Genomic DNA, 56,134 nt, shown 5'->3' with positions numbered 1-56,134 from the left:
CGATATTACGATAACGCTCAATGGGGGTTGTACGAGCCATTGTCATCCTCTTACTAAGGCGCTTGTCCCTAGATAATTAAAGGTGCGCAGAGTCAAAAGACCCTGCGCAAGCGGATTACCAGCGGAAGTGAGCGAAGGCTTTGTTCGCTTCAGCCATACGGTGAACGTCTTCACGTTTCTTGACAGACGAACCCTTATTGTCAGCGGCATCCAGCAGCTCGCCAGCCAGACGCTGAGCCATTGATTTTTCACCACGTTTACGAGCGGCATCAACCAACCAGCGCATTGCCAGGGCATTGCGACGTACCGGACGAACTTCTACCGGCACCTGATAGGTTGCACCACCGACGCGACGAGATTTAACCTCGACCGCCGGACGAATGTTATCCAGAGCTTCTTCGAATACGGCCAGGTGCTCTTTGCCAGATTTGGTGGCAATGATGTCCAGGGCGCCATAAACAATGGCTTCTGCAACAGATTTCTTACCGTCAACCATTACTACGTTGACAAATTTAGCCAGCAGCTCTGATCCGAACTTGGGATCTGGCAGGATTTTACGCTGACCAACAACACGACGTCTTGGCATTTCAAATTCTCCGTAACTTCAGGGATTACCCAAAACTAGAAAGCTATCTAACTAGAAACGAATTAACGTTTGGCCTTACTTAACGGAGAACCATTAAGCTTTAGGACGCTTCACGCCATACTTGGAGCGAGCCTGCTTACGGTCTTTAACACCGGCACAGTCCAACGCACCACGAACGGTGTGATAACGAACACCTGGCAAGTCTTTTACACGACCGCCACGGATCAGAACAACAGAGTGCTCTTGCAGGTTGTGACCTTCACCGCCGATGTAGGAGGTGACTTCGAAGCCGTTGGTCAGACGTACACGGCACACTTTACGCAGTGCAGAGTTAGGCTTCTTCGGGGTGGTGGTATATACACGAGTGCATACGCCACGCTTCTGAGGGCACGCTTCCAGCGCCGGCACGTTGCTTTTCACAACGAGCTTGATGCGTGGCTTGCGAACCAACTGGTTAATAGTTGCCATCAAAAGGCTCCTGATAATGACTTCATAAACGTGTGGAAAATCCTCCCCGCAGATACGGGGACGCGAAATTTTATGCCCTGTTGTCTGGGGAGTCAAGATTTATACAATTTGCGTCACAAAAGGGCAATTCGGATCCGTTTGATTTCACGACATCACCTTGAATTTTCTTGGAAATGTGCTTCTCAGCCACCCCAGGTGCGCGGGGAACCTTTTTGCGCAATCAGTGCCACCAGACCCGCCATATCGAGCACATTACCCACCCGATGCTGCAAACCGCGAGCTTGCAGATCTTCCTGCATTACATAAAGCGGGATACCCGCCAGCCGCGCGCTCCACTGGGGAGCCGATGCCGCAATCACGGCATCCTGCATCAGTACCAGCTCATCCTCGGGCTGAAGGTATGAGAGCGCCTCTGCCAGAGCCTGACTCTGAAAGGGAGAGTTCAATATCAGATGCAACATGGAGACCTCAAAAGCTGATGTGAGTCGAACATTGTGCCCAGCGCCGAGCCAGTTCCTGGCGCGGCAGACTCTCAACGGGGATCAGCAGATCATCCACTGTCACGCCACGCTCTGCCAGCGAGTCAGCACAAACATAGACCTCTTCGATGTCGTAGAGTTCCAGCATCTTGAAGGTGGGTGCGTAGTGGCGCTGCAAAATGGCGACAGGCTGCTGCTCCTTGAGCAGTTGCAGCACACCGTCCCCAATCAGGAAGAGGGCCAGCTCATCGGTCATGGCCGAGGTGGCCAGCAGGGCATCCAGTCCTTCCCGGCCGGCGGCATGGCCATGGGGGCCACGGCTGCAGATAAAGGCGATTTTCTTGCTCATGACTCCCCCTAGAACTGAACCAGCCGATCGGCGGTGAGCGCAGCCTCGGCCAACTGGCCCAGACCGCTCAGACAAAATGGCGCTTGCAGATTGAAGTGCACCAGCCCCGCCCCCTTGGCCTCCTGTTCATCGAGCACACCGCGTCGCATGGCAGCGGCGACGCAGACGTCGATACGGATCCCCTGCTCTTCTGCCAGCTCTCGCCACAGACGCACCAGGTCAGTCTCATCGGATGCAGGCAGATGCAAACCGTTGCCGTTGCAGACCCCATCCTGATAGAAGAACAGGTGGGACAAGGTATGCCCCTGTGCCAACAGGTTGCGGGCAAAACGATAGGCTGTGCTGGCCGATTGGGTGCCATAGGCAGGCCCCGTGACCAGGATGGCAAAACTCAGACTCATAGCAGGACTCCTGTGCTGACCCGGTCCATTTTACGCCAAAAACAAAAAAGCCCCTGCCAGGAGGGGCTTGATTCGATCTGTTGATCAGAGATGGGCAATCGCCTCGACCTCGACCAGCACATCTTTCGGCAGACGGGCCACCTCCACGCAGGAGCGGGCTGGCGCCGCGTCGCCAAAGTAGCGGGCATAGACCTGATTGAAGGCAACGAAGTTGTTCATGTCGCTCAGGAAGCAGGTGGTTTTGACCACTTTGCTGGCATCGGCACCCGCAGCGTGCAACACGGCAACCAGATTCTTCATCACCCGTTCTGCCTGCTCTTCGATGCCGCCAGCAACGATCTCCATGGTGGCAGGATCGAGCGGGATCTGCCCGGAGGTGAAGATCATCTCGCCAACCTTGGTAGCCTGAACATACGGACCAATCGCGGCAGGCGCCTTGTCGGTTGCAATCACTTCTTTAGCCATTCATCTATCCCCTTCTGGAATGAGTTACTCGTTCTCGTCTTCACCCTGCTTGCGCTGTCGGATGTAAAGATAAACGGTATGTTTTGAAATATTGAGTTTGTCCGCCACCAGATTGATCGAATCCTTGATGTCGAAAATGCCCTTCTCGAACAGCTGGGTCACGATGAAGCGGTTCTTGGCATTGTTGGCCACGGTGGGATCGCGGTTGATCTCGTCGATGGTGTTATCCACCGTCTGTGCAACCAGCTCTTCCACGCTGTTGGCGAAGGTCTCTGGTGACTGACGCGCCGCCTGCTGGGGCGTCGGGAAAAATTCGGCCACGAACTCGTGGAAAGGCGCATTGATGTGCAGGTTGATGCAAATAAGCCCCACTACTTGCCGCTCGCTGTTGCGAATGGCGATGGTGCTCGACTTCATCAGCGCGCCGGTACGGCTGCGAGCGAAATAGCTCTGGGTGTAATCCTGGCCAGTGCTCTCGATGTCCTTGAGCATGCGCAGGGCGAGATCGGTGATGGGCGCCCCGAGGGTGCGTCCGGTATTGAAGCCGTTGGCGATCTTGATCACCGACTCGTGCAGATTTTCCAGGGAGTGGAGTACTACTTCACAATGCTTGCCGAACAGCTCGGCCAAGCCATCGATGAGCCCATCGTATGAGCGCAACAATTCCCTGTCTTCATCTGTAAAAGTGCGGCTGATCAGCTGTTCTTCGGGAAGCATGGCTTCCTCGATACCGACAGTCATGTTCTACCCCTGTAATAACCATTCAACTTTCCCGAGTTTTAAATTGCAGGGGAGTAAAGTCAACTTTTTTTGATTTTTTACTCTACAACTTTGCTCTGGATCATCCTGAAACCCGCGCTGCGTCTACCTTTGCCGAGGAATTGGCCAACAAAAAGGGCTCCTTGAAGGAGCCCTTTTCAATCACGGATGACGAGTTACTCTTCGTCGAAGCTACCGGCTGCGTTCAGCAGATCCGCCAGGTTCTGCTCCGCTTCATCAGCGGTCACCTGCGGGGTACCAACAGCACGAGCTGCGGCAGCACGCTGGTTGATCCGGCTATGGTGGTAGGCAAAGCCGGTACCAGCCGGGATCAGACGACCCACGATGACGTTCTCTTTCAGACCACGCAGTTCATCACGCTTGCCACCTACGGCGGCTTCGGTCAGAACGCGAGTGGTTTCCTGGAAGGAAGCCGCGGAGATGAAGGACTCGGTGCTCAGAGATGCCTTGGTAATACCCATCAGTACATGACGGTAGGTCGCAGGGGTCTTGCCCTCGGCAACCAGCTTACGGTTGGCAATCTTCACACGAGCAACTTCAACCTGTTCGCCTTCGATCAGATCGGTATCGCCAGCGCTCAGGATCTCGCACTTGCGCAGCATCTGACGAACGATGACTTCGATGTGCTTGTCGTTGATCTTAACGCCTTGCAGACGGTAAACGTCCTGCACTTCGTTGGCGATGTAGTTGGCGACCGGGCTGATACCGCGCAGACGCAGGATGTCGTGAGCAGACTCGGGACCGTCCGCCAGCACTTCACCCTTCTCAACTTTTTCACCTTCGAACACGTTCAGGTTACGCCACTTCGGAATCATCTCTTCGTAGACGTTGCCACCATCGGTCGGGGTGATGACCAGACGGCGTTTGCCCTTGGTCTCTTTCCCGAAGGAGATGGTACCGGAGATCTCGGCCAGAATTGCCGGTTCCTTCGGTTGACGTGCTTCGAACAGATCCGCAACGCGCGGCAGACCACCGGTGATGTCCTTGGTACCGCCGGACTCTTGCGGGATACGCGCTACCGCGTCACCCACGCCCACGTTGGCACCATCTTCCAAGTTCACGATCGCCTTGCCCGGCAGGAAGTACTGGGCGGCTACATCGGTACCCGGGATCATCACGTCTTTGCCGTTCAGGTCGACCAGTTTAACGGTCGGACGCATCTCTTTACCGGCGCTCGGACGCTCGTTGACGTCCAGAACAACGATAGAAGAGAGACCGGTCAGCTCGTCGGTCTGACGAGTGATGGTCACACCATCGATCATGTGTTCGAACTGCAGGCGACCTGCCACTTCGGTGATGATCGGGTGGGTGTGCGGATCCCAGTTAGCAACGGTCTCGCCAGCACTCACGGCCTGGCCGTCCTTCACTTCCAGCACGGAACCGTAAGGCAGCTTGTGGCTTTCCTTGGTACGGCCCATGTCGTCCATGATGGTCAGTTCGGTAGAACGTGAGGTGATAACCAGTTTGTCATCGCTGTTGTGAACGAACTTGGCGTTCTGCAGCTTGATGGTACCGGTGTTCTTGACCTGGATGCTGCTTTCAGCAGCAGCACGAGATGCAGCACCACCGATGTGGAAAGTACGCATCGTCAGCTGGGTACCCGGTTCACCGATGGACTGGGCGGCGATAACACCGACAGCCTCACCCTTGTTAACCAGGTGACCACGGGCCAGATCACGGCCGTAGCAGTGAGCACAGTTACCGAAGTCAGTTTCACAGGTGATGGCAGAACGTACCTTCACACGGTCAACGGAGTTGCGCTCCAACAGGTCACACAGCTGCTCGTCGAGCAGGGTGTTGCGAGCAACCAGGATCTCGTCCTCGGTACCCGGCTTGATGACATCTTCTGCCACCACACGACCCAGCACACGCTCACGCAGCGGCTCGACCACGTCGCCACCCTCGATCAGCGGAGTCATCCACAGACCGTCAGTAGTGCCGCAATCGTCCTCGGTGATCACCATGTCTTGCGCCACGTCTACCAGACGACGAGTCAGGTAACCGGAGTTCGCAGTCTTCAGTGCAGTATCCGCCAGACCCTTACGAGCACCGTGGGTAGAGATAAAGTACTGCAGTACGTTCAGACCTTCGCGGAAGTTCGCGATGATCGGGGTCTCAATGATGGAGCCATCCGGCTTGGCCATCAGGCCACGCATACCGGCCAGCTGACGGATCTGGGCGGCGGAACCACGCGCACCAGAGTCGGCCATCATAAAGATGCTGTTGAACGAGGCCTGCTCTTCTTCTTCACCCAGCGAGTTGACGTTACGCTCTTTGGACAAGTTCTCCATCATGGCCTTGGAGACGCGCTCGTTGGCGCTGGCCCAGATATCGATAACCTTGTTGTAACGCTCGCCCGCAGTTACCAGACCTGACAGGAACTGGTCCTGGATCTCGGCAACTTCGGCTTCGGCTGCTGCGATGATGTCTTTCTTGGCATCCGGGATGACCATGTCATCGATACCAACGGAAGCACCGGACAGGGCCGCGTAGTGGAAACCGGTATACATCAGCTGGTCAGCGAAGATAACGGTGTCCTTCAGGCCCTGCTTGCGATAGCAGGTGTTCAGCAGACGGGAGATGAGCTTTTTGCCCAGCGCCTTGTTGGATACGCACTTGATCCAGTTCTGCGGATTGGCATCCAGATCAGCCTGTTCTGCAGCAGTCAGCACCTTCGGCTCGTCGATCAGGGCGTATTCCATGCCTTTCGGCAGGATCAGGCTCAGGATCGCACGACCAACGGTGGTGTTCTTCATCTCGGTGTGTTCACGCAGAGAACCGTCTTCCTGACGCAGGTATTCGGTAATGCGTACTTTCACACGAGCATGCAGATCGGCCAGACCGGCGCGATATACTTTCTCGGCTTCTTTCGGGCCGGCCAGCACCATACCTTCGCCTTTGGCGTTGATACGGGCGCGGGTCATGTAGTACAGACCCAAGACCACGTCCTGAGAAGGAACGATGATCGGCTCACCGGAGGCAGGCGACAGGATGTTGTTGGTAGACATCATCAGCGCACGCGCTTCCAGCTGGGCTTCCAGGGTCAGCGGTACGTGGACCGCCATCTGGTCACCATCGAAGTCCGCGTTATACGCAGCACAAACCAGCGGGTGCAGCTGGATTGCCTTACCTTCGACCAGAGTCGGTTCGAATGCCTGGATACCCAGACGGTGCAGAGTCGGTGCACGGTTCAACAGAACCGGGTGTTCGCGGATCACTTCGTCCAGGATATCCCAAACGACAGCTTCCTCACGCTCCACCATCTTCTTGGCGGCCTTGATAGTGGTCGCCAGACCGCGGGTTTCCAGCTTGCCATAGATGAACGGCTTGAACAGTTCCAGCGCCATCTTCTTCGGCAGACCGCACTGATGCAGACGCAGAGTCGGGCCTACGGTGATAACGGAACGACCGGAGTAGTCGACACGCTTACCGAGCAAGTTCTGACGGAAACGACCCTGCTTACCCTTGATCATGTCGGCCAGGGATTTCAGCGGGCGCTTGTTGGAACCTGTGATAGCACGACCGCGACGACCGTTATCCAGCAGCGCATCGACGGACTCTTGCAGCATACGCTTTTCGTTGCGCACGATGATGTCCGGAGCAGCCAGATCCAGCAGACGCTTCAAGCGGTTGTTACGGTTGATCACGCGACGGTACAGATCGTTCAGATCGGAAGTCGCGAAACGGCCGCCGTCCAGCGGTACCAGCGGACGCAGGTCCGGCGGCAGCACAGGCAGCACTGTCATGATCATCCACTCCGGCTTGTTGCCGGACTGCAGGAAAGCTTCCATCAGCTTCAGACGCTTGGTGGTCTTCTTGCGCTTGGTCTCGGAGTTGGTTTGATCCAGCTCCTCACGCATGGTTTTGACTTCACCTTCCAGATCGATAGCGCGCAGCAATGCCAGGATTGCTTCGGCACCCATCTTGGCGTCAAATTCGTCGCCCCACTCTTCCAGCGCATCCAGGTACTGCTCTTCAGAGAGCATCTGGCTGCGTTCGAGGTTGGTCATGCCCGGCTCGATTACGACGAAAGATTCGAAGTAGAGCACGCGCTCGATGTCGCGCAGGGTCATGTCCAGCAGCAGACCGATACGGGACGGCAGGGACTTCAGGAACCAGATGTGGGCAGTCGGGCTGGCCAGCTCGATGTGGCCCATACGCTCACGACGGACCTTGGTCTGGGTCACTTCAACGCCGCACTTCTCACAGATCACACCACGGTGTTTCAGGCGCTTGTACTTGCCGCACAGACACTCGTAGTCCTTCACCGGTCCGAAGATACGGGCGCAGAACAGACCATCACGCTCCGGCTTGAAAGTCCGGTAGTTGATGGTCTCAGGCTTTTTGACCTCACCGAATGACCAGGAGCGGATCATGTCAGGAGAGGCCAGACCGATCTTGATACTGTCAAACTCTTCGGTCTTGGTCTGAGCCTTCAAAAACTTGAGTAAGTCTTTCACGTGTTTCCCCTGTCAGGAGTCTAACCTCGGCGCCCCGGCTGCCAAAACAGCGGGGCGCCCACGTCAATTCTCGAACAATAAGAGCGAGCTCTTACTCTTCGTCCAGCTCGATGTTGATACCCAGAGAGCGGATTTCCTTCAGCAATACGTTGAAGGATTCGGGCATGCCCGGCTCCATACGGTGGTCGCCATCCACGATGTTCTTATACATCTTGGTACGGCCATTCACATCGTCAGACTTGACGGTCAGCATTTCCTGCAGGGTATATGCCGCACCGTAAGCCTCCAGGGCCCACACTTCCATCTCACCGAAACGCTGACCACCGAACTGAGCCTTACCACCCAGCGGCTGCTGGGTAACCAGGCTGTAAGAACCGGTAGAACGCGCATGCATCTTGTCATCGACCAAGTGGTTCAGCTTGAGCATGTACATGTAACCAACGGTTACTTTACGCTCGAAGCGGTTACCGGTACGGCCATCGAACAGATCAATCTGACCGGATTCCGGCAGATCGGCCAGCTTCAGCAGGGCTTTGATTTCGCGCTCTTTGGCACCATCAAACACTGGAGTAGCAACCGGCAGACCCTTACGCAGGTTACCCACCAGGGTACGTACGTCGTCATCAGACAGTTCGGCGATGTTCACTTGCTGGGTGTCCTTCTCGCCCAGGTCATAGACCTGTTGCAGGAAGTTGCGCATCTCGTGCAGCTCGCGCTGCTCTTTGACCATGCGATCGATTTTCTCGCCGATACCCTTGGCCGCAAGGCCCAGGTGCACTTCGAGGATCTGACCGATGTTCATACGGGATGGTACGCCCAACGGGTTCAGTACGATGTCGACCGGACGGCCGAACTCGTCATGAGGCATATCCTCGACCGGACAGATCTTGGAGATAACACCCTTGTTACCGTGACGGCCCGCCATCTTGTCACCCGGCTGGATGCGACGCTTGACTGCCAGATAAACCTTGACGATTTTCAGTACGCCCGGTGCCAGATCATCACCCTGGATAATCTTGCGACGCTTGTTCTCGAATTTCTTGTCGAACTCGGCTTTCAGCTCAACGTGCTGTTCAGCGATCTGTTCCAGTTCGGTCTGCTTGCCTTCGTCTTCGATGGCCAGTTCAAACCACTTGGAGCGATCGAGCTTGTTCAGACGATCTTCGCTGTAACCGGCGGCCAGCAGCAGGTTGCGGGAGCGGCCGAAAATGCCGTCTTCCAGGATCTTGAACTCTTCGGTCAAGTCCTTCTTCGCTTCCTTCAGCTGCATCTCTTCGATTTCTTTGGCGCGCTTGTCTTTTTCCACGCCATCGCGGGTAAAGACTTGCACGTCAACCACGGTACCGTACACACCGTTCGGTACACGCAGGGAGGAGTCCTTCACATCGGACGCCTTCTCACCGAAGATGGCGCGCAGCAGCTTCTCTTCCGGCGTCAGCTGGGTTTCACCTTTCGGGGTTACCTTACCGACCAGAATGTCGCCGCCCTTCACTTCAGCACCCACGTAGACGATACCGGACTCGTCCAGCTTGGACAGAGCGGCTTCACCCACGTTCGGGATGTCAGCAGTGATCTCTTCCGGACCCAGCTTGGTGTCACGGGAGATACAGGCCAGTTCCTGGATATGGATGGTGGTCAGGCGATCTTCCTGAACAACACGCTCGTTCACCAGGATCGAGTCTTCGAAGTTGTAACCGTTCCACGGCATGAACGCGACGCGCATGTTCTGACCCAGCGCCAGTTCACCCAGATCGGTGGACGGGCCGTCAGCCAGTACGTCGCCAGCCATGACCGGCTCACCCAACATCACGCAAGGACGCTGGTTGATACAAGTGTTCTGGTTGGAACGGGTGTATTTGGTCAGGTTGTAGATGTCGATACCGGCTTCGCCTGGCATCAGCTCATCTTCATTGACCTTCAGGACGATACGGGAGGCATCGACATAGTCGATTACGCCGCCACGCTTGGCCACTACGGTTACACCGGAGTCAACGGCCACAGCGCGTTCCATACCGGTACCTACCAGCGGCTTGTCAGCACGCAGAGTCGGTACAGCCTGACGTTGCATGTTTGAACCCATCAATGCGCGGTTCGCGTCATCGTGTTCCAGGAACGGGATCAGAGCGGCTGCCACAGATACGATCTGCTGCGGGCTCACGTCCATATACTGGATCTGGTCGGCGTTCATAAAGGTGGATTCACCTTTGTGACGGCACGGGATCAATTCATCTTTCAGACGGCCATCTTCGGTGGTCGCGGCGTTAGCCTGTGCGATCACGTACTTGCCTTCTTCAATAGCAGACAGGTAGTCCACTTCGTCGGTGATCACACCGTCAATGACCTTACGGTACGGGGTCTCGAGGAAACCGTACTCGTTGGTACGAGAGTACACGGACAGAGAGTTGATCAGACCGATGTTCGGACCTTCAGGAGTCTCGATAGGGCACAGACGGCCGTAGTGAGTCGGGTGTACGTCTCGGACTTCAAAGCCGGCACGCTCACGAGTCAAACCGCCCGGGCCCAGCGCGGAGATACGACGCTTGTGGGTCACTTCGGAGAGCGGGTTGTTCTGGTCCATAAACTGGGACAGCTGGCTGGAACCAAAGAACTCTTTGACTGCGGCGGAGATCGGCTTGGCGTTGATCAGATCCTGCGGCATCAGGGTGTCCAGGTCGCCCAGGGAGAGACGCTCCTTGACCGCACGCTCGACACGCACCAGACCGACGCGGAACTGGTTTTCAGCCATTTCACCGACAGAACGGATACGACGGTTACCCAGGTGGTCGATATCGTCCACTTCGTCGTTACCGTTACGGATGTCGATCAGGCGCTTCATCACATCGACGATGTCGTCTTTGGTCAGTACACCCGCGCCAGTCTCGTCTTCACGACCCAGACGGCGGTTGAACTTCATCCGACCTACGGTAGACAGGTCGTAACGCTCGGCGGAGAAGAACAGGTTTTCGAACAGCTGTTCTGCAGCTTCGCGAGTAGGCGGCTCGCCCGGACGCATCATGCGATAGATCTCGACCAGCGCTTCCAAACGGTTGGAGCTGGAGTCGACACGCAGGGTCTCGGACATGTAAGCACCGTGATCCAGTTCGTTGGTGAACAGAACCTCGAAATGCTTGAAGCCGGCTTGGGACAGGTTGGCGATCGCTTCCAGGCTCAGCGCCTGGTTGGCGGTCACGACCATCTCGCCAGTTTGTGGATGTGCGTAGTCCTTGGCAGCAACTTTGCCAACAACATACTCAACCGGTACCTCAATCTGGGTAACGGCGTCTTTTTCCAACTGACGGATGTGACGCGCAGTCACACGACGACCGGTCTCAACCACCACGGCGCCATTGGCCACGATGTCAAAGGTCGCTGTTTCACCACGCAGACGCTCCGGCACCAGATCCATCATCAACTTGCCATCTTTCACTTCAAAACCGATGGTCTCGAAGAAGGTGGCCAGGATTTGTTCGGAAGTGAAGTCCAGGGCGCGCAGAATAATGGATGCTGGCAGTTTGCGACGACGGTCGATACGGACAAACAGGTTGTCTTTCGCATCGAACTCGAAGTCCAGCCAGGAGCCACGGTAGGGGATAACGCGAGCGTTATACAGTACCTTACCGGATGAATGAGTTTTGCCTTTATCGTGGTCGAAGAAGACGCCCGGGCTGCGGTGCAGCTGGGAGACGATAACCCGCTCGGTACCATTGATAACAAAGGTGCCGTTCTCGGTCATGAGCGGAATTTCGCCCATGTATACTTCTTGTTCCTTGATGTCTTTGACGGTGCCGGCAGCTGCTTCACGGTCGTACAGAACCATACGAAGCTTGACACGCAGCGGCGCGGAGTAGGTCACTCCACGGATCTGGCATTCTTTTACGTCAAATACCGGCTCACCCAGGCGATAGCTGACATACTGAAGCTCAGCACTACCGGAGTAACTGGTGATCGGGAAAACGCTACGGAAAGCGGCCTCTAGGCCATATTCACCTTCCGGGTCAGCCTCGATGAACTGCTTGAAGGAGTCCAGCTGAATGGACAACAGATAAGGCGTGTCCAGTACCTGGTCTCGCTTACCGAAGTCCTTACGAATGCGTTTTTTTTCGGTATAAGAGTAAACCATAGGGTTCCTCAGCTCGCTGATAAGTGACCCACTCTGTCCCGCGGGACAGCTCTGTCTCAACACCGTTTTGTGTTGGCCCGGACGAAAGAAGACAGTCCGGATTGCTGGTGCACCGAGAGTCGTAAACGGTGTGAAATGCTCTCAGTCTACAGCGCAAAAAGGCTGGTGAACAAAAATTCACCAGCCCTAGCCTGTTTTATCAGGCTAATCTACATAAATGCAGATTATTTGATCTCAACAGAAGCACCGGCAGCTTCCAGCTCTTTCTTCAGAGCTTCAGCTTCGTCCTTGGACACGCCTTCCTTCAGGTTAGCCGGAGCAGCTTCTACCAGATCTTTGGCTTCTTTCAGGCCCAGACCGGTAGCGCCACGAACGGCTTTGATAACGGCAACTTTGTTGGCGCCAGCAGCAGTCAGAACTACGTCGAACTCGGTCTTCTCTTCTACTGCTTCAGCAGCAGCCGGGCCAGCCATTACGGCAGCAGCGGCAGAAACACCGAACTTCTCTTCCATAGCTTCGATCAGCTCAACAACTTCCATTACGGACATGGAAGCAACGGCTTCGATGATTTGGTCTTTAGTGATAGACATGACAAAAATTCCTGATGTTGAATAAACTCAAACAGCCTAAATAGGCGAGAATCAAGCAGCAGCTTGTTTCTGGTCGCGAACAGCAGCGATAGTACGAACCAGCTTGCCAGCAGAGGCTTCTTTCATAGTCGCCATCAACTTCGCAATTGCTTCTTCGTAAGTCGGCAGCGTGGCCAGACGATCAATTTGTGCTGCGGCGATAAACTCACCGTTAAAAGCGCCAGCCTTGATTTCGAACTTTTGGTTCGCTTTGGCAAACTCTTTGAACAGACGAGCAGCAGCGCCCGGGTGTTCGTTAGAGAAAGCAATCAAGGTAGGACCGGTAAATGCGTCGTTCAGGCACTCGTATTCGGTACCTTCTACCGCGCGACGCAGCAGGGTGTTACGCACAACGCGCATGTACACACCGGCTTCACGAGCGGTTTTACGCAGGACGGTCATCTTGTCTACAGTTACACCGCGAGAATCGGCAACAACTGCAGAAAGAGCGCCTTTGGCAGCTTCGTTGACTTCAGCAACAATTGCCTTTTTGTCTTCGAGTCCCAATGCCATTGGCTTAACTCCTGGATTGAATCCGGGTCTATTGACCCAGTACTGACACATCCCCCCTACCTTTACAACAGAGGGGAACGATGCGGTAGCAGGATTCCAGAAGAGAAAGAATCTTTCTCGCTGGGTTTCCGGCACCGTCTACGCAGGAAACATTAAGGCTTTGCAGCCTCCTGCGGTCTTGGACGGAGGTCGAAACCCCCAACCAATCAAGGCGCAAAATTATAGATTAAATTTTGCGCCTTGTAAAACCCATCAATTAGGCCTGAGCTTCCAGAGAAGCTTGGTCTACGGCAACACCGGCACCCATGGTGGTGGAGATGCTGACTTTCTTGATGAATTGACCTTTGGCGGAAGAGGGCTTGCCTTTTTTCAGGGCAACCAGCAGAGCTTCCAAGTTTTCTTTCAGCTGAACTTCGTTGAAAGAAACCTTACCCAGAGTGGTATGGATGATACCATTCTTGTCGTTACGGTAACGAACCTGACCAGCCTTGGCGTTCTTGACAGCTTCGGCAACGTTAGGAGTTACAGTACCAACTTTCGGGTTCGGCATCAGGCCGCGCGGGCCCAGGATTTGACCCAGTTGACCAACAACGCGCATGGCATCCGGGGATGCGATAACTACGTCGAAGTTCATCTCGCCTTTCTTAACCAGATCGGCCAAGTCATCCATACCTACCAGGTCAGCACCGGCAGCTTTAGCTGCTTCGGCGTTGGCACCTTGGGTAAATACGGCAACGCGTACATCACGACCGGTACCGTGCGGCAGTACAGTAGCACCACGTACGTTCTGGTCAGATTTACGAGCGTCGATACCCAGGTTGACAGCAACGTCAACGCTTTCAACGAACTTGGCGGTAGCCAGTTCTTTCAGCAGGGCAATGGCTTCGTTGATGGAGTACTCTTTGGTACCGTCAACTTTTTCGCGAATAACGCGCATACGCTTGGAAAGTTTAGCCATTGTCTTAATCCTCCACTACCAGACCCATGGAACGAGCGGAGCCTGCGATGCAACGTACTTTTGCATCCAGATCGGCACCAGTCATATCCGGCTCTTTGGTCTTGGCGATTTCTTGCAGCTGGGCAACGGTCACCTTACCAACCTTGTCTTTGTTCGGCTTGGAAGAACCAGACTTGATGCCAGCAGCTTTCTTCAGCAGGAAGGAAGCAGGCGGAGTCTTGGTTTCGAAGGTGAAGGAACGGTCGCTGTAAACGGTGATCACGACCGGAGTCGGTGAACCTTTTTCCAGCTTCTCTGTACGAGCGTTGAACGCCTTACAGAATTCCATGATGTTAACACCGTGTTGACCCAGTGCAGGACCAACGGGAGGAGACGGGTTGGCTGCACCAGCAGCAACCTGCAGCTTGATATAAGCTGTGACTTTCTTAGCCATTAGGAAAATACCTCAAAAATGGGTTCTAGCGCCTCGGAGACTTGCTCCTGCAAACGGCTCCCCAACTAATAAAGGGGCAGCGAATTATAGAGATATTCGCTGCCCCTGACAACCGTTAAACGTACAGAATTCAATCAGCCTTTTTCGACCTGACCAAAATCCAGTTCAACAGGAGTAGAACGACCGAAGATCAGTACAGAGACCTTCACGCGGCTCTTCTCATAATCTACCTCTTCAACGGTACCGTTGAAGTCGGCAAACGGACCATCAGCAACTCGCACCATTTCACCCGGTTCAAACAGGGTTTTCGGACGCGGCTTGTCGTGGGCATCCTGCAGACGGTTCAGGATGGCATCGGCCTCTTTGTCGGAGATCGGTGCCGGACGGTCGGAAGTACCGCCGATGAAGCCCATTACACGCGGTACGTTACGCACCAGGTGCCATGTGGTTTCATCCATGATCATCTGGACCAGGACATAACCCGGGAAAAACTTGCGCTCACTCTTGCGCTTCTGGCCAGCACGCATCTCGACCACTTCTTCGGTCGGGACCAGTACTTCACCGAACATGTCTTCCATGCCATGCATCTTGATATGTTCGCGCAGGGACTTGGCTACACGGCCTTCATAGCCGGAAAAAGCCTGCACGACATACCATCTCATACGTTGTTCAGTCATGGCTTATCCTTACACACCGGTAATCAGGTTGACCAACCAGACCAAGGCACCGTCCAGAACGAACAGCAGCAGCCCCATCACGGCGGTCACCGCCAGCACAATCAGGGTTGTCTGAATGGCTTCCTGACGGGTCGGCCATACGACCTTGCGGACTTCCAGGCGAGACTCACGGGCGAATGCCAGTGTTGCCTTTCCCTTGGTGGTTTGCAGGGCTACTGCACCAGCAGCAGCAATGACAACGACCACACCCAGGGCGCGGACGGCAGCGACAACATCGTTGAGCAGGTAATTACCCACTACAGCGGCCGCCAGGATAATGAAAACCAGGCCCCAAAGCAGGGTATCCTTGCTTCCGCCCTGGCTCTCAGAACTAACACTCATACAACCCACCTGTATCTGACGTAACCAAAGACACAAAAGCCCCGTACGAGACGAGGTATATGGCAGGGGCGGCAGGACTCGAACCCGCAACCATCGGTTTTGGAGACCGCTGTTCTACCAATTCGAACTACGCCCCTACACAAGAAAGCCCCTATTATAGGGGCTTTGCTTTATTTATGTAAGCCAAAGATTAAGCGATTACGCTGGCTACAACACCGGCACCTACGGTACGGCCACCTTCACGGATAGCGAAACGCAGGCCGTCGTCCATCGCGATCGGAGCAATCAGGGTAACAACCATTTTGATGTTGTCGCCCGGCATTACCATCTCTACGCCTTCCGGCAGTTCGATGGTACCGGTCACGTCGGTAGTACGGAAGTAGAACTGCGGACGGTAGCCTTTGAAGAATGGGGTATGACGACCACCTTCTTCTTTGGACAGTACGTACACTTCAGATTCGAACTTGGTGTGCGGCTTGATAGAACCCGGCTTGGCCAGTACCTGACCACGCTCTACGTCTTCACGCTTAACACCACGCAGCAGCGCGCCGATGTTCTCACCTGCACGACCTTCGTCCAGCAGCTTGCGGAACATTTCAACACCGGTACAGGTGGTAGAAACGGTATCTTTGATACCAACGATTTCTACAGTCTCACCTACTTTAACGATACCGCGCTCTACACGACCGGTAACTACGGTACCACGGCCAGCGATAGAGAATACGTCTTCGATAGGCATCAGGAACGGCTGGTCAATCGCGCGCTCCGGCTCCGGGATGTAAGTATCCAGGTGGCCAGCCAGCTCGATGATCTTCTCTTCCCACTGAGCGTCGCCTTCCAGCGCTTTCAGTGCGGAACCACGAACTACCGGCAGGTCATCACCCGGGAAGTCGTACTCGGTCAGCAGTTCACGAACTTCCATCTCAACCAGTTCGAGCAGCTCTTCGTCATCAACCATGTCACACTTGTTCATGAACACGATCATGTACGGGATACCAACCTGACGACCCAGCAGGATGTGCTCACGAGTCTGCGGCATCGGGCCGTCAGTCGCTGCTACTACCAGGATCGCGCCGTCCATCTGGGCAGCACCGGTGATCATGTTTTTAACGTAGTCGGCGTGACCCGGGCAATCTACGTGGGCGTAGTGACGGGTAGCGGTGTCGTATTCTACGTGGGAGGTGTTGATGGTGATACCACGCTCACGCTCTTCCGGTGCCTTGTCGATCTGGTCGAAGGCGAAAGCTTTACCACCGAAGTGCTTGGCCAGCACGTTGGTGATAGCTGCAGTCAGGGTGGTTTTACCGTGGTCAACGTGGCCGATGGTACCCACGTTAACGTGCGGTTTATTACGCTCAAATTTTTCTTTAGACATGATCGTCCCTCTAAACTAACGCTGAGTACGCGGTGGCAAGCTAACCACAGAACAGTTTATATGATGGATTTGAATCTGGTGGGAAAGAGAGAGGTACTGATGGCTGGTTCGCTTGCCGAACTCACCCTAGGGTGCGGCTCTGCTAACGCCTGAGCCATATCAGCATCTTGGAGCGGGCAGCGGGAATCGAACCCGCATCATCAGCTTGGAAGGCTGAGGTAATAGCCATTATACGATGCCCGCATTTCTCTAACCCAAAGAACTCAAACCGCAGAGAAATATGGTGGAGGGAGAAGGATTCGAACCTTCGAAGGCAGAGCCGTCAGATTTACAGTCTGATCCCTTTGGCCGCTCGGGAACCCCTCCAGACGCCAGATTGTCACAACGGTAATTCTGCTTGCACCCGTTGTGTTTATCGCTTTTGCACGGCAAATAGACGATAGACAGTCAAGCGTCGCGCATTTTATTGTAAGGTTTTGGGGGATGCAACCATTGAACCCGGCAAAATATGCTTTATTGCTGGGAAGTTTGCAAAAAAGCGGGGGCAAACAAGCCAATCCTGCTGCGTCCCTTGTCGCTCCCCCACCCTTGGTGTATGGTCGCCGTGCCCAAGAAACAGTGATGACACCATGACGACAGAGCATAACCCCTATCTGCAATTCACCCGCGAACAATGGGCGTTATTGCGCGATTCGGTCCCCCTGACCCTGACCGAACACGATCTGCAGACCCTGCGCGGGATCAACGAGAAGGTGTCATTGCGGGAAGTGGAAGAGATCTATCTGCCTCTCTCCCGCCTGCTCAATCTCTATGTCAAAGCCAAACAGCGTCGCAGCCGGGTGCTGGAGCAGTTCCTCGGCCAGTCCCGCGGCAAGGGCACCTACATCATCAGCATTGCCGGCAGCGTGGCGGGGGGCAAAAGCACCACGGCCCGTATTCTGCAGGCCCTGTTGGAGCGCTGGCCGGAACATCCACGGGTGGAGCTGGTCACCACCGACGGCTTCCTCTATCCCAACAAGGTACTGGAAGAGCGCGGCCTGATGCGCCGCAAGGGGTTCCCGGAATCCTACGACATCCGCCATCTGGTGGAGTTTGTCGCCAACATCCGCGCTGGTCACGAGAAGGTCGAAGCGCCGGTTTACTCCCACCTTATCTACGACATCATTCCCGATGAGAAGAAGGTGGTGGAGCAGCCGGACATCCTGATCCTGGAAGGGCTCAATGTGCTGCAAAGCGGCATGGATTACCCTCAGGAGCCCCATCGGGTCTTCGTGTCGGACTTCGTCGACTTCTCCATCTATGTGGATGCCGATGCCGAACTGCTGCGTACCTGGTATATCGAACGCTTCCTGAAATTCCGCAGCGGCGCCTTCTCGGATCCCGACTCCTACTTCCATAACTACGCCAAGCTGGCGGAGAGTGAGGCGACCCAGATCGCGAGCAACATCTGGCAAGATATCAACTATCTGAATTTGCAAGAAAATATCCTACCAACGCGTGAGCGAGCCAACCTGATCATGACCAAGGGCCATGAGCACGCCATCGAGCAGATCAAACTGCGCAAATGATGACAGCCATTGCCGGATAACGAAGAGGGGGCCCGCAGGCCCCCTCTTCTGTTTGGCATCATGAGTGGCCTTGCAGGCCCTCAGTCGCCCCGACGCAGGGAGAGCTCGCCCCCTAGATAGAATTTGATCCCTTCACCTGTCTCCAGTCGCAGGGCGCCGCGATCGTCGATGCCACGAGCGATGCCGCGGATCTCCTGATCCCCCATCAGCAGGCGCACCGGGCGACCGGCAAAGTGATCGAGCCGGTTCCACTCATCGACAAAGCTTGCCAGCCCCTGCTGCTCAAAGGTGTGCAGCGCCCGCTGCAAATGGACGATCATCCGGGCTGCCAACTGATTGCGATCGACCAGCTCGGGATTGATGTGGCGCAGCTCGGCCCAGGCCTGATCGATCTTCTCACCTTCGCGGGCAGGCATCGCCAGATTGAGACCGATGCCGATCACCAGATGACAGCTGGCCCCGGCGCTACCGCTCATCTCTACCAGAATGCCCGCCAGCTTGCGGCCCTGATAGTAGAGGTCGTTCGGCCACTTGAGCTCGACCCCCTGATAACCAAGGGACTCCAGCGCTTCAACCACTGCCACGCCGACCGCCAGACTGAGCCCCATGGCCGCCGCCATGCCTTGTTCTAGTCGCCAGTACATGCTGAGGATCAGCTGGCAACCGAACGGCGAAATCCAGGGTTTGCCACGACGACCGCGCCCAGCTGTCTGACACTCGGCCAGACAACTCTCGCCGGAGCGCAGCTCATTGACCCGATCCAGCAGGTGTTGGTTGGTCGAGCCGATGACAGGAAAACAGTGCACCGGCGCCATCGGGGCCAGTACCTGCAAGGTAGCCTGATCATAGAGCGCCATCGGTACCGCCAACCGGTAGCCTTTGCCGGTCAGGCTAAAGAGATCCAGCCCCAGCTCCTTGAGCGCCGCCATGTGTTTGCTTACCGCAGCCCGGCTGATGCCGAGCTGCTCACCCAGCTGTTCGCCGGAGTGAAACTGGCCGTCGCTAAGCAGAGTGATCAGGGTCTGTCTGATGGGAGTAAGGGTCATGAGAGCACCTCGTCGAGCCAGGTTTCACCGTGCGCACCCATAAAACGCACCTCGTGCTCCAGCACCACGCCAAACGTCTGCTCCACGCTGTCACGGACATGAGCCGCCAGCGCGATCAGCTCCATGGCACTGGCGCCCCCCAGATTGACCAGCACCAGCGCCTGCTCCTGATGAACAGCAGCACGGCCAATGGCGAAACCTTTCAGACCGCACTGATCGATGAGCCAGCCCGCCGCCAGCTTGGCCTGCCCTTCTCCAGCCGGATAGCAGGGCATCTGCGGGTAGCGCGACTTGAGCGACTCCGCCAGCGCGGCAGGCACCACCGGATTTTTGAAGAAGCTGCCGGCATTGCCGAGTACGGCGGGATCCGGCAGCTTGGCCATGCGGGTGGCACAGACGGTATCGAAGATGGCCTGCGCCGAAGGCGCGTCACCGAGGGCTGCCAGCGGGCCATAGCCCAGCACCGGTTGCCACGCCTTGGGCAGTTTGAGTCCGACGGCGGTGATCAGGTGAGAATCCTGATACTCGTGTTTGAAGATGCTGTCGCGATAACCGAAGCGGCACTCTGCCGCCACGATCCGTTCAATCTCGCCACTCTGCCAGTTGAACGCCTCGACATAGGCGCAGAAGTCGGCCAGCTCAACGCCATACGCACCGATGTTCTGCACCGGCGCCGCACCGACCGTGCCGGGAATAAGCGCCAGATTCTCCAGCCCGAACCAGCCCTGTTGCAAGGTATGGCGCACCAGCTGATGCCAATCTTCACCGGCCGCCACATGGAGCAACCAGTGATCGCCACCATCTTCAGCGGTAATCCCCTTGAGCCGGTTGAGCACCACCAGACCGAGAAAATCGGTGGTGAAGAGCATGTTGCTGCCGCCGCCCAGATTGAGGCGCGGCAGCTGGTTGAGCTGCGGATCGGCACGCAGGGTCGCCAGATCGGCAACCTGCTCCACCTCGGCCAGCCAGAGGCAATACGCATCGAGGGCAAGGGTGTTGAGCTTCAACAAGGAGGCGTTGGCATTCAGTTTCATCGGTCTATCCCGGCTTGGTGCAAGGGCGCAGTCTACCTCAAGTTGCACCATGACGAAAAACCCGAGCCCTTTTCGGGGGAATAGCAGTGGTTTAGAGTAGGCGACTTCAACTGCTGAGGAATAACTCATGAACAACCAGTTTGCCGTCATCGGCCTGGGCCTGTTTGGCAGCGCGCTGTGCGAAGAGCTGCAACGGCAAGATGCCGAAGTACTGGCCATCGATATCGACGAGAGCAAGACCCGGCAAATCGCCGCCCTCTGCAATCACGTGATCGTGGCGGATGCCACCGATGAGGCCACCGTGGCCGAGCTGGGACTGGCCAATTTCGATATCGTCTTCGTTGCCATCGGTGACAACCTGGAGACCAGCATCCTCACTACCCTCGTCTTGAAAGAGGCAGGCGTGAAGAAGGTGTGGGTCAAGGCACGCGACAAGTTCCACGCCAAGATCCTGCAGAAAGTGGGCGCCGACAAGGTGATCAACCCGGAGTGGGACATGGGCCGCCGGGTCGCCCAGAGCATGCTGGACAACCGGCTGTTCGACTATCTGGAGCTGGGCCACGACATGGTGCTGACCGAGTTCGTGATTGGCCTGCAACAGAATGGCCGGGAACTGGGCGACTTCCACCTGCTGCAACAGAGCGATTTCCAGCTGCTCGCCATCAAGCGTGGTGATGTGCTGCACAACGTACTGACCGGCAAGATGGAGCTGCAACTGGGCGACATCCTGATCCTGGCGGGCAACAAGCACGCTATCGACCACTGGCTCGAAACTCTATGATCAACTGGCGCAGCAGCTACGCCTTCGCCCTCCATCGGGAGCAGGACTCTCGCTGGAGCGAAGCCCGGCTGATCCTCGGCAGCTTTCTGATCATTCTGCTGATTGGCACCATCTTTCTGGTGCAACCCTCCAGCCACAATGGCGAGGTTACCTTCGTCAACGCCCTGTTTACCGCCACCTCGGCCATCAGCGTGACAGGTCTTGGCGTGGTGGATACCGGCACCGCCTTCACCCTGCAGGGGCAGATTTTCCTGCTGATGCTGATGGAGATCGGCGGTCTGGGCCAGATGACCATGACCCTGCTGCTGATCGCCATCTTCAGCAAGCGGGTCGGTCTGCGCCAGCAGGTACTGGCCAAGGAGGCGCTGGGACAGGAAGGCTCGGTCAACATCATTCAGCTGGTCAAACGGATCGTGCTGTTCGCCTTTATTGCCCAACTGATCGGCACCGGCATCATGGCGATCCGCTGGGTGCCCGAGATGGGGTGGGTGCACGGCCTCTATGTCAGCTTCTTCCACGCAGTATCGGCCTTCAACAACGCCGGGTTTTCGCTGTTTGCCAACAACCTGATGGACTATAGGGACGACCCCATCATCAGCCTGACCATCGCCGGTCTGCTGATCCTGGGGGGGATCGGCTTTACCGTCATCGTCGATCTGGTGCGCAACCGCCGCTGGCGCAAGCTGAAGCTGCACAGCAAGCTGATGCTGCTGATGACCCCGGCCCTGCTGCTGGCCGGTACCCTGATGTTCTGGCTGCTGGAACACAACAACCCCGGCACCCTCGGCAAGGCCGGTGTCGGTGGCCAGCTGCTGGCTGCCTTCTTCCAGTCTGCCAGTGCCCGTACCGCCGGTTTCAATACCATAGATATCGGGCTGATGACCCCGGCGGCGTTGCTGTTCCTGATGATGTTGATGTTTATCGGTGCCGGTGCCACCTCGACCGGTGGTGGTATCAAAGTCACCACCTTCGCAGTCGTGCTGCTGGCGACCAAGGCATTTCTGACCAAACGGCCCCATGTCACCGCTTTTGGCCGCACCCTGTCGCCCCAGATCGTGACACGCTCGCTGGCCATCATCATCGTCAGCACCATGGTGCTGATGCTGGCGATGTTCCTGCTGATGGTGACCGAGGATCTGCCGTTCGACAAAATCATGTTCGAGACCATCTCGGCATTTGCCACCGTCGGCCTCTCTACCGGCATCACAGCCTCCCTGAGCGAGCCGGGCAAGCTGATCCTGGTACTGGTGATGATCTGCGGCCGTCTCGGCCCGCTGACCCTGGCCTTTATGCTGGCCCGCCCGGTCGAGACCCGCATCCGTTATCCGGAAGAGAACGTCTATACCGGCTGACCAGCCATGAACACGGGGCAGCCACTGGCTGCCCCGTTTTTTTATTCGGCTTGTTGCTGCGCCTTGAGCCAGCGCCCCGGGCTCACCCCCAGCTCCCGCTCGAATGCCCTACCAAAGGCAACACTGCTGCTGTATCCCGCACCCAGCGCCACCTGCGCCATAGGCTCCCCCACCAGCAGTTGCTGGCAGGCGCGCGCCATGCGCCAGCGGGTCAGATAACCCAGCGGCGCTTGACCGACCCGCTCCTGAAACCTCGCGGCAAAGCGGGCCCGCGACATGCCGGCCTCCCGCGCCAGCGTGGCCACCGTCCAGGGTTCATCCCCACGCTGATGCATCACCGAGATCGCCTTGGCCAACTGGGGATCGGAAATACCTGCCAGCATCCCCTGCTGACACACCCCTTGCTCGACCAGATGACGCAGCAGCAGGATCAACAGTACCTCCAGCAAGCGGGAGATCAGCGGATCCTGCCCGTAGCGGGGGTGAAACGCCTCGTCAAACAGCTGACTCAGCACCGGCGTCAGGACAGGCAACTCACGTAGCGGCAGCACCAGCGAGCCCGGTAATGCCAGTTGCAACGGCGATGCGCCCCCCTTGCCGAATACGACATTGGCGCACACCAAATCACACCCCCCCAGCGTTCTGGGTTCAAGCTTGTGAGGACGTCCCCGAGGGAACAGGATCAGGGTCGGCTCCTCGAGCAGCAAGCTGGCGCCCCCCTCTTCACGCAGCATGACGGCACCGCTGCGCAGCAGATGAAGATGTCCGCCACTCGGATAATCATCACTGGAGGAGTTCTGGCACAGGTTGCCGGCGAAGAAGATCTTGGCTTCGGGGGAGGCATGAACCAACAGGGCAGAGAGCGGATCCATATTTGAGACGAATAGTATTTATTTGCAGACGATGAGTGATAAACCGTATCACGAATGACGGCACACTGTCTCCCGTACCTTCACTACCACAGGAGAAGATCATGAGCCGTATCCAACCCGTATCCCAGCCGCAACCCGCAGCCGCCCAGACCCTGGCCACCCTGCAACGCAATCTGGGCATGGTGCCCAACCTCTACGCCACCCTGGCCCACTCGCCAGCCCTGCTCAATGGCTTCCTGGCCTTTGCCGAGGCTCTTGGCAAGGGGCGTCTCACTGCCCCACAACGGGAGTTGCTGGCACTGGCCATAGGTCAAGCCAACGCCTGCCAATACTGTTTGTCTGCCCACACACTGCTCGCGGGCAAGGCTGGATTCTCGGCACAGGAGATCCGGGCTGCCCGACTCGGCCAGGCCTCGGCTCCCCTTGATCACGCCCTGCTGCAACTGGCAACAGCGCTGGTCAACCAGCGCGGGGTGATCAGTGACGAGCAGCTTGCTAGCGCCCGGGCCGCAGGCGTAGATGACGAGCTGCTGCTGGAGGTGCTCGGCCAGGTGGTGGTCAATACCCTGACCAACTATGGCAACCACCTGGCGGCGACCGAGATCGACTTCCCGCCCGTCACTCTGACCCCTTAAACAAGGAGCCCCCATGCAGCAACATGACAAAGGCTTTCTGGTCGCTCTGGCGGGCGTGGTATTGACCCTGCTCTGGATCGGCGTCTTCAAGTTTACCCCGACAGAGGCAGCCGCCATCAAACCACTGGTAGCGAGCCACCCCTTGATGAGCTGGCTCTATGGCCCCCTGTCGGAACAGAGCGTATCGAACCTGATCGGGGTGGTCGAGATAGTGATCGCCATCGGACTGGTCGTGGGTCTGTGGCAACCTCGCATCGGTTACTGGAGCAGCATGGGGGCTATCGTCACCTTCCTGGCGACGCTGAGCTTCCTGCTGACTCTGACAGGTGTCTGGAAAGTGGTTGATGGCGTGCCAGTCACCGAGTTCTTCCTGTTCAAGGATCTGGTGTTTCTCGGTGTGATTCTGCACTACCAGCACAGGATCCGTGCCAGCTTGTCCACTCAGGCAGCCTGACAACAATGCCTTTGGCGCCCAGGATGGGCGCCTTTTTTCGTTATGCAGCCCTGGTCTGGCGTTTGCTGGCCGTCTTGCGCGGTAGGGGCCCGCCAGTCGTGCTGGTTGCCGGACTCTTGCGCCAGGTAAAACGCCGCTTGCTGGTGCCCGGCACCTCCTTGGGCAGGGCGCTGAAGCTGGCGCCGGAGTCCTGCCGCGCCCCCTCGATCAGGCCGTTGAGCTGCTCGGTGAGCGGCCCCATAAACTGCTGGTAGCTGCCGTGGCGCTCGGCGATCTGGCCGAGGCTCTGCTCCCACAGCGCCGTCATATCCGGCGTGGTAGCTGTCGCGGGCAACGCCTGAACCAGCGCCCGTCCGGTCGGGGTCGCCTTGATGCTCTTGCCCTGACGCACCAGAAAGCGGCGCTTGAACAGCAGGTCAATGATACCGGCCCGGGTCGCTTCTGTGCCGAGCCCATCGGTGTCGCGCAGGGTCTTGCGGATCTCGGGATCCTGCACATAGCGGGCGATGCCGGTCATGGCCGCCAGCAGGGTGGCATCGGTGAACGACTTGGGCGGCTGGGTCATTTTCTCCTGCAGTTCGCCCCGCTCGCAGAGCAGTTGCTCTCCCTCTTTCAGGGCAGGCAGCGTGCCCGCCTTCTCTTCGTCGTCATCCTCCTCCACCCCGAGCAGCGCCTTCCAGCCCGCCTTGAGGATTCGCCGCGCCTTGGCCTGAAACAGGCCACCGGCGATGCGCAGCAGCACCTTGCTGTCGTTGTATTCGAACGGGGGATAGAACTGCAGCAGATACTGTCGGGCAATCAGGCCATAGAGCTTTGCCTCGTCGGCCCCCAGCGTGGCGGGGTTGCCCTGCTTCTCGGTGGGGATGATGGCGTGGTGGGCATCCACCTTGCTATCGTTCCACGCCTTGCTGCGGATCTTGCCGTCTGCCTCGCTCACCGCCTTGGCCAGCGCAGGCGCTGTGGCGGCGATGGCGCCGCGCACCTGCTCGGCCCGCTTGAAATGGTCGGTCGGCAGATAACGGCTGTCGGAGCGCGGATAGGTGATGAGCTTGTGACGCTCGTAGAGGCTTTGGCAGATGTCGAGCACCCGCTTGGCATCCATGCCGAAGCGCTTGGCGGCATCGATCTGCAGGCTGGAGAGGTTGTAGGGCAGCGGCGCCGCCTGCTTGCGGGCCTGCTCCTCCACCGATTCGACTTGCGCAGGCTGGCCGTTGATCCGGCTCACCACCTTGTCGGCCAGCGCCCGGTTGAGCACCCGCCCCTCCTCGTCCTGCCAGGGCAGACAGGCTTCCGATGGCAGCCACTTGGCGGTGAAGCGCTCGTTGCCCTCGGTCAGCAGATGGGCCAGCACCTCGTAGAAGGGTTTGGGCACGAAGGCCTCGATCTCGAGATCCCGCCGCACCACCAGCCCCAGCAGCGGGGTCTGCACCCGGCCAACCGAGAGCAGCTCACTGCAACCCGCCTTGCGTCCGAGCAGGGTGTAGGCGCGGGTCATGTTGATGCCATAGAGCCAGTCAGCCCGACTGCGGGCCAGTGCGGAAACCGCCAGCGGCACGAACTCCTTGTTGTCTCTGAGCTTGTCGAGGGCGCGGCGCACCGCGGGCGGGTTGAGATCGCTGATGAGACAACGCTGCACCGGCTTGGTTTTCGGGTAGCCGAGAAAGTCGATCACCTCGTCCACCAGCAGTTGCCCTTCCCTGTCTGGGTCACCGGCGTTGACCACGCAGTCGGCCTGCTTGATCAGCCGCTTGATGACGGTGAGCTGGGTTTTGGTCTTGGGCTTGGCCACCAGCTGCCACTGGGCGGGGATGATGGGGAGATGCTCCATCCGCCACTGCTTGAAGGCGGCGTCATAGACATCGGGCTCGGCCTGCTCCAGCAGATGGCCGATGCACCAGGTGACCACATCCCCCTGGGCTGTTTCGATAAAACCGTCGCCCTTCTTGTGGGGCTTGGGCAGGGCATCGGCAATGGCGCGGCCCAGCGTGGGCTTCTCGGCGATAAAGAGTCGCATCGGTGGCTACCTGCAATACTGTATATGCAGACAGTATACAACTGCCACCGCGAAAGCCCAACTGCCCCTATTCGTCAAACGGGTGATCGTGGATGGCGGCAAACAGCCGCGCCTGATTGAGCAGCGGCGCATAGTGGAAGGCATTTTCGCCATCTTCCGCCAGCAGGTAGTCGGTCAGCTGTTCGCGCACCGCCTCTTGCAGGGTCTCCAGCTTCCACGGCTTGGCAAGGTAGTAGTGCAACCCGCCGCGATTGACCGCTTCAACGGTGGCCTCCAGCCCGGCTTGTCCGGTCAGCAGCAATTTGCGGCTGGCCCGGGTGGAGGCTCGCCGGTTCAGCTCTACCAGAAAATCGACCCCCAGGGTTCCCGGCATGATGTGGTCACAAAGGATCAGCGCCAGCTTGTTGCCGTCGCGCTCCCACTCCTCCACCACCGCACGCGCCTCATCGACGCTCTCGGCGGCTTCCAGTTCGAAGTGGGAACGGAACGGGGCGAGATCGTGGATCACCGCATCCAGCACCTCCCGCTCATCGTCCACACAAAGGATCAGATAGTGTTTGTTCATTGCTCCTCCTTGGCGACATGGTTTGGCACGCCGCGCGATTGATGCTGGCCACGGCTCAGGCCGCATGCTCCTTGTTGTGATGAGGTTCGCCCCCGTAACCGGCCTGCCCCATGCCGTCCAGCGGCAGACAGACCCGCATCCGGGTGTAACGGCCCGGTTCGGAGGCCACCTCTATCCGGCCGTGGTGCTGCTGCACTATCTGCAGCGAAACGCTCAGACCAATCCCGAGGCCGAAATGTCCCTCCCGCTTGGTGGTGAAGTTGAGATCGAAGATCCGCTGCCACAGTTCGGGCTCGATGCCGCAACCGCTATCCTCGATCTCTACCATGACCCACTCGGGATCCAGCAATCCGGTGCGGATGGTGAGCCGCCCCGGGCCGCTCATGGCATCCAGACTGTTGGCGATCAGGTTGGTCCACACCTGTTGCAGGGCGATAGGGTGACAGCGCACCAGCGGCAACGGCTGGTACTCCTTGCAGAGCTCATGATGCTTGAGGCGGTTTTCGAAAATCATCAGGGTATCTTCCAGCCCCTCGTGCAGGTCTACCAGCGAGGGCTCGTCCCGATCCTGCCGGGCATACTGCTTGAGGCTCTTGACCAGATCGCCGATGCGACGGGCACACACCTCGATGTTGCGCAGGAAGCTGCCGGTCTGCTGGAACAGCTCCAGCCGGGAGAGCAGCGCCTCCCGCTCGTCGGCAGTGCGGCTGGCAAACCAGCGCTGCCAGTTAAGCTCGTCATCCAGATTCATCTGCACCGCCAGCCGCGCCTGCTGGCGATCACCAAAGCGCCCCTCTGCCTGCCGGGTCTTGTCACGGATCTCGCGGGTCGAGACCGGCTGGGAGGAGAGCGCCTGACAGAGGGTCTGGTTGCCCAGACCCTTGATGGGGGCAGGCAGTTCGAGATTGACCAGGTCAGGGATGGCGGCCCGCAGGGTCTCGCTGCCACGGATAATGGCCGCCACCGGGTTGTTCAGCTCGTGGGCTACACCGGCCACCAGCTGACCCAGCATCGCCATCTTTTCGCTCTCCACCAGCTGGGCGTGAGCAGCATCGAGGGAGTTGAGGGTCTGTTGCAGCCGCATCTCGGTACGGATGCTGTTTTGTAGGCGACGGTTGAAGTGGCGCAGCAGCAGGTTGGTAAAGGAGGGGAGCAGTTCGCTGCGCGCCTGCATCACCCGGGAGAATTGCAGCTTGTCGAGCTTGATCACCTCGGCACCGGTCAGAGTCACCCCGGTGGTGAAGGCGGGTTCGCCAGTCACGAAGGACATTCCCCCCACCAGCGAGCCGGTACGGTAGTGCACCACCTCCTGATCGACCCCCTGCTCGTCCCGCTTGCGCAGCACCACCTCCCCCTTGGCGATAAACCAGAGGAAGCTGTTGGGCTCCCCCTCGCGGGTCAGCACATGGCCCGGACTGTAGTGGCGGCAGACCCGCTCCTCGTCATTACCCTCGAAAAACTGATAGAGGCCGTCGATCACCACCCGGGAGAGTTCTTCATCGCTGCAGTGGGTGTAATCCATAAAGCCCTGCCGATAGGCAGCCAACTGGCGATCGACGTGGGCTCGCAGCAGCTTCTGGTTGTCGAGCACGGCGGCATAGCTCAGCAGATCCGCATCGGGACGTTGCAATACAAAGTGGCTCGCCTGCTCGATCACCGCCCGGCGCAGGCTGCCATCGCGCCAGGGGCGTTGCAGGTAGTAGTCGAGACGACCGAGGTTGACCGCCTCGATGATCGATTTCATCTCCGGCTGGTTGCCGAGCAGGATCTTGCGGCACGCCTCGTGACGACTGCCGAGGCGGATCAGAAAATCGGCCCCTCGCCCATCCCCCAGCTCGCTGTCACACACCACCACGGCGGGTGGCTGCCCCTTGCGATCCAGTTCGTCCAAGGCCAGCTCAGCCGACCCCTGACCGACCACCACCACCAGCGCGAAATGGCCGAGCAGCGGAGCCAACTCCTGTTCGAATTCGGCCAGCAGTTGCACGTTGGCGGCGACACACAGCAGTGAGAAAGGGCTAATCAGCGACACTCCGTTGAGGCTCACTGCTCACTATATCAGCGAATCTTGTGGGGTTTTGCGAGGGGGCTAACAGCTGTCGCGGAAAGTGCACAAATAGATAAAACAGAAAACAACTGAATTTAATTCGACAAATATATCAATAACAAAATAAAAGACAAAATGTGACAACAATCAAAAATATAAACCATGATGGAGGTCAACGCCTTATCCCTATCATTACTACTACTATTGGACTAGTACTATGTAGGTAATTATTGACCGTAGGAAAACGCCGCCATGATTGGAAAACTGATAAGAAAAACCTGGTTCTGGCTCCTGCTGCTCGGGGCCCTGCTGGGTGTCGCGGCACTGGGTGTCACCGTGACCGTGCTGCACAAGACCAGCTCCACCGAATTCTGCGTCTCCTGCCACTCCATGCAGACTCCGCTCGCCGAGTATCAGGGCAGTGTCCACTTCCAGAACACCAAGGGGATCCGCGCCGAGTGCGCCGACTGCCACATCCCGGGCGACCCCACCTCCTACCTGTGGACCAAGATCCGCGCCGTGAAGGATATCTATCACGAGGCGATCGGCACCCTGGATACCCCGGAAAAGTATGAAGCCCACAAGCTGCGGATGGCCCAGTCCGTCTGGGACGAGCTGAAAGCCAACGACTCCGCCACCTGCCGCAGCTGCCACAGCTACGAGGCGATGGACATTCTGGCCCAGCGCCCCAATGCCCGCGCCGAGCACCCGGTCGCCATCAAGGAGGGCCAGACCTGTATCGACTGCCACCGCGGTGTCGCCCACATCATGCCTGACATGAGCGGCCTGGCTGCCGCCGGTGCCAGCGAGCTGGCGCAGGCTGCGGCCCAGACTCCGGCCAACGTCACCACCCGCTACGCCATCGCCACCACCCCGCTGTTCCTCGATGCCGCCGCCAAGACCGACGAAGGCACCCTGATGCCCTCCACCAAGGTGGAAGTGCTGGCCAACGAAAACGGCCGCGCCAAGGTGCAGATCGAAGGCTGGCAACAGGATGGTGTGAGCGAAGTATTCTACGCCGCACCGGGCAAACGGATCCTCAGCGTACTGGTCGGCGATGCCGCCAAGAAAGCGCTGGTCACCGGCCAGAGCGAAACCGACAGCGCCACCAACCTCACCTGGCATCAGGTCAAGCTGACCGCCTGGGTCGACCAGAGCCAGCTCATCGGCGATCAGGGCAAGCTGTGGCAATACGCCTCCACCCTGATGTCCAACAACTGTACCGGCTGCCACGGCCTCACCGCGCTGGATCACTTCAATGCCAACCAGTGGATCGGCGTCATCAAGGGGATGGAATCTCGTACCTCCCTGACCCCGGAACAGGCTCGCATGTTGACCCAGTATGTCCAGAAACACGCCAGTGACATGAGCGCGGCCCACTAAGGCTGGCACAGAGGATAACCGTTATGACTTTTTTCAATGACAAGAAGACCAATCTGTCCCGCCGCAACCTGCTCAAGGGGCTCGGCGCCTGCGCAGCCCTGCCCCTGCTCGGCGGCATTTTTCCCAAGAGTGCGCTGGCACAAGCCATCAGCACCGCATTGAGTCAGTTCCCGACTCTGGTGCCCGCCCAGAAGGGCATTCTGACCGGCGCCCACTGGGGTGCTTTCGAGGCGATCGTCGAAGATGGTCGCATGGTGCGCGTCCAGCCGGTGGCCGATGATCCGGCGCCGAACGATCTCATCGACATGGCGCCGTTCCAGGTGCACGCCAAGAACCGCATCAAATACCCCATGGTACGCAAGAGCTGGCTGGAGCATGGCCCGGGCGCCAAACCCGAGCTGCGCGGTGCCGACGAGTGGGTGCGAGTGAGCTGGGACAAGGCGATCGAACTGGTGGCCGGTGAAATCCAGCGCGTGCAGAGTGACTTCGGCCCGCAGGCGATCCACGCCGGATCCTACGGCTGGAAGAGTGTCGGCATGTTCCACAACAGCCGCACCCTGCTGCACCGCCTGATGAACCTCTCCGGCGGCTTCACCGGTTATGCCGGTGACTACTCCACCGGTGCGGCTCAGGTGATCATGTCCCATGTGATGGGCTCCATCGAGGTGTACGAGCAGCAGACCGCCTGGCCCAACGTGGTGGAGAACGCCGAACTGGTGGTGCTGTGGGGGGTCAATGCTCAGGTCACCCTGAAGAACAGCTGGAACATGCCGGATCACGAAGGTCAGGCCGGCTTCAAGGCGCTGAAAGAGAAAGGCACCCGCATCATCAGCATCGATCCGGTCTACAACGAGACCGCCAAGCTGGTCGGCGCCGAGTGGATTGCCCCGAACGCCTACACCGACGTAGCCATGATGCTGGGTGTGGCCCACACCCTCTACAGCGAGAAGAAGCACGATCAGGCCTTCCTCGATCGCTACACCGTCGGCTTCGACAAGTTCCTGAACTACCTGCTCGGCAAGGATGACGGCCAACCGAAGAGCGCCGAATGGGCGAGCACAGTCTGCGGCGTCGATGCCAAGGTGATCCGCCAGCTGGCTCTCGACATGGCCGCCAAGCGCACCATGATCATGGCCGGTTGGGGCATGCAGCGTCAGCAGCACGGCGAACAGCCGAACTGGATGCTGGTGACTCTGGCCTCCATGCTGGGCCAGATCGGCCTGCCGGGCGGCGGCTACGGCTTCAGCTACCACTACTCCTCCGGTGGCAGCCCCACCGCCAAGGGTGGCATTCTGGCCGGTATCTCCGCCGGCAACGCGCCGAAGAACAGCCCGGCACCGATCCCGGTGGCCCGCATCGCCGACTGTCTCGCCAACCCGGGCAAGACCATCGACTTCAACGGCCGTAAGGTGACCTATCCGGACATCAAGCTGGTCTACGTGGCGGGCGGCAACCCCTTCCACCACCATCAGGACACCAACAACCTGCTGCAAGCGTGGCGCAAGCCGCAGACCGTGATCGTGCACGAGCCCTACTGGACCGCCACCGCCAAGCACGCCGATATCGTGCTGCCGGTCACCACCAGCTACGAGCGCAACGATCTGGAGATGGGTGGCGACTACTCCCAGCGCTATGTGTTCCCGATGCACCAGTGCGTCCCGCCCCAGCACGAGTCCCGCAATGACTTCGACATCTTCAGCGCCATCGCCGCCAAGCTGGGCGTGCAGGAGCAGTACACCGAAGGGAAGGACGAGATGCTGTGGCTCAAGCAGATGTACGACGGCATGGCGGCGCAGGCCCGCGGCGCCCGCGTGGCGCTGCCGCCGTTCAACATGTTCTGGGAGTCCAACAACTACATTCGCTTCCCGATCCCCGAGGCCAACCGCCAGTGGATCCGTCACGCCGATTTTCGCGAGAACCCGCTGCTCAACCCGCTCGGTACCCCGTCCGGCAAGATCGAGATCTTCTCCAACACGGTGGCGGGGATGGGTTACGCCGACTGCGCCGGCCATCCCAAGTGGTATGAGCCCAAGGAGTGGGTGAAAAGCGAGGTGGCGGCGCGCTATCCGCTGTCCCTCAACACCTCCCACCCGACCCAGCGACTGCACTCCCAGCTCGACAACACCCCGCTGCGGGACAAGTTCGCCATCGCCGACCGCGAGGCGATCATGCTCCATCCGCTGGATGCCAAGGCTCGTGGTATCGCCCAGGGGGATCTGGTGCGCGCCTTCAACGAGCGCGGCCAGATTTTGGTGGGCGCCCTGCTCTCCGAGGATGTGCGCCAAGGGGTGGTGCGGATCTGCGAAGGGGCCTGGTATGACCCGGCCAAGCCGGGCGAAGCGGGCAGCATCTGCAAGAACGGCAACGTCAACTGCCTCACCTTCGACGAAGGCTCGTCCAGTCTGGCACAGGGCAACTGCGGCCACATGGCCCAGTTGCAGATCGAGAAGTACACAGGACCTGTGCTGGCCAACACCGCCCACGCGGTACCGGCCAACGGCTAAGGCGATTGCCACCCAATAAAAACGGCGCCATCAAGGCGCCGTTTCTTTATCTGTCTGCCAAAGAGCACACATAGTCCGGACAGATTTAAAAATCCCCCTCTTCCATATACTCCTGCGCGCACTCCACCAGCTGCGGCCACAGCTCTTCCGGCACCCAGGCGTCCGGGTCATCTTCATCGCCATCGTACTGGCTCCAGAAGTAACGGCGCAGACCGGAAGCAAAGTCGTCGCTGATCTCCGCCAGCTCCGAGAGTGGCCCCAACCAGGCGATGCGGCGCAAGCCGGAGGCGAGATCGTTGATAGCATCCATCAGGGTGCGATCGTCAAAGCTCTGCTCCACCAGCAGGGTGAAGCGCTCACGCGCCTGTTCAGTCTGCTCCTCGTCCAGCTCGCCCACATCGGCCAGCAGATCGACATAATCTTCCAGCAGATAGGCAATCAGGCCATCCCGATCTTCAAACCACTGGATCTGGGCGCCCTTGACCCCCAGTACAGAGGCATCGAATGAATCGTCAAGATGGCACAGGGCCCACGGATCGTCGGTCATGGTTCTCTTCCTCAGGCTAAAACAAATGCCATATCTTATGCCTAGCTCTCGACCCTTGCCACCTTGGGCAACGAGAGGGAGGCGGCCAGCCCGCCCAGTTCGGCGCGGCCCATAATAAAGCTGCCTCGATAGGCTTCCGCCAGATCGGATACGATGTTGAGACCGAGACCGGAACCCGGCACCTTCTCGTCGAGCCGCACCCCGCGCAGCACCGCCTTGGCGATCTGATCCTCGCTCATGCCGGGGCCGTCATCCTCGATACGCAGGGTGATCCAGCCCCCCAGCTCGGCGCTGGAGATACGCAGCTCGCTGGCTGACCACTTGAAGGCGTTCTCCAGCAAATTGCCCACCATCTCGTCGAAATCCTGCTCCTCCACCCCGACCGCCAGATTGGCGGGCACTTGCAGATCCACCGTCTTGCCCGGATAGAGGCGGGAGAAGGCGCGGCAGATATACTCTACCCGCGCCCGCACCGGGGTCGAGACCCCGAGGATCTTGGCGGCGCCGGTCACCCGCGCCTTGCCGAGGTGGTAGTCGATATGGCGCTGGATCTGGTCGAGCTGCTCGCCGATGGCGGCCTGATCCTCCGGCGGCAATTGAGCCACCTGATTGCGCATGATGCTGAGCGGCGTCTTGAGGGCGTGGGCCAGATTGCCGGTGTGGGATCGCGCCCGCTGCAGCAGCTCGCCGTAGTGGTGCAGCAGCCGGTTGATATCCTCCACCAGCGGCTGGATCTCCAGCGGATAGCGCAGCCGGAAGCCCTCCTGATGGCCCTCGTGAACCCGCCCCAGTTCGCGGCGCAGCAGGTGCAGCGGCCGCAAGCCGTAGACGATCTGGAACATGAAGCCGAGCACCAGGCCGGCGGCGGCAAAGCCGAGGCCGAGGAAGAGGCTGATGCGGGTCTTGTTGAGGGTCTGGGTCAGGGCACTGCTGTCCTTGGCCATCACCAGAGTGAAGACCCGATCCGAACCGGGCAGCAGCACGGTACGGGTCATGATCAGCAGCGGCTCCTTGTTGGGCCCCTTGCCGACGAAGAGGTCGGGATCGCCAAAGGCGGACTTGAGGCCGTCGCTCTTCAGATTGGTATCCCACAGGGAACGGGAGCGCCCCACCACATCGCGGCCCAACTCCAGCTGCCAGTAGTAGCCGGAGTAGGGTTGATTGAAACGGGGATCGGAGAGGGAGCCGGTGACCACCGGCAGGCCGGTTTTGGCCACTTCCAGCCGGGAGAGCAGATCATAGAGCTGCAGGCGCAGACCGTCGGCCTCCGCCTCCTGCCAGTAGTTGCGCATCATAGTCTGCAGGCTGAAACCGGTGGCGAACAGAAACAGCCCGCACCACACCAGCGCGATGGCGACCAGCCGCCCCCGCAGGGTTCTGACCAGCCTCATTCGTTGATCCGGTACCCGAGGCCGCGCACTGTCTCAATCAGATCGGGGTTGGTTTTCTTGCGGATCCGGCCGATGAACACCTCCACGGTATTGGAGTCACGGTCAAAATCCTGAGCATAGATGTGGTCGATCAGCTCGCTGCGTGATACCACCTTGCCCCGATGCTGCATCAGGTAACCCAGCACTCGGAACTCGTGGGCGGTCAGCTTGATGGGGGTCCCTTCGTACCACACCTGCGACGCCGCCATGTCGAGCCGCACCCCGCCGATCTCCAGAATGGAGCTGGCGTTGCCCGCCGCCCGGCGCACCAGTGCATGGACCCGCGCCACCAGCTCGGCCACCTGGAACGGCTTGGTAAGGTAGTCATCGGCACCGGCGTTGAGCCCCTCGATCTTCTCGTGCAGCTGGCCGCGGGCGGTCAGCACCAGCACCGGGGTATCGATCCCCTTGCTGCGCCACTCCTTCAGCACGCTCAGGCCATCCCGACCAGGCAAGCCGAGGTCGAGAATGATGGCATCGTAAGGTTCTGTCTCTCCGAGAAAACCGGCCTCGTTGCCATCGTGGCAGAGGTCGGTGACAAAGCCGGATAGGCGCAGCTGTTCGGCCAGCTGGCCAGCCAGAATTTTTTCGTCTTCAACAATCAGAATTCGCATGAACAGGCTTCCACACAGGGGTTATTCATCATCCTCGACCGGGGGCTTTGGCGGTTCGAACAACCGCTCCAGATGGTGGCCCTTGGCCCACACCAGCTCAAGGTTGTCAGCCCGATAGGCCACCTTGATCACGCTATTCTCCCGATCGATGACTCGCAGTTCATAGAGCCAGATACCATCCTCTTCCCCCAGATCCACCCGCAACACCCGCACCGGCAATCTGGCCGCCACCTCCATCATTTCATGGAAGGGCCGAACCCGTCCCTCATGGACAGCTTGCTGCAGCTGGGCTTCATCAGGCGTGACCGCCTGTGCCAGCAACGGCAGCAATAACCCAAGCAGAGGGAGCGCTCTATTCATGGATGATTCATCTCCAAAAACCTAACATAATGGCGTTTATAGTCTGCCAGCCATGAATCCGGAATGAATATGATCCCGCGCAGTTTCCTGCTGATCCTTTGCCTGTTGAGTGCCACAAGCTGGGCGGCCCAGAGCCGTCTCGACATGGCCGGGCTGGTCAAACTCCTGCTGGCGCAAGGGTATCACGACATTCGGGAAGTGGAGCTGGAAGGGGACAAATTCGAGGTCAAAACCCTCAATCGCCAGGATCAGAAGGTGCATCTCATCGTCGATGCCTACACTGGCGAGATCAAACAACAAGAGGCCGATTAGGCCTCTTTTGCATTCCAGCGTCCCCGCATGGGGCGCAGCAGCTTCTCCCGCCTCGGCCAGAGCAGGGCGCAGGCCAGCAGCAGGTAGATGAGGGGCTCCCCCCAACCGCTCTTGAGCGACCACCAGTAGTGCACCGGCACCAGCAAGGCGATGACATAGACCCAGTTGTGCAGCTTCTGCCATGCGGCGCCCATGCGGCGCTGCAATGCGGGCAGCGAAGTGATGCTTAGGGCGGCCAGCAGCAGCAATGCCACCATCCCCACCACTATGTAGCTGCGCTTGACCAGCTCGCCGCCAATCAGCCCCCAGTCAAACTGCAGATCCAACCCCAGCCACGCCATGAAGTGGAGCAGCGCCCAGGCAAAACACCAGAGCCCGAGGGGGCGGCGCAGCTTGATGAGCTGCCCGTGCCGCCAGCGCTTGGCCAGCGGTGACACCAGCAGGGTGAGCAGCAGCAGGTTGAGCGCCCCCTTGCCGAGGTAGTGGATAAGCTCGGGCACCGGATCGCCCCCCAGCAGGCCTGCCGGAATGGCAAACCCCAGCCAGAGCAGGAAGCCGAGAGAGCCCAGATGCACCAGCACCCGCAAGCCGCTGATATGGGCCGGTTTCAATCTCAATACCATTGGCGCAGATCCATCCCCTGATAGAGCGAGGCGACTTCATCACCATAGCCGTTGAACATCAGGGTCGGCTGACGCTTGGCGCCAAACACTCCGCCTTCGCCGATGAAACGCTCGCTGGCCTGACTCCAGCGCGGGTGATCCACCTGCGGATTGACGTTGGCGTAGAAGCCATATTCGTTGGGAGCCAGCAGGTTCCAGGTGGTCGGCGGCATCTCCTCCACCAGCCGGATCGAGACGATGCTCTTGATGCTCTTGAAGCCGTACTTCCACGGCACCACCAAGCGGATCGGCGCGCCATTCTGGGCGGGCAGGGTCTTGCCATAGAGCCCCATCGCAAGGAAAGAGAGAGGATGCATCGCCTCGTCGATACGCAGCCCCTCCACATAGGGATACTCGATGCCGCCCCCCAGACTGGAGGCCTGCCCCGGCAGCTGTTTCGGATCAAACAGGGTTTCGAAGGCGACAAACTTGGCACGACTGGTGGGCTCGGCACGGCGGATAATCTCCGCCAGCGAGATGCCGTTCCAGGGCAGCACCATGGACCAGGCTTCGACACAGCGCAGCCGGTAGATCCGCTCCTCCAGCTCGCTCTTGTTGATAAGATCCCACACATCAAGGGTAAAGGGCTTGGCCACCTCCCCCTCCACCTTGAGGGTCCAGGGTTCGGGCTTGAGGTAATGGCCGTTGCGAGCCGGGTCGGACTTGTCGGTGCCGAGCTCATAGAAGTTGTTGTAACTGGTGGCCTTCTCTTCCGGTGTCAGCACCAGATTGGCCGGGCGCTCGGCAGGCTTGCTGTTGATCGGTTTGGTGGCTAACTGGGGAGCATCCTCTTTACCGCGCAGCAGATCGAGCACACCGGCATGAGTGGGAAACGCCAGGGTGGCCGCGCCCAGACCCAGCCCTTTGAGAATAAGGCGGCGGTCCTGATAGACGGCTTCCGGGGTGACATCCTGTTCGGTGAGGGGGTGGGCGGTACGACGCTTGATCAACATGAAAAACTCCCGGGGCTGAGTGAGGCAGTATGGATAAGACCCGCCCCGGCAGATTTTTATTTCACACAAATTTACATCATGTGGTGCAGGGGCAGTGCCTTGGCCATGGTGCCGACCAGAAACAGGACTACGAACACCAGCAGGGGAACGATCACATTTGGCGCCATCAGACTCACTCCATGAGCAGGACAGGGCCTCTAACTATGGCCGACTGTCAGGCCGGTCACCAATGAATTTTTTTCGCGAGCGCAAGCGTATTCCTGAGTTGAAAAGAGTGATGAAGATCACACACAATTCGGCCCCCGCTTGCCGCCCCGATTGCCGGGGGTAGGCTGCCCATTTTGCGAAGCCAACTGAAGAGTCGCCCCCCATGAGCCCACTGATCGCCATCGCCATCACCACTGGAATTCTCTCCGCCGTCTGGGGCTGGATTGCCGTCGCGTTCGGCCTTATCTCCTGGGTTGGCTTTCTCGGCTGCACCAGCTATTTCGCGTCAAGCGGTGGCTACAAGGCGCTGCTGCAGACCATCTTCTGCAACGCCAGCGGCATGCTGTGGGCACTGCTGCTGATCCATGGCGACAGCCTGTGGGGGGCGGGCGTGGCGGGTTATGTGATGACGGGGGTAGTCGCCACCCTGATGTGCGTACAGGCCAAGCAGCAGTGGCTCGGCTACATTCCCGGCACCTTTGCCGGTTGCTGTGCCACCTTCGGGGCGGCTGGCGAGTGGCGGCTGATCCTGCCCTCCCTCATCATTGGCGCCTTGTTCGGTTACCTGATGAAGGCGAGCGGCCTCTGGCTCTCCCATAAAACCCAGAAAGCTGACGCCGCTCCGGCGGTAGTTGATCCCGCCTGATTTATCCCTTCGATTTGAAGTTTGCAGCTTCGATACCGTGCCGATTCAATAACTTGTAAAAATCGGTACGGTTTCTGCCCGCCATGTTGGCCGCCAGGGTCACATTGCCCTCGGTGGTGCGCAGCAAACGGATCAGATACTCCTTCTCGAATTCGGCCCGCGCCTCGTTGAACGAGGGGATGCCGCCGCCACCGCCGCTCAGGGCGGACTCCACCATGGAGACCCCGATCACCGGGCTGCAACAGAGGCTGGCGAGCTGCTCCACCACGTTGCAGAGCTGGCGCACGTTGCCGGGCCAGGCAGCGGCCGCCAGCATCGCCAGCGATTCGGGCGAAAAACCCATGGCGGCGCAGTCACTGTGGCGGCTGCGGTAATCGTCGAGCGCCTGACGGGCCAGCAGGGGGATATCCTCGCTGCGAGCACTGAGGGATGGCAGGGTGATATTGGCAACGTTGAGACGGTAGAAGAGATCTTCCCGAAAACGCCCCTCCTCCATCGCCTTGACCAGATCCTGATGGCTGGAGCTGAGCACCCGCACCTCCGGCGTGCCCTGACCATACTCCTCCATCACCTGCAGCAGCTTGGCCTGCAGGGATTCGGAGAGGCTGCCAATCTCGTCGAGAAACAGGGTCGCCCCCTTGGCCTGCTCGAACAACCCTGACTGGCCATCTTCACCAAACAGCTGCAAGTCGAGTGACGCCCACGGAATGGCGGCACAGTTGATGGTATGGAGCGGCTTGTCGCGCCGCTGGCTGGCCTGATGCAGCGCCTGCGCCATCGCCCCCTTGCCGGAGCCTGACGGCCCCATGATCAGCACCGGCACCTCCATGGTCGCAATGCTGTGGGCCTGGATCAGCAGCTGCTCCAGCTGGGGATTGCGGGTCAGGATCAGCGACTGCCACTCCTGCTGCTGTTTCGGCCGCGTCAGACTCAACGCATGTTCGATGGTGGCGAACAGCTCATCCTTGTTGATGGGTTTGGTCAGAAAGCTGAAGACCCCGGAGCGGGTCGCCTGAATGGCGTCCGGGATGGTGCCGTGGGCGGTCATGATGATCACCGGCAACCCCAGCCACTGGGCCTGGATCCGCTCGAACAGCGCCAGACCGTCCATGCCGGCCATCCGCAGATCGCTCAGCACCAGATCGGCCCGTTGCTGACGCAACCGGTCGAGGGCCCCTTCCGCACTGTCGGCGGTATCCACTTCATAACCCTGACTGCGCAGCCGCATGCTCATCAGTTTGAGCAGGCTGACGTCGTCATCCACCAACAGGATCCGGCTCATGGTATTACCTCACGATTCTCGTTCAGCTTGCGCTGGTTGAGCTGGTCGTCGATAGCGGTCAGCTGCTCGATCTGGCGGCGCAGCCGCTGGATCTCCTGACTCTGGTCATCACGACGGCTGTCGCGGGCCAGCAGCTGCTCGCCGAGGGCGATCCAGCTACGTAAAAAGGCCTGCGCATCGAGACCCAGTTCGGGCAACATCTGCTTCAGGCGCGCCAGACCGGCGGTGCGATTAGCCACAGATTCGGCGGGGTGGGAGTCCACCATGGCCAGACTGACCCGGCTCTCCAGATCGTCGGCCCCTTTCAGACGCTGACGCTCCTGCACCCGTTGCTGGGGGTGACTGGCCAGCAGCCAGTCGGAGTATTGCAGACGCACCTGCATCTCCTTGTTGGCAAACTCCATCCGCTTGGCAAAAGCGATATCGGAGGACTCCCGCTCTGCCTGTTGCGGCAGCAAGGAGCAACCCGCGAGCAGCCCTGCCATCAGAGCTGGAAATACGCGTTGTATCTTCATAGTCCTCATTTCAACGTCAACCTGAAACAGACATCAGCCTGTTCATCCTCTACCAGAACCAGTTCCCCCCCCAGGCTGTTGGCAGACTCGCGGGCGATGGAGAGGCCCATGCCCGAGCCTTTCAAGAGACCTTGCCGCACAGTGCTGCCCTGCTCGAAGGGTTCAAAAATGCGTTGCTGATCGGCCACGGGGATCTTGGGCCCCTCGTTGGCCACTTCCAGCCAGCTTATCTGTTCATCCTGCCCTGCCCTGATCCAGATATTGCCCCCGCTGGCGCCGTAACTGACGGCGTTGGAGAAGAGGTTATCGAGGATCAGTCGTAGCCGGTAGGGCTCCGCCCACAGGGTAACCGGCACGGTCGGCAAGTGTACACGGATCTGCTTGGACTCCAATGCCAGCCGGTACTCGGCAGAAAGTTCCGACAACATCGGCAGCAGGGGGACGGGCTCCAGTTCGAAGGCCTCCTGCTGACTGAGCCGGTTGAAGTCGAGCAGCCGCTCGATCAGGGTCTGCAGGCGCCGACTGTTCTCATCGAGCATCTGGCAGATCTCCAGCTGATCCGGCGTCAAAGGCCCGACCAGCTGCTCGCAGAGCAGATCCGTCCCTTCCCGCAGCACCGCCAGCGGGGTCTTGAGCTCGTGGGATACATGGCGCAGGAACTGGTATTTCTGCAGCTCCAGCTCCTTGAGTTTGTCGTGCAGCCAGACGATCCGCTCCCCCAGCAATACCAGCTCGGCAGGGCCGTCAACCGGCTTGGGATCGGGTTCGACCCCGGCACCCAGACTCAAGATGCGCGACTCAATCTGTCGTACCGGGTGGATGATGAGGTAGGTGAAGATAAAGACCATCAGCAGGCTGAGCGCCGCCACTGCTCCGCTCACCCACCAGAGCTCACTGGTCAGTCCGGCAATGGTGAGCTGCACCCGATCCATGTGTTCGTCAACCCGGCTGCGGGTGACTATTTCGAGCTGCTTGTTGGCATCGTTGAACTGCTCCAGCTTGTCCCCCGCTACCGCCGCCCGGGCCAACGCGGCATCCTGCAGGCTGTCGAGCCAGGCCAGCCCCTGATCGAGACCGCTATAGAGCTGGCCATCGGTGATGGAGTTGCGGTGCTCCGCCAGCAACACCCGATAACCATCGAGTTGCTGCTGGTAGCTGGTGAGACTGCGGCGATCCCCCAGCACCGCGAAACGGCGCAAGGTGCGTTCGATATCGATGGCTTGCGCCGTCAGCAGGGTGGCGCGGCGGGTATCCTTGACCGCCCGCTCCATCTCGTCGCTGGTGAGCTGACTGAGGTGGGCAAGGGAGGTGCTGTTGTGCCAGATCATGCCGCCCAGCGGCATCAACACCAGCACAAATCCCATCAATACCACCTGCAGCAGGGAGCGTGGGCGAACCTTGGTCATCATCTCTTCTCTTGCATTCTCACCGGTGCGCCAGCATAGCCGCACCGCCCCAAAAAACAAAACCGGCCAACAGGCCGGTTTGTATTATCTGGATTGTGGTGATTCACGCCAACGCGACAGAGGCCAGACAGATAATCATGATCATCGCCAGCGCGCCCGAGGCGGTCAACAGCGCCCATTTCAGCTCCACACTCATGCAAACCTCCTTTCTGCCAATCAGTGCCGGATCACAATAGATAAGACAATGTTAAGTCATAGTTAATCCGATAACCGTGAGCTGCGTATATATTTCAGATTAGCCCAACCCCGGGAAGGTGAGCATGTTCTATCTGTGTAGCATTGGTTCCAATATTGACCCGCATATCCATGTCAGCCGAGTGCTGGCCGAGCTGCTTGCGAACGTCGGCCCCCTGCGGCTGAGTTCGGTGATCCGCACCAAGCCGGTGGGAATGCACTCCAGCCACGACTTTCTCAACTGCCTGCTGGTGGTGGAGAGCCCGCTCGATGCCGCCAGCCTCAAGCAGTACTTTGTCGCCCTTGAAGTGGCTCACGGCCGGGATCGCAGCGATCCGCTCTGCAAGGTGCACGACCGGCCGCTCGACATCGATATTCTGGCAAGCAACAGGAGCGGTGACTTTGCCTCGGCAGAGGTCGATTCCTATCTTGCGGAGCTGCTGGCCGAGCTCTACGGCCATGGCGAGGTGCATGACCCCAAGGTGGCGCTGCAAGTGACGCTCCCTGCCCCGTCGGGCAAGCTCAAACCCGGCAAGGGCTTGCTGACCCGGCAGGTCGGGCTGGAGCCGCTGGTGCTTGGCAAATCTTCAGAGAGTGGCCAGCGCGCGCCCGCCATCTACCTTGATGCTGGCCCCCGTCATATAACTGTTCCCCATCAGTAACTGCACCGCCTGCCAGATGGGCTCCAGCCCTCCCTCCCGCGCCAGCGGCGTTTTCGCCAACACCTGCTGGCGCCATGCCTCGTCATGCTCGTCGAGAAACAGGATTGGCCCCGGCTCTATGGTGTTGACCCGAACCGCAGGCGCCAGCTCCCGGGCAAAACTCGTGGCCAGCGAATGGGCTCCCGCCTTGGTGGCCACATAGCTGGCAAAACGGGGGGCCGGGGCATGAATATAGATATCGGTGATATGAATGATGCTGGCGTTGGGATTGCTGGCAAGCTGGGGGGCCAGCGCCCGGTTTAGCTGGAAGGGGGCTGCCATATGTACCCGGTAGAACTGCTCGAACTGGACCAGTTGCGCAGCCGGATCAGTTGCCTGCGGCTCGAAGGCCGAGGCGTTGTGGATCACCAGCGTCAGATCCTGATGGGCAGCCAGCACATCGATCAGCTTGCCAACATCCTCTTCCCGACCAAAATCCGCCTGCACCAGCTCGACCCCCAGTGCTGCCAGCGTAGCCAGCTCCGGCCGCTCGCTGCGATAGCTGCCCGTCACCTGCCAACCCGCCGCCACCAGCTGTTCACAGAGATAAAATCCGAGTCGGCGGCCGCAGCCCGTAACCAATGCACGCATACGATCTCCTTTCCCTTTCATGGTCTTGCATGAACGAAGCCCGCCTGCCAGCGGATCACCGCCGATGGCCAGTGCCTATCAATCCCTGCGGCACAAGCCATTGGTCGCGGGCCACCCACCCACGTCATAGTGGCGGCATCCCCCTCTTGCGGAGTCACCACCATGCTGAAAGTACACCACCACATGGGTCGCCTGACCCACTCCCTCACTGCCGGACTCGGCCTGGCAGAAGCGCTGGATCGCCTGCATCAATCGGGTCTTGGCGGCCTGCCGGTACTGGATGAGCAGAAACGGCTGATCGGCTTTCTTTCCGAACAAGATTGCATCCCCAGCCTGCTCACCGGCAGCTACCACTGCGATACCCGCACCCGGGTGGAGGATCTGATGAACCGCTCGCCCCTCTCGGTCGGGCCGGATGAGAGCATTCTGGATCTGGCTCGCCAGATGGCCGATGCCAAACCCAAGATCTACCCGGTGCTGCAACAGGGCAAGGTGATCGGCATCATCAGCCGCCGTCAGGTGATGCAGGCCCTCAACCAGCAGATGAAGGTGTGCCAGCAGACCTAGATCTGGTAACGCCCCTTGTCACCGATATCGAAGTGCAGGGGCATTCGCCACTTGGCCAGCGCCAGCAAGGTCAACAGGGCCCCGCAGACCAGCGCCACCAGTGCGGCGGCCCACTCCACCCGCAACCACTCCAGCAGCCATAACGCCGGCAGCAATACGGGCACCAGCTTGATGCCGGGAATAGCGAAGCAAAACTGCTCCTTGAACGCCAGCCCGGAGAGGGTCGCCAAGGCCGCGCCCAGCACCAGCGCATCTGGTGCCCCCACCGCTGCCAGGGCCAGTGCACCCCAACCAAAACCCTGAAGAATCAGGCGAATCCGCTTGTCGTAGATATGCAGCGAGAAGCCGCAGATTGCGCTTGCCACTGCCAGCGACATCAACCATTGTGCCGACGGGAGCAATGCCATCCCGCTCAGCAGCGCCGCACCGCGGCAAAGCAGCAACAAGGCTGCCGCACTCAAGCCAAGGCGGTAGAGCGAGACGGTCAACTTGTCGATCCCGTCCAGCGGGCTCTCGATTTCAGGATTTGCCATAAACAGTCGCTTCTAACGGATCAGGTGCCATCCAATATACTGGAATCAGGTCTTGGAATATCTTCAAACGGGCTCAGGAGACGTAGTTTGCGTGTGATCCCCCTGTTTTGGTTGCTGTTTCCACTCGGATTGCCCGCCAAAGAGCTGGTGATCTGCGGCACCATGGAGCCCCCGCTCAAGTATCTCGATGCCGATCAGAAACCCCGCGGACTCGATATAGACATAGTCACCGCCATCTTCGACAAGCTGGAGACGCCCTTTCGGATCGAGCTGGCCGACTCCGGTGCCCGCCTCACCCGCAATGCCGAAACCGGCGCCTGCGATCTGGTGATGACCCACTCCTACAAGGCAGAGCGGGAGAGTTATCTTATCTATCCCCAACAGGCCCATCTTCGCCACAGCTGGCACTTCTTCGTGCGCAAGGCGGACCTGATGAAGATCCGCTACGAAACGCTGGCCGACCTCAAACCCTGGCGCATCGGCGTGACCAAGGATTTCTCCTACACCCCTGAACTGGCAGCGGCCATGACCGACCCGACCTATCAGTTCCAGGAGATCACCATGAACCAGCTGCAACTGCGCAAACTGCTGGCCGGACGGATCGATACCGTGCCCATGCCGCTGGTCACCGCCTTCACCCAGATCAAGGAGGAGGGGCTGACAGGCAAGGTCGATTACCTGCCCAAACCGCTCAAGAGCAGCCCCTACTTCAACACCTGGGCCCGCGCACGAGCGGATGCACAGACCCCGGCCCTGATGGCGGCCTACGATGCCGAACTGCTGCGCATGAAGCGAAACGGCAGCCTCAAGGCCCTCTACGACAAGTACGCCATCCCCTATATCGAACCCTGATCAAGGGGTCAGGGTTTCACATCCCGCAGGATAGGGTTTTGCAGCGAAATCAGAGTTTCAGTGGACTGGATCTCGTCGATGGTCTGGATCTTGTTGATCAGCACTATCTGCAGCTCGTCGATGGAGCGGGTCATCACCTTCATGAAGATGCTGTAGTGGCCCGTGGTGTAGTAGGCCTCCACCACTTCGTCCAGCGCCTGCAGCTTGGCCAGCGCCGAGGGGTAATCCTTGGCACTCTTCAGATTGATCCCGATAAAGCAGCAGACGTCGTAACCCAGCTTCTTGGGGTTAACCTGCACCCGTGTCCCCTCGATGATCCCCGCCTGTTTCATCTTCTCCACCCGCACATGGATGGTGCCCGGGCTGACCGCCAGTTGTTTCGCCAGTTCGGCGTAAGGGATCCGCGCATTCTCCATCAGAGCGGTGAGGATGGCCTGATCGAGATTATCGATCCGGTAATTTTCCGGCATTTTTTTGCACTCCCGCTAACGATACCTCATTAAATGACGGCTTATTTTGAAGAAAAAAATACACAAAGCCTATTTCTATTATCGATTATTGAATTTAGTTGGCAATCCGTTGAAGAATCACCACATCCAACGGGGTTTGAAACAGGAATTCAGCATGAAACAGCACTACATTCGCAGCCAACAGCAAATCAGCTTCGTCAAAGAGATGTTCTCCCGCCAACTCGCCCAGCAACTGGGTCTGATGGAGGTGCAAGCCCCCATTCTGAGCCGGGTCGGTGATGGTACTCAGGACAACCTCTCTGGCCACGAGAATGCAGTGCAGGTCAAAGTGAAGACCCTGCCGGAGCACAGCTACGAAGTGGTCCATTCACTGGCCAAATGGAAGCGCCAGACCCTGGGTCGCTTCGGCTTCGGCCCGGGCGAAGGGATCTACACCCACATGAAGGCGCTGCGTCCGGATGAAGACAAGCTCACCCCCATCCACTCCGTCTACGTGGATCAGTGGGACTGGGAGAAGGTGATGCCGAGCGAGCGCCGCGATCTGGCCTATCTGCAGGAAACCGTGCGCGGCATCTGGGCCGCCATCAAGGCCACCGAGCGCGCGGTCTGTGCCGAGCATGAGCTGACCCCCTTCCTGCCGGCCGAGATCCAGTTCCTGCACAGCGAAGAGCTGCTGGCCCGTTACCCGGACCTCGATGCCAAGGGGCGCGAGCGTGCCATCGCCAAAGAGCTGGGGGCCGTGTTCCTGATCGGCATCGGCGGTGCCCTCTCCCACGGTGAGCGTCACGATGTGCGTGCCCCGGACTATGACGACTGGAGCAGCCACAGCGAGCTGGGTCTGGCAGGCCTGAACGGTGACATTCTGGTGTGGAACCCGGTGCTGCAAGACAGCTTCGAGATCTCCTCCATGGGGATCCGGGTCGATGCCGAGGCGCTGCGCCGCCAGCTGGCCATCACCGGCGACGAGGATCGCCTGCAGTACGACTGGCACCAGGATCTGCTGGCCGCACGGATGCCGCAGACCATCGGCGGCGGCATCGGCCAATCTCGTCTGGCCATGCTGTTGCTGCAAAAAGAGCATATCGGTCAGGTACAGGTTGGTGTGTGGCCCTCTGAAATGAAGGCCGCTATCCCGGGCATGCTGTAAACGCGTTTATTTCATCGGTCTGGCCTGTGCGCAGTGGCACGCGGGTCAGCCCTGAAGGTGTGTGGCGGTGCGGACTGAACGAGCGCAGTCCGGACATGCTGTAAGTCGCGTGGCCATCCCTGATGGCCCGCGGCGAAACCGGGGCTTGCCCCTGCGACCCGCTCAACCCACGCAAGGTCGCGTCACTACATTCCTCCCGGCAATCTTCGGATTGCCGTTTTTTTTTGCGCCCGAATCCCCGCCGCCAGATACGACAACGCCAGCCCGAAGGCTGGCGTTGCAAACATCGACACGAGATCGGTTACTGGGTCATGGTCAGGCCGTTGCTGTCGGCCCCCAACACCAGCTTTTTGCCCGGCACGATGCGACCGGAGAGCAGGGCCTGCGCCAGCGGGTTCTCCACCTTCTGCTGGATCGCCCGTTTGAGAGGCCGAGCCCCGTAGACGGGATCGAACCCGGCGTGTACCAGCTTGCCCAGCAGCGCTTCGCTCACTTCCACCTCGTAACCCTGAACTTCCAGTCGGCCCATCAGGCTCTTGAGCTGGATGCGGGCGATGGACTTGATGTGATCCTCGCCAAGCGGATGGAACACCACGGTCTCGTCGATCCGGTTGATAAACTCCGGTCGGAAACTGCGGGTCAGCACATCCATCAGCATGGCCTTCATCTCGTCGTAATCCTTCTCGGAGTGGTGCTCCTGAATCAGATCCGACCCGAGGTTGGAGGTCATGATCACCACCGAGTTGCGGAAATCGACGGTGCGACCCTGACCATCGGTCAGGCGGCCATCATCGAGCACCTGCAACAGGATGTTGAACACATCCGGGTGCGCCTTCTCCACTTCGTCCAGCAGGATCACCGAGTAGGGGCGACGGCGTACCGCCTCGGTCAGATAACCGCCCTCTTCGTAACCCACATATCCGGGAGGCGCCCCCACCAGACGGGCCACGCTGTGTTTCTCCATGAATTCGGACATATCGATCCGCACCATGGCATCCTGGGTATCGAACAGGAACTCCGCCAGCGCCTTGCACAGCTCGGTCTTGCCCACCCCGGTGGGCCCCAGGAACAGGAAAGAGCCGATGGGGCGGTTAGGGTCGGAGAGACCGGCGCGGGAGCGACGAATGGCGTTGGAGACCGCATCGACCGCCTCCTCCTGACCAATCACCCGGCTGTGCAACTGATCTTCCATCCGCAGCAGCTTGTCGCGCTCCCCTTCCAACATGCGGGCGACCGGAATACCGGTCCAGCGGGCCAGGACGTCTGCGATCTCCACATCGGTGACCCGATTGCGCAGCAGACTGGTCTCCTGCATCTCGGCCTGAGTGGCGAGATCCAGCTGTTTCTCAAGCTCCGGAATGCGGCCGTACTGCAGCTCGGACATCCGACCCAGGTCGCCTGCGCGGCGCGCCACATCGAGATCCTGACGGGCCTGCTCCAGCGCAGCCTTGATATGCTGGGTGCCGGCAAGGGCGGCTTTCTCGGCCTTCCACACTTCGTCCAGCTCGTTGTATTCCCGATCTTTTTCGCCAATCTCCTGATTGATCAGCTCCAGACGCTTGCGGCTGGCGTCGTCGTCCTCCTTCATCAACGCCTGCTGCTCCAGCTTGAGCTGGATGATGCGCCGCTCGAGGCGATCGAGCGCTTCCGGCTTGGAGTCGATCTGCAACCGGATGCTGGCCGCCGCCTCGTCGATGAGATCGATAGCTTTGTCAGGCAACTGGCGATCCGCAATGTAGCGGTGGGACAGCTGGGCCGCCGCCACGATGGCGGGGTCGGTGATCTGCACATGGTGGTGCAGCTCGTAACGCTCTTTCAGGCCACGCAGGATGGCGATGGTGTCCTCCACGCTCGGCTCTTCCACCAGCACCTTCTGGAAGCGACGCTCCAGCGCGGCATCTTTTTCGATGTACTGACGGTACTCATCCGGGTGGTGGCACCGACGCAGTGCAGGTCGCCACGGGCCAGCGCAGGTTTCAGCATGTTGCCCGCGTCCATCGCCCCTTCGCCCTTGCCGGCACCGACCATGGTGTGCAGCTCGTCGATAAAGAGGATGACGTTGCCCTCCTCCTTGGCGAGATCGGTCAGTACGGCCTTGAGCCGCTCTTCAAACTCGCCGCGATACTTGGCACCGGCCACCAGCGCCCCCATGTCCAGCGACAGCACCCGCTTGTTCTTGAGCCCTTCCGGCACTTCGCCGTTGATGATGCGCTGAGCCAGTCCCTCGACGATGGCGGTTTTACCGACACCGGGAGCACCGATCAGCACCGGGTTGTTCTTGGTGCGGCGTTGCAGCACCTGAATGGTACGGCGGATCTCGTCATCGCGGCCGATCACCGGGTCGAGTTTGCCGATTTCGGCCCGCTCGGTCAGATCGATGGTGTACTTCTCCAGCGCCTGGCGGTTCTCCTCGGCGTTGGCATCTTCCACCTTCTTGCCGCCACGCACCTTGTCGATGGCCGCTTCGAGTTTCTCCTTGGTCAGCCCCTGAGCACGCAGCAACTCGCCCAGCGTTCCCTTGTCGTCGAGGGCAGCCAGCACGAACAGCTCGGAGGAGATGAACTGATCCTTGCGCTGCTGGGCCAATTTGTCGCAGACGTTGAGCAGGCGGCCGAGGCCGTTGGAGAGCTGCACGTCCCCTTCCACACCGCTGACGCGCGGCAGGCGATCCAGCTCCTCACCGAGACGGGAGCGCAGGGCGTTGATATCCATCCCGGTCAGGGTGAGCAGCGGACGGATAGAACCGCCATCCTGATTGACCAGTGCGGTCATCAGGTGAACGGGTTCGATGAATTGGTGGTCACGACCCAGCGCAAGAGACTGGGCATCGGAAATAGCAATCTGGAATTTGCTGGTAAGGCGATCGAGGCGCATTGCACTCCCCCTTCAAACAGGCAGACGCCGCTTGCGCGGCAAACAACATAACTTTCTGAGATGAAAGATGAGGCCCGTACGGGCTATTTCAAGGGCATGGGCTGGTTATTTTTTCTGCAAAGCGGGGAGAGGGCAGGATCCCCGCCTCTCTCATACGGATCTGGTCTTGAGAGAGACGGGGTATTACTTGGCGGGTGATTGCTTAGCGGGCCAACCAGATAAGGGAGGCCATCCGGCCGGTCTGGCCGTCGCGACGATAAGAGTAGAACTGCTCGCTATCGCTGAAGGTGCAGTATTCACCACCATAGACGGCGGTGACGCCGGCACGGGCGAGGCGCAACCGCGCCAGCTGGTAGATATCCGCCAACCATTTGCCGTCGTTGGACGAAGGGACGAACGCTGCTTCTGCTTCAGCCTGCTCAGCCATAAAGGCCTCGCGCACCTCTCCCCCCACTTCAAATGCAGTGGGACCAATGGCCGGGCCCAGCCAGGCCAGGACCTCGCCCAGCTCACAGCCCATGGCGGCGATGCTTGCCTCCAATACGCCATCTTTCAAACCACGCCAGCCCGCGTGAGCGGCTGCGACCACGGTACCTGCCCGATCGCAGAACAGCACCGGCAGACAGTCGGCAGTCATCACGATGCAGGCCTGATCCGCCTCATGGGCGCAGGCAGCATCGGCATCCGGCGCCCGCTCATAATGGCTGCTGACCGGATGAACCACGGTGCCATGCACCTGATTAAGCCAGTTGAGGGGCCCCGGGATGGCGGCCGCCTGCTGCAAGCGGGCGCGGTTAGACTCGACTCGCGCCGGTTCGTCACCCACGTGGGCCCCCAGATTGAGACCGGCAAAGACCCCTTCACTGACGCCGCCATCCCGGGTGGTCGACAACGCCCTGACACACGCCGGGGCTGGCCAGTCGGGTTCGATCCATTTCATCTGTGACTCCTTCAATTCACCGATATAAAAACGGGGCTCCTGCAAGGGAACCCCGATTGGCATCTATTTGGGCCGGATGACGCCAGAAACCGACGCAGCAGGCCCTATCACATCAGTTCCAGACTAAATCATCCGGATTGGCGAGAGTATCCGCACGCAGCACTTCCATCAGCTCCACCATGTCTTGCGGTGTAGCTGAGTGCCACTGCATCACTTCACCCGTGATGGGGTGAGCCAGTTGCAGCATGGTGGCATGCAGCGCCTGACGGTTGAAGTTGCGCAGTGCCTGGGTCAGCTCGGGGGTCGCGTTGCGCAGCGGGCGCAGACGGCCACCGTAAGCGGGATCGCCCACCAGCGGGTGTTTGATGTGCGCCATGTGGACACGGATCTGGTGGGTACGACCGGTCTCCAGACGCAGACGCAGACGGGTGTGGCCACGGAACTTCTCGTGCACCCGGTAGTGGGTCACGGAAGGACGACCATTGGGCACCACGGCCATATGGGTACGCTGGGTCGGGTGGCGACCGATGGGCGCATCGACGGTACCACCTGCGGTCATGTGACCGATGGCGATCGCTTCGTACTCACGGGTGATCTGGCGCGCCTGCAACGCTTCCACCAGATGGGTCTGGGCGGGTACGGTTTTGGCAACCACCATCAAACCTGTGGTGTCTTTATCCAGACGGTGCACGATACCGGCGCGGGGCACCTCGGCAATGCCGGGGTAGCGGTGCAGCAGGGCGTTGAGGATGGTGCCATCCGGCGTACCTGCGCCCGGGTGAACCACCAGTCCGGCCGGTTTGTCGATCACCAGAATGTGTTCATCTTCATAAACGATGTTGAGCTCGATATCCTGGGCATCCCAGCGAGTATCATCTTCCAGCTCGACATTCACATGCACCTGCTGCCCGGCCAGAATCTTCTCGCGCGGGGTGTTGGCAACCTGACCGTCCAGGGTCACTCTGTCCTGTAAAATCCACTCCTTGATGCGGGTGCGGGAGTAGTCTGGAAACAATTCGGCCAGGGCCTGGTCGAGTCTCTGCCCGAATTGGTGATCCTGGAATTCGCCTGTCAGTTCAATATGCTGGCTCATGTATGGTCTCTTGAGCGGGGGGTATCAATTCGAAATAATCCGGGTATTCTAGCTTTTCTTTTAGCCAAGCATAACGGATACTTTGCCAATTTAGTGGAAATGGACCGGATGTTGTTGATGGGAAAGAAGTCTCACCTGCTGATGTCGCTCGCCTTGGTCGCTACCTTGATCACAGGCTGTTCCAGCACCAAACCCAAGGTACCCGACGAACCGCCGGAGACCCTGTACCAGAAAGCACGCCTCAAACTGGACGTTGGCAATTACGTGCAAGCCACTGAATTGCTGGAGGCTTTGGACTCTCGCTACCCGTTCGGCGCCTACTCCAACCAGGTGCAGCTTGACCTCATCTATGCCTACTACAAGCAGGATGATACCGCTCAGGCGATCGCCAATATCGACCGTTTTATCCGCCTCAATCCGGCGCATAAAAATATCGATTACGTCTTCTATATGCGCGGCCTGACCAACATGGCGGCGGATTACAACTTCTTCCAGAGCCTGTTCGGTATCGATCGGGATGACAAAGACCCGGCTTATGCCCGTCAGGCATTCCAGGACTTCAAGACCCTGCTGCAGAACTACCCCAACAGCGTCTATGCCGCCGATGCCCGCGCCCGCATGATTGGCCTGAAGAATCGTCTGGCCCGATATGACCTGAGCGTGGCCGAGTATTACGTGAAGCGTGATGCACTGGTCGCGGCCGCCAACCGGGCCAAGCTGATTGTCGAGACCTACCCCGACACAGCCGAAACCGAGAAAGCGCTGGAGATCATGGTCGAGTCTTACGACGCTCTGAAGATGCCGCAGTTGGCCAAGCATGCCCGCGAAGTGCTGGCCAAGAACTACCCGGAGAACCGCCTCGGCCGTGGCTGAGTGATACGGATCAACCGGTAACAAAAAACCGATGCCAAGGCATCGGTTTTTTTATCGCTGCAATTTACCCTCAACTGTTACCCGCAGATAGCTCTGTAGAGCTAGTTCTGCGTGACGGCGCCCTCCCTGCACCGTCATAGCAGAGCGTTACTTTGCGACGTTACCCGCCACGTTCAGGGCATCCCAGGTGCGGGAGAAGGGCGGCGCGTAGGCAAAGTCCAGCATGCCGAGCTGCTCGGTGGTCACCCCCATGGTGATGGCCACTGCCAGCGCGTCGATGCGGTGGACCGCCCCCTTGCGACCGAGGATCTGGCCGCCCAGCAGCCGCTTGCTGCCCGCCTCATAGACCAGTTTGACGTGAATGTCGGACTGACCCGGGCAGTAGTTGGTGTGGCACTTGTCCTTGATCACCACGGTGCGGTAATCGATGCCCATCGCCTTGGCTTCCTGCTCGGAGAGGCCGGTTCGGCCCGCCTCCAGCCCCAGCACCTTGAGCGCCGCAGAACCGAGGGTACCCGGGAACTCCTGCTCGGCACCCGCCAGGTTCTCGCCCACCATGCGGCCCAGCTTGTTGGCGATGGTGGCGAGCGGCACATAGACCTGCTGCTGCTTCACGCTGTGCCAGACGCTGGCACAGTCACCGGCTGACCAGACGTTGGCGAGCGAGCTGCGTCCCTGACGATCCACCTTGATGGCGCCGTTACCGAGCCGCTCGATGCCGGTATCGGCCAGAAACTCGGTGTTGGGCTTGACCCCGGTGCAGACCACCACGATATCAGCCTCGTACTCGCCCTGGCTGGTACGCACGCCGGTCACCCGGCCATCCCCCAGCAGCGCTTCAACTCGCTCACCCGGATGGAGAGAGACGCCCTGCTCGCGCAGTTCGGTTTCGATGTGCTGGGTGATCTCGCCATCAAACGCATCGGGGATGACCCGATCCGCCAGCTCGATAAGACGCACCTCTTTGCCTTGATGGACCAGCGCCTCGACCACCTCCAGCCCGATAAAGCCGGAGCCAATCACCACGGCGCGGCGATTGTTCTTGTCTTGCACCGCAGCTTTGAGCGCCAGCCCGTCGGCCATCCGGCGCAGACCGAATACCCCTTGCTGCAGCAAACCGGGGATGGGGGGCATCACTTCGCGGGCACCGGTGGCGATCATCAGCCGACCGTAGCGATCGGTGAAGGTGTCGCCGTTGTGCTCCACCACCAGAGTCTGGGCAGCCGCATCGACGCTCAGCACCCGATGGCCAATCTTGACCTCGATCCCCTTGGCGGCGAACTGCTCGGGGGAGAACTCGGCCATGTAACCGGGCTCCTGAAACTCGTCACCGACGAAGTAAGGCAGGCCGCAGGCACCGAAAGAGATCACTTCGGAGGCCTCATACACCACGATGTCGGCATCTTTGGCCAGACGGCGCGCCTTGGCCGCCGCACTCATACCGGCGGCTTCGCCACCGATGATCAGAATTCTCATTGTTTTTCCTCTCAATGGCGCAGGGAGGGCATGCCCTCCCTGCGGTCTATGACGGGAAAGAGTCACCCCTTTCCACGGGCAGATCAACCGACAGCAAATCAGATGGTGGACTCTTCGCCGTCCAGGCTCACTTCATGGTCGCTATTGAACACCGCCATGTCGGTCTGCCCCAGCACGCGACTGGTGACGGTCCCGGCGGTGATGGAGCCGGAGACGTTGAGGGCGGTGCGGCCCATGTCGATCAGCGGCTCGATGGAGATGAGCAGGCCCGCCAGCGCGACCGGGAAATCCAGGGCGGAGAGCACGATCAGCGCGGCGAAGGTGGCGCCGCCGCCGATCCCCGCCACCCCGAAGGAGCTGACGGTGATGATGGCGATGAGCGTCATGATGAAACCGGGATCCAAAGGGTCAATCCCCACGGTCGGCGCTATCATCACCGCCAGCATGGCCGGGTAGATGCCGGCGCAGCCGTTCTGACCGATGGTGGAACCGAAGGAGGCGGCAAAGTTGGCGATCCCCTCCGGAATACCCAGCGACTTGGTCTGGGTCTGCACGTTCATCGGGATGGAGCCCGCACTGGTGCGCGAGGTGAAGGCAAACGCCAGCACCGGCGTGATCTTCTTGAGGAAGCGCAGCGGGTTGATGCCCACCAGGCTCACCAGCAGCAGGTGCACGACAAACATGATGGCGATGGCACCGTAAGAGGCCATCACAAAGCTGAGCAGGTTGAGGATGTCAGCATAGTTGGAGCCGGAGACCACCTTGGTCATCAGGGCCAGCACGCCAAACGGGGTCAGGCGCAGCACCAGAGTCACCATTCGCATTACGATGGCATGCGCCACGGCCACGAAGTGGCTGAAGCTGGCGAAGATCTCCGGCTTCTTGCGGGCGATGCCGGTAGCGGAGAGGCCGATGAAGATGGAGAAGATCACCACGGCGATGGTGGAGGTCTTGCGCGCCCCGGTCATGTCGAGGAAGGGGTTGGCAGGAATGAACTCCAGCATCATCTTGGCAAAGGACATGCTCTCGACGCTGCCGAGGGTGGTCTGCAGCGCGGCGCCCCGGGCGCTTTCGGCGGCACCGGAGGTGAGCCCTTCAGCGGTCAGGCCAAACAGGTTGGACATCAGGATGCCCGCCCCGGCGGCGATGGCGGTGGTGAAAATCAGCACGCCTATGGTCATGGCGCTGATCTTGCCCAGCGCAGTGCCGCCATTGAGTTTCAAGATAGCGCTGATGATGGAGACCATGATCAGCGGGATGATGATCATCTGCAGCAGTTTCACATAGCCGCTACCCACGATATCCAGATAGTCGATGGTCTGAACAATGACGGGCGAACCTGCACCGTAAAGCAGTTGCAACGCGGCGCCGAACAGAATACCGAGCCCCAGACCGGCAAATACCCGGCGGGTGAAGCTCACATGTTTTTCCTGTAACCGGTAGAGAAAGAACAGCAAGATGGCGGCGATGGCCAGATTGCCGATAACGCTAAATGTCATGGTATGACTCCCCAAAAAGCG

54 protein-coding genes, 3 tRNA genes and 1 pseudogene (1 of these 58 cut by a window edge) are annotated in these 56,134 nt (G+C 59.4%); 14 read left to right on the top strand and 44 right to left on the bottom strand.

Annotated elements, in window-relative coordinates:
• From fusA to ACTG2J_RS01360, 20 genes are all read right to left on the bottom strand, one after another.
• On the bottom strand, positions 1-40 hold the 5' portion of the coding sequence (gene fusA / locus ACTG2J_RS01455) for an elongation factor G (protein ID WP_021229318.1). Its footprint begins 2,066 nt before the window's first position; only the first 40 of its 2,106 coding nucleotides appear in the window; it begins with the start codon at positions 38-40; its stop codon lies off the left edge, out of view.
• Positions 41-115: 75 nt separating this feature from the next.
• Positions 116-586, bottom strand: coding sequence for a 30S ribosomal protein S7 (rpsG, locus tag ACTG2J_RS01450; RefSeq protein ID WP_005339911.1), 471 nt, complete (start codon positions 584-586; stop codon positions 116-118).
• Between the two features lie 93 nt (positions 587-679).
• The gene (gene rpsL / locus ACTG2J_RS01445) at positions 680-1,054 is read right to left on the bottom strand and encodes a 30S ribosomal protein S12 (RefSeq protein ID WP_005306278.1); all 375 of its coding nucleotides are present in this window, start codon (positions 1,052-1,054) and stop codon (positions 680-682) included.
• 182 nt (positions 1,055-1,236) lie between these two features.
• Complete coding sequence (gene tusB, locus ACTG2J_RS01440; RefSeq protein WP_005339909.1) at positions 1,237-1,515, bottom strand: sulfurtransferase complex subunit TusB; 279 nt, start codon at positions 1,513-1,515, stop codon at positions 1,237-1,239.
• 7 nt (positions 1,516-1,522) lie between these two features.
• Positions 1,523-1,882 carry a sulfurtransferase complex subunit TusC gene (gene tusC / locus ACTG2J_RS01435; RefSeq protein WP_439997099.1) on the bottom strand — a complete coding sequence of 120 codons (360 nt, stop codon included), beginning with the start codon at positions 1,880-1,882 and terminating at the stop codon, positions 1,523-1,525.
• A gap of 8 nt (positions 1,883-1,890) precedes the next feature.
• On the bottom strand, positions 1,891-2,283 hold the full coding sequence (gene tusD / locus ACTG2J_RS01430) for a sulfurtransferase complex subunit TusD (protein WP_167557438.1): 393 nt from the start codon (positions 2,281-2,283) through the stop codon (positions 1,891-1,893).
• Between the two features lie 84 nt (positions 2,284-2,367).
• Positions 2,368-2,748 carry a RidA family protein gene (locus ACTG2J_RS01425; protein ID WP_005339904.1) on the bottom strand — a complete coding sequence of 127 codons (381 nt, stop codon included), beginning with the start codon at positions 2,746-2,748 and terminating at the stop codon, positions 2,368-2,370.
• 24 nt (positions 2,749-2,772) lie between these two features.
• Complete coding sequence (locus tag ACTG2J_RS01420) at positions 2,773-3,489, bottom strand: helix-turn-helix transcriptional regulator (protein WP_005339902.1); 717 nt, start codon at positions 3,487-3,489, stop codon at positions 2,773-2,775.
• Positions 3,490-3,683: 194 nt separating this feature from the next.
• On the bottom strand, positions 3,684-7,988 hold the full coding sequence (gene rpoC, locus ACTG2J_RS01415; protein ID WP_005339899.1) for a DNA-directed RNA polymerase subunit beta': 4,305 nt from the start codon (positions 7,986-7,988) through the stop codon (positions 3,684-3,686).
• 91 nt (positions 7,989-8,079) lie between these two features.
• A complete protein-coding gene (rpoB, locus tag ACTG2J_RS01410) occupies positions 8,080-12,108 on the bottom strand; it encodes a DNA-directed RNA polymerase subunit beta (RefSeq protein WP_005339897.1) in 4,029 nt (1,342 codons plus the stop codon).
• A gap of 224 nt (positions 12,109-12,332) precedes the next feature.
• A complete protein-coding gene (gene rplL / locus ACTG2J_RS01405) occupies positions 12,333-12,698 on the bottom strand; it encodes a 50S ribosomal protein L7/L12 (protein ID WP_005306304.1) in 366 nt (121 codons plus the stop codon).
• A gap of 51 nt (positions 12,699-12,749) precedes the next feature.
• Complete coding sequence (gene rplJ / locus ACTG2J_RS01400; protein ID WP_005339895.1) at positions 12,750-13,250, bottom strand: 50S ribosomal protein L10; 501 nt, start codon at positions 13,248-13,250, stop codon at positions 12,750-12,752.
• Positions 13,251-13,506: 256 nt separating this feature from the next.
• Positions 13,507-14,208: a 50S ribosomal protein L1 gene (rplA, locus tag ACTG2J_RS01395; RefSeq protein ID WP_005339888.1), complete on the bottom strand. Its 702-nt coding sequence runs from the start codon at positions 14,206-14,208 to the stop codon at positions 13,507-13,509.
• Positions 14,209-14,212: 4 nt separating this feature from the next.
• Complete coding sequence (gene rplK / locus ACTG2J_RS01390) at positions 14,213-14,641, bottom strand: 50S ribosomal protein L11 (RefSeq protein WP_005339887.1); 429 nt, start codon at positions 14,639-14,641, stop codon at positions 14,213-14,215.
• A 134-nt stretch (positions 14,642-14,775) separates the two neighbouring features.
• Entirely contained in the window at positions 14,776-15,318 is a 543-nt protein-coding gene (gene nusG, locus ACTG2J_RS01385; protein ID WP_058056198.1) for a transcription termination/antitermination protein NusG, read from the bottom strand.
• Between the two features lie 9 nt (positions 15,319-15,327).
• Positions 15,328-15,699 (bottom strand): preprotein translocase subunit SecE, encoded by a 372-nt coding sequence (secE, locus tag ACTG2J_RS01380; RefSeq protein ID WP_005306322.1) that lies wholly within the window; start codon positions 15,697-15,699, stop codon positions 15,328-15,330.
• A 60-nt stretch (positions 15,700-15,759) separates the two neighbouring features.
• Positions 15,760-15,836: transfer RNA gene (locus tag ACTG2J_RS01375), tRNA-Trp, on the bottom strand.
• A 53-nt stretch (positions 15,837-15,889) separates the two neighbouring features.
• A complete protein-coding gene (gene tuf / locus ACTG2J_RS01370) occupies positions 15,890-17,074 on the bottom strand; it encodes an elongation factor Tu (protein ID WP_005339879.1) in 1,185 nt (394 codons plus the stop codon).
• 168 nt (positions 17,075-17,242) lie between these two features.
• Positions 17,243-17,317 (bottom strand) — tRNA-Gly (locus tag ACTG2J_RS01365).
• A 38-nt stretch (positions 17,318-17,355) separates the two neighbouring features.
• Positions 17,356-17,440 (bottom strand) — tRNA-Tyr (locus tag ACTG2J_RS01360).
• A 263-nt stretch (positions 17,441-17,703) separates the two neighbouring features.
• On the opposite strand from ACTG2J_RS01360, the gene coaA reads away from it, so the two are divergent.
• Positions 17,704-18,642: a type I pantothenate kinase gene (gene coaA / locus ACTG2J_RS01355; protein WP_005339877.1), complete on the top strand. Its 939-nt coding sequence runs from the start codon at positions 17,704-17,706 to the stop codon at positions 18,640-18,642.
• Positions 18,643-18,722: 80 nt separating this feature from the next.
• Here the strand turns inward: coaA and birA are convergent, their stop codons facing one another.
• Positions 18,723-19,688 (bottom strand): bifunctional biotin--[acetyl-CoA-carboxylase] ligase/biotin operon repressor BirA, encoded by a 966-nt coding sequence (gene birA, locus ACTG2J_RS01350; protein WP_069555544.1) that lies wholly within the window; start codon positions 19,686-19,688, stop codon positions 18,723-18,725.
• Complete coding sequence (gene murB / locus ACTG2J_RS01345; protein ID WP_320545520.1) at positions 19,685-20,722, bottom strand: UDP-N-acetylmuramate dehydrogenase; 1,038 nt, start codon at positions 20,720-20,722, stop codon at positions 19,685-19,687. Before murB ends, birA begins: the two co-directional genes overlap by 4 nt.
• Before the next feature lie 127 nt (positions 20,723-20,849).
• On the opposite strand from murB, the gene ACTG2J_RS01340 reads away from it, so the two are divergent.
• Together ACTG2J_RS01340 and ACTG2J_RS01335 are read left to right on the top strand one after the other, a co-directional pair.
• Positions 20,850-21,503: a potassium channel family protein gene (locus ACTG2J_RS01340; RefSeq protein WP_005339863.1), complete on the top strand. Its 654-nt coding sequence runs from the start codon at positions 20,850-20,852 to the stop codon at positions 21,501-21,503.
• Positions 21,500-22,855, top strand: coding sequence for a TrkH family potassium uptake protein (locus ACTG2J_RS01335; protein ID WP_042082855.1), 1,356 nt, complete (start codon positions 21,500-21,502; stop codon positions 22,853-22,855). Before ACTG2J_RS01340 ends, ACTG2J_RS01335 begins: the two co-directional genes overlap by 4 nt.
• A 41-nt stretch (positions 22,856-22,896) precedes the next feature.
• Here ACTG2J_RS01335 and ACTG2J_RS01330 read toward each other — a convergent pair whose 3' ends face one another.
• Complete coding sequence (locus ACTG2J_RS01330) at positions 22,897-23,727, bottom strand: AraC family transcriptional regulator (RefSeq protein ID WP_113740348.1); 831 nt, start codon at positions 23,725-23,727, stop codon at positions 22,897-22,899.
• Between the two features lie 101 nt (positions 23,728-23,828).
• Here ACTG2J_RS01330 and ACTG2J_RS01325 point away from each other — a divergent pair, with 101 nt between their 5' ends.
• Positions 23,829-24,362: a carboxymuconolactone decarboxylase family protein gene (locus ACTG2J_RS01325; RefSeq protein ID WP_043823097.1), complete on the top strand. Its 534-nt coding sequence runs from the start codon at positions 23,829-23,831 to the stop codon at positions 24,360-24,362.
• 13 nt (positions 24,363-24,375) lie between these two features.
• On the top strand, positions 24,376-24,816 hold the full coding sequence (locus tag ACTG2J_RS01320; protein ID WP_113740347.1) for a DUF417 family protein: 441 nt from the start codon (positions 24,376-24,378) through the stop codon (positions 24,814-24,816).
• A gap of 40 nt (positions 24,817-24,856) precedes the next feature.
• Here the strand turns inward: ACTG2J_RS01320 and ACTG2J_RS01315 are convergent, their stop codons facing one another.
• The 3 genes from ACTG2J_RS01315 to ACTG2J_RS01305 form a co-directional block, all read right to left on the bottom strand.
• A complete protein-coding gene (locus ACTG2J_RS01315) occupies positions 24,857-26,830 on the bottom strand; it encodes a DNA topoisomerase III (RefSeq protein WP_113740346.1) in 1,974 nt (657 codons plus the stop codon).
• 67 nt (positions 26,831-26,897) lie between these two features.
• Positions 26,898-27,395 carry a response regulator gene (locus tag ACTG2J_RS01310; protein ID WP_005341867.1) on the bottom strand — a complete coding sequence of 166 codons (498 nt, stop codon included), beginning with the start codon at positions 27,393-27,395 and terminating at the stop codon, positions 26,898-26,900.
• Positions 27,396-27,450: 55 nt separating this feature from the next.
• The gene (locus ACTG2J_RS01305) at positions 27,451-29,427 is read right to left on the bottom strand and encodes an ATP-binding protein (RefSeq protein ID WP_439997098.1); all 1,977 of its coding nucleotides are present in this window, start codon (positions 29,425-29,427) and stop codon (positions 27,451-27,453) included.
• A 267-nt stretch (positions 29,428-29,694) separates the two neighbouring features.
• Here ACTG2J_RS01305 and ACTG2J_RS01300 point away from each other — a divergent pair, with 267 nt between their 5' ends.
• Positions 29,695-30,825, top strand: coding sequence for a NapC/NirT family cytochrome c (locus ACTG2J_RS01300; protein ID WP_005339847.1), 1,131 nt, complete (start codon positions 29,695-29,697; stop codon positions 30,823-30,825).
• Between the two features lie 23 nt (positions 30,826-30,848).
• Positions 30,849-33,329 (top strand): trimethylamine-N-oxide reductase TorA, encoded by a 2,481-nt coding sequence (gene torA / locus ACTG2J_RS01295; protein WP_439997097.1) that lies wholly within the window; start codon positions 30,849-30,851, stop codon positions 33,327-33,329.
• An 85-nt stretch (positions 33,330-33,414) separates the two neighbouring features.
• Here torA and ACTG2J_RS01290 read toward each other — a convergent pair whose 3' ends face one another.
• Genes ACTG2J_RS01290 through ACTG2J_RS01275 form a run of 4 tightly spaced genes read right to left on the bottom strand, consistent with a single transcriptional unit; the run spans position 33,415 to position 36,280 of the window.
• Complete coding sequence (locus ACTG2J_RS01290) at positions 33,415-33,876, bottom strand: hypothetical protein (RefSeq protein WP_005341871.1); 462 nt, start codon at positions 33,874-33,876, stop codon at positions 33,415-33,417.
• A 41-nt stretch (positions 33,877-33,917) separates the two neighbouring features.
• A complete protein-coding gene (locus ACTG2J_RS01285) occupies positions 33,918-35,267 on the bottom strand; it encodes a sensor histidine kinase (RefSeq protein ID WP_005339828.1) in 1,350 nt (449 codons plus the stop codon).
• Positions 35,264-35,920 (bottom strand): response regulator transcription factor, encoded by a 657-nt coding sequence (locus tag ACTG2J_RS01280; RefSeq protein WP_005339826.1) that lies wholly within the window; start codon positions 35,918-35,920, stop codon positions 35,264-35,266. Before ACTG2J_RS01280 ends, ACTG2J_RS01285 begins: the two co-directional genes overlap by 4 nt.
• Positions 35,921-35,941: 21 nt before the next feature.
• Entirely contained in the window at positions 35,942-36,280 is a 339-nt protein-coding gene (locus ACTG2J_RS01275; RefSeq protein WP_005341875.1) for a PepSY domain-containing protein, read from the bottom strand.
• A gap of 63 nt (positions 36,281-36,343) precedes the next feature.
• On the opposite strand from ACTG2J_RS01275, the gene ACTG2J_RS01270 reads away from it, so the two are divergent.
• A complete protein-coding gene (locus ACTG2J_RS01270) occupies positions 36,344-36,592 on the top strand; it encodes a PepSY domain-containing protein (RefSeq protein WP_013724184.1) in 249 nt (82 codons plus the stop codon).
• On the opposite strand, the gene msrQ is transcribed toward ACTG2J_RS01270, so the two are convergent.
• Both msrQ and msrP read right to left on the bottom strand, forming a co-directional pair.
• Positions 36,589-37,215, bottom strand: a complete 627-nt coding sequence (gene msrQ, locus ACTG2J_RS01265; RefSeq protein WP_201990930.1) for a protein-methionine-sulfoxide reductase heme-binding subunit MsrQ — start codon at positions 37,213-37,215, stop codon at positions 36,589-36,591. The genes ACTG2J_RS01270 and msrQ overlap by 4 nt on opposite strands.
• Complete coding sequence (msrP, locus tag ACTG2J_RS01260; protein WP_201990929.1) at positions 37,206-38,207, bottom strand: protein-methionine-sulfoxide reductase catalytic subunit MsrP; 1,002 nt, start codon at positions 38,205-38,207, stop codon at positions 37,206-37,208. The genes msrQ and msrP overlap by 10 nt, the downstream gene beginning before the upstream one ends.
• A 370-nt stretch (positions 38,208-38,577) precedes the next feature.
• Here msrP and ACTG2J_RS01255 point away from each other — a divergent pair, with 370 nt between their 5' ends.
• Positions 38,578-39,060, top strand: coding sequence for a DUF1097 domain-containing protein (locus ACTG2J_RS01255; RefSeq protein ID WP_201990928.1), 483 nt, complete (start codon positions 38,578-38,580; stop codon positions 39,058-39,060).
• A gap of 1 nt (position 39,061) precedes the next feature.
• Here ACTG2J_RS01255 and ACTG2J_RS01250 read toward each other — a convergent pair whose 3' ends face one another.
• The 4 genes from ACTG2J_RS01250 to cydH form a co-directional block, all read right to left on the bottom strand.
• Positions 39,062-40,342, bottom strand: a complete 1,281-nt coding sequence (locus ACTG2J_RS01250) for a sigma 54-interacting transcriptional regulator (RefSeq protein WP_005339807.1) — start codon at positions 40,340-40,342, stop codon at positions 39,062-39,064.
• On the bottom strand, positions 40,339-40,866 hold the full coding sequence (locus ACTG2J_RS01245; protein ID WP_005356347.1) for a hypothetical protein: 528 nt from the start codon (positions 40,864-40,866) through the stop codon (positions 40,339-40,341). The genes ACTG2J_RS01250 and ACTG2J_RS01245 overlap by 4 nt, the downstream gene beginning before the upstream one ends.
• Positions 40,863-42,263 (bottom strand): sensor histidine kinase, encoded by a 1,401-nt coding sequence (locus tag ACTG2J_RS01240; protein WP_047440386.1) that lies wholly within the window; start codon positions 42,261-42,263, stop codon positions 40,863-40,865. Before ACTG2J_RS01240 ends, ACTG2J_RS01245 begins: the two co-directional genes overlap by 4 nt.
• Before the next feature lie 103 nt (positions 42,264-42,366).
• Positions 42,367-42,459 carry a cytochrome bd-I oxidase subunit CydH gene (cydH, locus tag ACTG2J_RS01235; protein WP_005339800.1) on the bottom strand — a complete coding sequence of 31 codons (93 nt, stop codon included), beginning with the start codon at positions 42,457-42,459 and terminating at the stop codon, positions 42,367-42,369.
• Between the two features lie 124 nt (positions 42,460-42,583).
• Here cydH and ACTG2J_RS01230 point away from each other — a divergent pair, with 124 nt between their 5' ends.
• Complete coding sequence (locus tag ACTG2J_RS01230; RefSeq protein WP_113740341.1) at positions 42,584-43,159, top strand: 2-amino-4-hydroxy-6-hydroxymethyldihydropteridine diphosphokinase; 576 nt, start codon at positions 42,584-42,586, stop codon at positions 43,157-43,159.
• Here ACTG2J_RS01230 and ACTG2J_RS01225 read toward each other — a convergent pair.
• Entirely contained in the window at positions 43,085-43,789 is a 705-nt protein-coding gene (locus ACTG2J_RS01225) for an SDR family oxidoreductase (RefSeq protein WP_439989093.1), read from the bottom strand. The two genes, ACTG2J_RS01230 and ACTG2J_RS01225, sit on opposite strands and share 75 nt — an antisense overlap.
• Before the next feature lie 162 nt (positions 43,790-43,951).
• On the opposite strand from ACTG2J_RS01225, the gene ACTG2J_RS01220 reads away from it, so the two are divergent.
• Positions 43,952-44,356, top strand: a complete 405-nt coding sequence (locus tag ACTG2J_RS01220; RefSeq protein ID WP_005356342.1) for a CBS domain-containing protein — start codon at positions 43,952-43,954, stop codon at positions 44,354-44,356.
• On the opposite strand, the gene ACTG2J_RS01215 is transcribed toward ACTG2J_RS01220, so the two are convergent.
• Positions 44,353-44,889 carry a DUF2301 domain-containing membrane protein gene (locus ACTG2J_RS01215; RefSeq protein ID WP_005357578.1) on the bottom strand — a complete coding sequence of 179 codons (537 nt, stop codon included), beginning with the start codon at positions 44,887-44,889 and terminating at the stop codon, positions 44,353-44,355. The two genes, ACTG2J_RS01220 and ACTG2J_RS01215, sit on opposite strands and share 4 nt — an antisense overlap.
• An 87-nt stretch (positions 44,890-44,976) precedes the next feature.
• Here ACTG2J_RS01215 and ACTG2J_RS01210 point away from each other — a divergent pair, with 87 nt between their 5' ends.
• Complete coding sequence (locus ACTG2J_RS01210; protein ID WP_113740339.1) at positions 44,977-45,741, top strand: substrate-binding periplasmic protein; 765 nt, start codon at positions 44,977-44,979, stop codon at positions 45,739-45,741.
• 8 nt (positions 45,742-45,749) lie between these two features.
• On the opposite strand, the gene asnC is transcribed toward ACTG2J_RS01210, so the two are convergent.
• Positions 45,750-46,211, bottom strand: a complete 462-nt coding sequence (gene asnC / locus ACTG2J_RS01205) for a transcriptional regulator AsnC (RefSeq protein WP_005339783.1) — start codon at positions 46,209-46,211, stop codon at positions 45,750-45,752.
• Positions 46,212-46,365: 154 nt separating this feature from the next.
• On the opposite strand from asnC, the gene asnA reads away from it, so the two are divergent.
• Positions 46,366-47,358 carry an aspartate--ammonia ligase gene (gene asnA / locus ACTG2J_RS01200; RefSeq protein ID WP_100647061.1) on the top strand — a complete coding sequence of 331 codons (993 nt, stop codon included), beginning with the start codon at positions 46,366-46,368 and terminating at the stop codon, positions 47,356-47,358.
• Between the two features lie 301 nt (positions 47,359-47,659).
• Here the strand turns inward: asnA and clpB are convergent.
• The 3 genes and pseudogenes from clpB to rluD form a co-directional block, all read right to left on the bottom strand.
• Positions 47,660-50,232: pseudogene (gene clpB, locus ACTG2J_RS01195) on the bottom strand (ATP-dependent chaperone ClpB).
• Positions 50,233-50,434: 202 nt separating this feature from the next.
• Positions 50,435-51,172 carry a peptidoglycan editing factor PgeF gene (gene pgeF / locus ACTG2J_RS01190; RefSeq protein ID WP_439997096.1) on the bottom strand — a complete coding sequence of 246 codons (738 nt, stop codon included), beginning with the start codon at positions 51,170-51,172 and terminating at the stop codon, positions 50,435-50,437.
• Between the two features lie 112 nt (positions 51,173-51,284).
• Complete coding sequence (rluD, locus tag ACTG2J_RS01185; protein WP_005339771.1) at positions 51,285-52,265, bottom strand: 23S rRNA pseudouridine(1911/1915/1917) synthase RluD; 981 nt, start codon at positions 52,263-52,265, stop codon at positions 51,285-51,287.
• A 117-nt stretch (positions 52,266-52,382) separates the two neighbouring features.
• Here rluD and ACTG2J_RS01180 point away from each other — a divergent pair, with 117 nt between their 5' ends.
• A complete protein-coding gene (locus ACTG2J_RS01180; protein WP_019446583.1) occupies positions 52,383-53,138 on the top strand; it encodes an outer membrane protein assembly factor BamD in 756 nt (251 codons plus the stop codon).
• Between the two features lie 147 nt (positions 53,139-53,285).
• On the opposite strand, the gene ACTG2J_RS01175 is transcribed toward ACTG2J_RS01180, so the two are convergent.
• Entirely contained in the window at positions 53,286-54,614 is a 1,329-nt protein-coding gene (locus tag ACTG2J_RS01175; RefSeq protein ID WP_439997095.1) for a CoA-disulfide reductase, read from the bottom strand.
• A gap of 98 nt (positions 54,615-54,712) precedes the next feature.
• Entirely contained in the window at positions 54,713-56,113 is a 1,401-nt protein-coding gene (locus ACTG2J_RS01170) for an L-cystine transporter (protein ID WP_439997094.1), read from the bottom strand.
• Positions 56,114-56,134: the final 21 nt, after the last annotated feature.

Origin of the sequence: Aeromonas sp. 6P, from assembly GCF_051919525.1 — a bacterium.
Lineage (GTDB): Bacteria > Pseudomonadota > Gammaproteobacteria > Enterobacterales > Aeromonadaceae > Aeromonas > Aeromonas veronii.
Note: the sequence above shows the minus strand (reverse complement) of the source record. Positions and strands in the feature narration are given on the sequence as shown.

Bases quoted from the DNA above. Each gene is read 5' to 3' on its own strand.
- rpsG (WP_005339911.1), bottom strand. From the start codon at position 586: ATGCCAAGACGTCGTGTTGTTGGTCAGCGTAAAATCCTGCCAGATCCC.
- rpsL (WP_005306278.1), bottom strand. From the start codon at position 1,054: ATGGCAACTATTAACCAGTTGGTTCGCAAGCCACGCATCAAGCTCGTT.
- tusB (WP_005339909.1), bottom strand. From the start codon at position 1,515: ATGTTGCATCTGATATTGAACTCTCCCTTTCAGAGTCAGGCTCTGGCA.
- tusC (WP_439997099.1), bottom strand. From the start codon at position 1,882: ATGAGCAAGAAAATCGCCTTTATCTGCAGCCGTGGCCCCCATGGCCAT.
- tusD (WP_167557438.1), bottom strand. From the start codon at position 2,283: ATGAGTCTGAGTTTTGCCATCCTGGTCACGGGGCCTGCCTATGGCACC.
- ACTG2J_RS01425 (WP_005339904.1), bottom strand. From the start codon at position 2,748: ATGGCTAAAGAAGTGATTGCAACCGACAAGGCGCCTGCCGCGATTGGT.
- ACTG2J_RS01420 (WP_005339902.1), bottom strand. From the start codon at position 3,489: ATGACTGTCGGTATCGAGGAAGCCATGCTTCCCGAAGAACAGCTGATC.
- rpoB (WP_005339897.1), bottom strand. From the start codon at position 12,108: ATGGTTTACTCTTATACCGAAAAAAAACGCATTCGTAAGGACTTCGGT.
- rplL (WP_005306304.1), bottom strand. From the start codon at position 12,698: ATGTCTATCACTAAAGACCAAATCATCGAAGCCGTTGCTTCCATGTCC.
- rplJ (WP_005339895.1), bottom strand. From the start codon at position 13,250: ATGGCATTGGGACTCGAAGACAAAAAGGCAATTGTTGCTGAAGTCAAC.
- rplA (WP_005339888.1), bottom strand. From the start codon at position 14,208: ATGGCTAAACTTTCCAAGCGTATGCGCGTTATTCGCGAAAAAGTTGAC.
- rplK (WP_005339887.1), bottom strand. From the start codon at position 14,641: ATGGCTAAGAAAGTCACAGCTTATATCAAGCTGCAGGTTGCTGCTGGT.
- nusG (WP_058056198.1), bottom strand. From the start codon at position 15,318: ATGACTGAACAACGTATGAGATGGTATGTCGTGCAGGCTTTTTCCGGC.
- secE (WP_005306322.1), bottom strand. From the start codon at position 15,699: ATGAGTGTTAGTTCTGAGAGCCAGGGCGGAAGCAAGGATACCCTGCTT.
- tuf (WP_005339879.1), bottom strand. From the start codon at position 17,074: ATGTCTAAAGAAAAATTTGAGCGTAATAAACCGCACGTTAACGTGGGT.
- coaA (WP_005339877.1), top strand. From the start codon at position 17,704: ATGACGACAGAGCATAACCCCTATCTGCAATTCACCCGCGAACAATGG.
- birA (WP_069555544.1), bottom strand. From the start codon at position 19,688: ATGACCCTTACTCCCATCAGACAGACCCTGATCACTCTGCTTAGCGAC.
- murB (WP_320545520.1), bottom strand. From the start codon at position 20,722: ATGAAACTGAATGCCAACGCCTCCTTGTTGAAGCTCAACACCCTTGCC.
- ACTG2J_RS01340 (WP_005339863.1), top strand. From the start codon at position 20,850: ATGAACAACCAGTTTGCCGTCATCGGCCTGGGCCTGTTTGGCAGCGCG.
- ACTG2J_RS01335 (WP_042082855.1), top strand. From the start codon at position 21,500: ATGATCAACTGGCGCAGCAGCTACGCCTTCGCCCTCCATCGGGAGCAG.
- ACTG2J_RS01330 (WP_113740348.1), bottom strand. From the start codon at position 23,727: ATGGATCCGCTCTCTGCCCTGTTGGTTCATGCCTCCCCCGAAGCCAAG.
- ACTG2J_RS01325 (WP_043823097.1), top strand. From the start codon at position 23,829: ATGAGCCGTATCCAACCCGTATCCCAGCCGCAACCCGCAGCCGCCCAG.
- ACTG2J_RS01320 (WP_113740347.1), top strand. From the start codon at position 24,376: ATGCAGCAACATGACAAAGGCTTTCTGGTCGCTCTGGCGGGCGTGGTA.
- ACTG2J_RS01315 (WP_113740346.1), bottom strand. From the start codon at position 26,830: ATGCGACTCTTTATCGCCGAGAAGCCCACGCTGGGCCGCGCCATTGCC.
- ACTG2J_RS01310 (WP_005341867.1), bottom strand. From the start codon at position 27,395: ATGAACAAACACTATCTGATCCTTTGTGTGGACGATGAGCGGGAGGTG.
- ACTG2J_RS01300 (WP_005339847.1), top strand. From the start codon at position 29,695: ATGATTGGAAAACTGATAAGAAAAACCTGGTTCTGGCTCCTGCTGCTC.
- torA (WP_439997097.1), top strand. From the start codon at position 30,849: ATGACTTTTTTCAATGACAAGAAGACCAATCTGTCCCGCCGCAACCTG.
- ACTG2J_RS01290 (WP_005341871.1), bottom strand. From the start codon at position 33,876: ATGACCGACGATCCGTGGGCCCTGTGCCATCTTGACGATTCATTCGAT.
- ACTG2J_RS01285 (WP_005339828.1), bottom strand. From the start codon at position 35,267: ATGAGGCTGGTCAGAACCCTGCGGGGGCGGCTGGTCGCCATCGCGCTG.
- ACTG2J_RS01280 (WP_005339826.1), bottom strand. From the start codon at position 35,920: ATGCGAATTCTGATTGTTGAAGACGAAAAAATTCTGGCTGGCCAGCTG.
- ACTG2J_RS01275 (WP_005341875.1), bottom strand. From the start codon at position 36,280: ATGAATAGAGCGCTCCCTCTGCTTGGGTTATTGCTGCCGTTGCTGGCA.
- ACTG2J_RS01270 (WP_013724184.1), top strand. From the start codon at position 36,344: ATGAATATGATCCCGCGCAGTTTCCTGCTGATCCTTTGCCTGTTGAGT.
- msrQ (WP_201990930.1), bottom strand. From the start codon at position 37,215: ATGGTATTGAGATTGAAACCGGCCCATATCAGCGGCTTGCGGGTGCTG.
- msrP (WP_201990929.1), bottom strand. From the start codon at position 38,207: ATGTTGATCAAGCGTCGTACCGCCCACCCCCTCACCGAACAGGATGTC.
- ACTG2J_RS01255 (WP_201990928.1), top strand. From the start codon at position 38,578: ATGAGCCCACTGATCGCCATCGCCATCACCACTGGAATTCTCTCCGCC.
- ACTG2J_RS01250 (WP_005339807.1), bottom strand. From the start codon at position 40,342: ATGAGCCGGATCCTGTTGGTGGATGACGACGTCAGCCTGCTCAAACTG.
- ACTG2J_RS01245 (WP_005356347.1), bottom strand. From the start codon at position 40,866: ATGAGGACTATGAAGATACAACGCGTATTTCCAGCTCTGATGGCAGGG.
- ACTG2J_RS01240 (WP_047440386.1), bottom strand. From the start codon at position 42,263: ATGACCAAGGTTCGCCCACGCTCCCTGCTGCAGGTGGTATTGATGGGA.
- cydH (WP_005339800.1), bottom strand. From the start codon at position 42,459: ATGAGTGTGGAGCTGAAATGGGCGCTGTTGACCGCCTCGGGCGCGCTG.
- ACTG2J_RS01230 (WP_113740341.1), top strand. From the start codon at position 42,584: ATGTTCTATCTGTGTAGCATTGGTTCCAATATTGACCCGCATATCCAT.
- ACTG2J_RS01225 (WP_439989093.1), bottom strand. From the start codon at position 43,789: ATGCGTGCATTGGTTACGGGCTGCGGCCGCCGACTCGGATTTTATCTC.
- ACTG2J_RS01220 (WP_005356342.1), top strand. From the start codon at position 43,952: ATGCTGAAAGTACACCACCACATGGGTCGCCTGACCCACTCCCTCACT.
- ACTG2J_RS01215 (WP_005357578.1), bottom strand. From the start codon at position 44,889: ATGGCAAATCCTGAAATCGAGAGCCCGCTGGACGGGATCGACAAGTTG.
- asnC (WP_005339783.1), bottom strand. From the start codon at position 46,211: ATGCCGGAAAATTACCGGATCGATAATCTCGATCAGGCCATCCTCACC.
- asnA (WP_100647061.1), top strand. From the start codon at position 46,366: ATGAAACAGCACTACATTCGCAGCCAACAGCAAATCAGCTTCGTCAAA.
- pgeF (WP_439997096.1), bottom strand. From the start codon at position 51,172: ATGAAATGGATCGAACCCGACTGGCCAGCCCCGGCGTGTGTCAGGGCG.
- rluD (WP_005339771.1), bottom strand. From the start codon at position 52,265: ATGAGCCAGCATATTGAACTGACAGGCGAATTCCAGGATCACCAATTC.
- ACTG2J_RS01180 (WP_019446583.1), top strand. From the start codon at position 52,383: ATGGGAAAGAAGTCTCACCTGCTGATGTCGCTCGCCTTGGTCGCTACC.
- ACTG2J_RS01175 (WP_439997095.1), bottom strand. From the start codon at position 54,614: ATGAGAATTCTGATCATCGGTGGCGAAGCCGCCGGTATGAGTGCGGCG.
- ACTG2J_RS01170 (WP_439997094.1), bottom strand. From the start codon at position 56,113: ATGACATTTAGCGTTATCGGCAATCTGGCCATCGCCGCCATCTTGCTG.